This window comes from Janthinobacterium kumbetense, from assembly GCF_023703445.1.
GTDB classification, from domain to species: domain Bacteria; phylum Pseudomonadota; class Gammaproteobacteria; order Burkholderiales; family Burkholderiaceae_D; genus Janthinobacterium; species Janthinobacterium kumbetense.
In genome coordinates, this window is sequence record NZ_JAMQGR010000006.1 from 287,200 (window position 1) to 341,502 (window position 54,303).

A 54,303-nucleotide genomic window follows, 5' to 3' on the forward strand; every position below is an offset into this window, starting at 1 on the left:
GAAGCGCCGGCCCTGGCGCGCGCGCTGTACAAGCACACGGACATCGGCGACGAGATTCCCGAGGCGCTGTATGGCGCCGTGGCCGAAGTGCTGGCCTACGTGTTCCAGCTGCGCAGCTATGGCAAGGGCCAGGGCGAGCGTCCCGACAAGCCGAAGAAACTCGACGTGCCGCCCGAGCTCGACCCGCAGAATCCCGCCTCACAGACACCGCCCGCAGCCGGCGCAGAAGACAAGAATAAAGGAAGTACACCATGAACGGCCTGAGAATGCCAGCCTGGCTCAGCGGAATGGGTGGCAACGCCAGCAAGGGCATCGCCGCGCCTGTCATCATCATCATGCTGCTGGCGATGATGGTGCTGCCGCTGCCGGCCTTCATCCTCGACATCTTCTTCAGTTTTAATATCGCGCTGTCCATCATCGTGCTGCTGACGGCGCTGTACACGGTCAAGCCGCTCGACTTCATGGCGTTCCCGACCATCCTGCTCGTGTCGACCATGCTGCGCCTGTCGCTGAACGTGGCGTCCACGCGCGTGGTGCTGACGGAAGGCCATACGGGCGCCGACGCGGCCGGTAAAGTGATTGAGGCGTTCGGTCACTTCTTGATCGGCGGCAACTACACGGTCGGTATCGTCGTGTTTATCATTTTGACGATCATCAACTTTACCGTCGTGACCAAGGGTGCGGGCCGTATCGCCGAGGTGGGCGCCCGCTTTGCGCTGGACGCCATGCCTGGTAAACAGATGGCCATCGATGCCGACCTGAACGCGGGCCTGATCGGCGAAGACGAAGCGCGCCGCCGCCGCACGGAAGTGGCGCAGGAAGCGGAATTCTACGGCGCCATGGACGGCGCCAGCAAATACGTGCGCGGCGACGCCATCGCCGGCATCATGGTCACCGTCATCAATATCGTCGGCGGCTTGCTGGTGGGCCTGCTGCAGCACGACATGGGCTTTGCCGATGCGCTCAAGAACTACACCTTGCTGGCCATCGGTGACGGCCTGGTGGCGCAGATTCCTTCGCTGATCATTTCCACGGCGGCCGGTATCGTCGTCTCGCGCGTGGCCAGCGAACAGGACATCGGCACCCAACTGGTGGGGCAATTGTTTGCGAAACCGCAAGTGTTATATATCACCGCCGGCATCATCGGCGGCATGGGCTTGATTCCCGGCATGCCGAACATGGTCTTCATCCTGCTGGCCTCGTTGCTGGCCGGTTCCGCCTATCTGATCAGCAAGAAGCGCACGCAGGAAAAAGCGGCGGCCGAAAAGCCGGCCGAAGTGCCGCAAGCGACCGTGGCGCCCGAGCAGGAAGAAGCCAGCTGGCAAGACATCATGCCCGTCGATACCCTGGGCCTGGAAGTGGGCTACCGTTTGATTCCCCTGGTCGACAAGACGCAGGGCGGCGAATTGCTCAAACGCATCAAGGGCATCCGCAAGAAATTTGCCCAGGAAGTGGGTTTTCTGGCGCCGCCCGTGCATATCCGCGACAACCTGGAATTGAAGCCGTCCGCCTACCGCATCACCCTCAAGGGCGTGGAAGTGGGCGTGGGCGAAGCGTTCAACGGCCAGTTCCTGGCGATTAATCCCGGCATGGCCAGCGGCACCTTGCCCGGCCTGGCCACGAACGACCCCGCCTTCGGCTTGCCCGCCACCTGGATCGACGCCAGCCTGCGCGACCAGGCGCAATCGATGGGCTATACGGTGGTCGATGCGGGGACGGTGGTGGCCACGCACCTGAACCACCTGATCACCTCGCACGCTTCCGAGCTGCTGGGCCGCGCGGAAGTGCAATCGCTGCTCGACCACCTGGGCAAGGAGTCGCCGCGCCTGGTGGAAGACCTGGTGCCGAAGATGCTGTCGCTGTCGACCTTGCAAAAAGTGCTGCAGAACCTGCTGGCCGAGGGCGTGCACATCCGCGACATGCGCACCATCATCGAAACCCTGGCCGAGCATACGGTCAGCACGCAAGACCCGAACGACCTGACGGCGCTGGTGCGCGTGGCCCTGGGCCGCGCCATCGTGCAGCAACTGTTCCCCGGCTCGGCCGAACTGTCCGTGATGACCCTCGACAGCCGCCTGGAGCGGCTGCTGATGCAGGCGATGGGCAATGGCGGCGACGGCGCCGGCATCGAGCCGGGCCTGGCCGACACCATCGCGCACCAGGCGGGCCTGGCTGCCCAGCAACAGGAAGCGCTGGGCCTGACGCCCGTGCTGCTGGTGCCGGCGCCGCTGCGCGCCTTGTTGTCGCGCTTCCTGCGCCGCGCCTTGCCGCAGCTCAAAGTGCTGTCGCATGCGGAAGTGCCGGAAACCAAGACCATCCGCGTCACGGCGCTGGTGGGGGCACAATAGTTGGCAGCATTAGTACCGGGGTCAGACCCGCCGGGTCTGACCCCAGCCCTTGTCTTTGGTCAAATAAACATCAATTTCCTCTCGGCAAACTGAATAACGGGTACTTTCCCGTCCTGTTCCTTCGATCATTTCCTGTAAGCATCGCTAATAATGGAAACTGTCCGGGTGATCTGTGTCCATGTGGAAGACAGCACTCAAGCAACAGGAGTCGACGATGGTCACACAGTTCAGCCAATATTGCGCCACCCCCGCCCTGGGAGGCCGGTCATGAATGTGAAGAAATTTACGGGCGCCTCGTCGCGCGATGCGCTGCGCAAGGTGCGCGAAGCGCTGGGCCCCGATGCCGTGATCCTGTCGAACCGCCAGGCCGATGGCGTGGTGGAAATCCTCGCGCTGGCCAATGACGATGCCGCTTCGCTGGCCTCGCCGCCGGCCGCCTCCGAAATGGCCCAGCCCCGTCCCCAGTTGCAGACCCAGTTCGCCACGCCGCAGCGTCCGGCCGCCCCGGCCCAGCGCCCGGCCGCGCCACGTCCTGCCGCGCCGCGCCAGGCTGCCTCCGAGCCAGTGGACATGGCCCGCATGCAGCAGATGATGGCCAGCGCGCTGGCGCACGTCAAGGAAAACGCCGCCGCCGAGATGAGCGGCATGATGAATGAAATCCGCGCCATGCGCGGCATGATGGAAACCCAGCTGGCGGAAATCTCGTGGGGTTCGACGCAGCAGCGCGAGCCGCAAAAAGCCGTCGTGCTGCGCGAAATGCTGGCGGCCGGCTTCTCGGCCAGCCTGGCGCGCTACCTGATCGACAAGCTGCCGGCCGGCCTCGATGGCGCGCAAAGCATGCGCTGGATCAAGACGGTCCTCAGCCGTAACCTGAATACTGTGGCCAATGAAGACGCCATGCTGGAGCAGGGCGGCGTGTTTGCCCTGGTGGGCCCGACGGGCGTCGGCAAGACCACCAGCACGGCCAAGCTGGCGGCCCGCTGCGTGATGCGCCACGGCCCGGAAAAGCTGGCCCTGATCACCACGGATGCCTACCGTATCGGCGCGCATGAACAGTTGCGCATCTACGGCAAGATCCTCGGCGTGATGGTGCATTCGGTGAAGGACGAGGCGGACTTGCGCATCGCCCTGAAAGAATTGAAGAACAAGCACACGGTGCTGATCGATACGGTGGGCGTGAGTCAGCGCGACCAGATGGTGACGGAACAGGTGGCCATGCTGTCGGGCGCCGGCGCCGACGTGAAGCGCCTGCTGTGCCTGAACTCCACGGCCACGCAGGAAACGTTGAATGAAGTGGTGCGCGCGTATCAGGGCAGCGGCCTGGCCGGCTGCATCATGACCAAGCTCGATGAAGCGGCCTCGATCGGCAATGTGCTCGACGTGGTGATCCGCCAGAAGCTGAACCTGTTTTATGTGTCGAACGGCCAGCGCGTGCCGGAAGACCTGTACCTGGCCGACCGCGGCTACCTGATCGACCGTGCCTTCAAGCTCAAGCGCGATGCGGCGGCGACGCAGTTTTCCGACGCCGAACTGCCGCTGCTGATGGCGCAGGCGGCCGCCCGCAACAATGAAGCGCGCGGGGTGCACCTTGGCTAATTTCGATTTCGACCAGGCCGAAGGCTTGCGCCGCATGCTGGCCGGCCCGCAGCCGCGCGTCATGACGTTCCTCTCGGCCACGCCGCAGGACGACAAGGGCGCCATGCTGGTCAACCTGGGCGCGTCGCTCGTCTACGGCGGCAATGACGTGCTGCTGCTCGACGCCAGCGGCGGCAGCGATGGCGTGGCATCGCGTCTGGGACTGGCGCACGGCGCCAGCCTGCGCGACGTGGCGCGCCAGCAGTGCGGCTTGAACCAGGTCATCCACCAGGTGCCGCAAGGTTTCGGCGTGGCCAGCCTGGGCGCGCGCAACCATTTGATGGACAGCATGGATTATGCGGGCGAGGATGAACTGCGCCGCCTGGGCAAGACGTTCGACGTGCTGGCGCGCCAGAGCGGCATCGTGCTGGTTGACGGCGTCGTGGCGGACGAGGGCGCGTGCTTCCCCGTGCCGCTGATGGCATCGTCGGATATCGTCGTGCAAGTCTCGACCAGCGCCACCTCGATCAAGGCGGCGTACTGCCTGATCAAGCGCCTGAGCCAGGAACTGGGACGCCGTCCGTTCGGCATTCTCGTCACCGGCGCTTCCGAATCCGAAGCAAAAGTGGTATACGATAATATGGCGCAGGCGGCAAGCCGCTACCTGGCCGTGAAGCTCACTTCGATGGGTTCCGTGCCTGCCGACGAGTATCTGCACCGCGCGGCGCGGCTGGGCCGCAGCGTGGTCGACGCGTTTCCGCTGGCGGGAGCGTCGGTGGCGTTTCGCGGACTGGCCGAGCGGCTGGCCCGTTCGGCGGCGCCGGTGCTTGGCGGCACCTTGTACCAGACGGGGAGCCCGCACCAGTTCAGCGCCTGAATCGAACCGCAGCACCAGATAAGATGAGAAAACAATAAGCAGCCTATGTACACGGTCAAAGGGAAATCGAACAAGGACTATTTGCTGACGGAGCACATTCCGCTGGTGAAGCGTCTGGCGCACCATATGAAGGCGAAATTGCCGCCTTCGGTCGAGGTCGATGACCTGATCCAGGCCGGCATGATCGGCCTGCTCGATGCCATTACGCGCTATGAAGAGACGCATGGCGCGCAGTTCGAGACGTATGCCGTGCTGCGCATCCGCGGCGCCATGCTCGACGAATTGCGCACCAGCGACTGGCTGCCGCGCAGCATGCGCCAGAACATGCGCAAGATCGAAGAGGCGATGAGCACCCTGCAGCAGCGCCTCGGCCATCCGCCGACGGAGTCGGAAGTGGCGAAGCTGCTGAAAATGTCGCTGGCCGACTACCAGGAAATGCTGGGCGACGGCGGCGGCCACCAGCTCGTGTACTACGAAGACTTTCATGACCCGGACGGCAATGACAGCTTCCTCGACCGCCACTGCGTGGACGAGGACAGCGACCCCTTGCGTTCCCTGCTCGATACCGATTTCCGGCAATCCGTGATCGATGCCATCGACGCGCTGCCGCCACGCGAGAAAATACTCATGGGCCTGTATTACGAAGAAGAGCTGAACCTGAAGGAGATCGGCGCGGTGATGGGCGTATCCGAATCGCGCGTCTCGCAGCTGCATACCCAGGCCGTCGCGCGCCTGCGCGCAACCTTGAGGGAGCTGGCGTGGACTGGTCCAGCGTAATCGGGCTGGCGCTGGCGCTGGCCGGCCTGCTGGTCGGCCAGGCACTGGAAGGCGGCAAGATGGCCTCCCTGCTGCAGCCGGCCGCCTTTGCCATCGTCATCGTCGGCACCTTCGGCGCCGTGCTGCTGCAGACGCGGCTGCGCACTTTTGTCCGCGGCCTGGAAATGCTGCGCTGGGTCTTCCTGCCGCCATCCGATACGCGCGCCGCGCTGGCGCGCGACATCGGGCAATGGAGCCTGACGGCGCGCCGCGACGGCCCGCTGGCGCTCGAGCGCCTGATGGAAAACACGGCCGACCGCTTCAACGCCAAGGGTTTGCGCATGATCGTCGACGGCATCGCGCCCGACAAGCTGCGCCAGCTGCTCGACGTGGAAATCTCCGCCTATGAAATGGCCGAGCGCCAGGCCGTCAAGGTGTGGGAATCGGCGGCCGGCTATTCGCCTACAATCGGCATCCTGGGCGCCGTGCTGGGCCTGATCCACGTGATGGAAAACCTCACCGACCCCAGCAAGCTGGGCGGCGGCATCGCCGTGGCCTTCGTCTCCACCATCTACGGCGTGGGCCTGGCCAACCTGCTGTTCCTGCCGGTGGCCAATAAACTCAAGGCCATCGTTTCGCGCCGAGTGGTGCAATATGAAATCACGGCCGCCGTGCTGTACGACATCGCCACGGGCGACCACACGCGCATCATCGAAGAGCGCGTGTCCAGCCTCTTGCACGAGCATTGACCATGATGCGGCGCGCGCGCAGGAAGTATGACGAGGAACCGGACAACCAGGACCGCTGGCTGATCTCGTACGCCGACTTCATCACCCTGCTGTTCGCCTTCTTCGTCGTCATGTATGCGATTTCGCAAGTCAACGAAGGCAAATACCGCGTCTTCCAGAACGCCATCGGCCAGGCCTTCAGCCTGGAAAAGGGCGCGCCGCCCATCATCATGGAAGCGCCGCAGGCGATCCCGTTGCCGAACCCCGCCCTGAAACGCCGCACGGAAGCCATCCGCCGCGAGCGCGAACACATGACGCGCCTGGCGCAGGACCTGACGTCAACCCTGGCGCCGCTGGTCAAGGAAGGCAAGGTGCGGGTCACGCAGACGAGCCGCGGCGTGAGCGTGGAAATCAATGCCAGCGTGCTGTTCGACCCGGGCGCGGCGGGCTTGACGGCGGAATCGGACCAGGCCTTGCGCGCCGTGGCCGTGCTGCTCAAGGACGACACGCACGACGTGCAGGTGGAAGGGCATACGGATGTGCAGCCGATCAGCAATTCGACCTTTGCCTCGAACTGGGAGTTGTCGGCCGCGCGCGCCAGCGCCGTGGTGCGCCTGTTCATCGCCAGCGGCGTCAAGGCGTCGCGCCTGACGGCCGTGGGCCACGCCGACAATATCCCCGTGGCGCCGAACGCCACGCCGGAAGGGCGCGCGCGCAACCGCCGGGTCGCCGTGACGATTTTGTCGGGCATCCCCGAAACGGTGACGGAAGTGCCGACGGCGCCCGTGGCGCCTGCGCCGGCCAACTGACGCTCGTCAACTGCGGGCTGCCGCTTGGTACAATCGCGCTTTCTTCCTCTTTTATCGTTCCCTCATGAAAAGCAGCTCCCTGGGCGGTCTCGTCTATTCCACTGAAACGGGCCGCATGTGTCCCGCCTGCCGCCAGCCGCTGGCGCAGTGCGCGTGCAAGGCGCAAGCGAAGGCCGCGCCTGCGGGCGATGGCGTGGTGCGCGTCTCGCGCCAGACCAAGGGCCGTGGCGGCAAGAGCGTCACCGTGGTCAAGGGCTTGCCGCTGGACGCCGTCGCGCTGGCCCTGCTGGGCAAGCAGTTGCGCACGCAGTGCGGCTCGGGCGGCACCGTCAAGGATGGCGTGATCGAAGTGCAGGGCGACCATGTGGACGCCATCCTGGCCGCGCTGGTCAAGCTGGGCCACCAGCCGAAAAAGGCCGGCGGCTGAGCGTGCGGAGGCGTGCGGCCCGCCGCCGCGCGCCTGTGGTAACGTGCGTTTCCCATCCACGCGCTTCCTCACCATGAACGTCAAATTCACCGGCCTGGCCATCGCCGCCGCCATCGCGGCAGCGCTGGCGCTCGCGTACTGGCCCGCACCCGAGAGCGGCGCGCCGGACGCTGCCGCCGTCTCCGCCCCTGGCGCGCCGGCGGGACGCAGCCTGGAATCGTATCTGAATATCGATGCCAGCCCGGTCGCCGATGCCGCGCCGATGCCCGTCACCCTGGCGCAGCAGCTCGCGCGCCTGGCGGCCAGCGGCAAGCCGGAAGACGCGTATGCGGCCTACAATCTGCTCGACGACTGCATTTCATTTGAGAAAGAAAGGCGCTTGCCGGGGCTGGAATTCGAGCTGGGGCGCGAGATGACGGCGCAGGAAAAAGCCGCCCAGCAGCAGCTGTGCGCGGGCCTGACGCAGCGCCAGCGCGAGGAGCGCCTCGGCTACCTGGCGACTGCCGCCAGGGCGGGCGTGCCCGGCGCGGCGACTATCTTCCTGTCGGAAGGGCCGTTCGGCGACCGCAGCGCGCTGCGCAACCGTCCCGACGATCCGCTGGTGCAGGCGTGGAAGCGGCAAGCGATCGCCCAGCTGACGGCGCAGGCGGACGAGGCGGAGCTGACCAGCGTGGCTACCCTGATGATGGCGTATCTGCGCGATGGCGAGGTGGTGCAGAAAGATGCGCCGCAAGCATATGGCTACCTGCTGGCGCTGCGCCAGGTCTACGACGACATCCTCGCGCCCGGCGTCACCAATCCCTACCAGGATGAATACTGGCACTGGCTGCAGGCGGAACTGACGCCGGAGCAGCAGGCGGCCGCCAGCGCCAGGGCGCAAGCCATCGTGGCGAAATACCGCCAGCATGCGGGGCGTGCCGCGCACGGTTGAAGGGCAAGGCGGCTGCGCCTTGCCGGCGGATTGCTGTTAACTAGGGGAAATCAGCCGATGACGACGCGCCGGCTGGCCGTGTTCGTCGTCGGTTGGCCGCTGGGACCGTAGAAATTGCCGCTCTGGGCCGGGGGGCGCATGGCGTTCAGGGCGCCTTGCGTGTGCAGCATGTGCTTGTTGACGAGCAGGCTGTTCAGGCGGTTTTGTTCCTTGGCTTCGCGCGTCGTCTCGAGCAGGGCTTTCCACAGGGGCGCCGCGTCGGCTTCATTGGCGCCGACCAGCCAGTCTTCCATGCCCGCTTCGGCCGCCGTGAAACCGGCTGCCGCCAGCGCCTGGTGGCGTTGCGCCGCCAGCTGGCTCAATTGTCCTACCAGTGCCGTCTTGCGCGCCGTGAGCTCCGTGATTGCATCGATGTCAGCCGCAACCAGATGCCGCTGTTCTTCTTTCATCAATGCCAGCAATGTGGTCATGAGCTGTTGCTCGTCGCGCAGGCTGGAAAACGGAGTCACTGATTGCATGAGGGAACCTATCTATTTCGTGAGTGCAGCAAGTCCTTGACCGTGTCGAGGAGACCGTCCGCCACTTTTTCTGAGTTGACCTGGAACTGGCCGTCGGCGATCGCGAGCTTGATGCGTTCGACTTTTTTCGTGTCGAACACGGCGCCGCTGCCGGCAGTTGCACTGGCCGCTAATGCCTGTCCTTGCGGCGACAGGCGTACATTGTCCGACGTTGTCGGTGTTGCCTGGGCTTTCTCGGCATTCCGGGCGCCGGAGGTACTCGCGGGCGCCACCGGCAGGCCGGGATTGCTTTTAATGGTGTTATCGGTAATTTTCACAGCGTGATCCTCGTCTGGTCGAAGTCAAAAAACTCCGGGATATGTGTCATTATCGGCACCTTTTGCCGAAACTTTAGTGCGCCAGACCACAATATCGCTGTCCATCCGTGTTTAAAACGCCACCTCCACCAGGCCGCCAGCCCGCGCCACGCCGCTGATCTGCTGGCCGCTCTGCGTGCGTACCTGCACCGTCTGGCCATCGCCGGCGCTGCCGATGGCGCGTCCTTCTGATGCCACCTGGAAACCGTTGCCACTCGAAACGACGCGCACCAGCTGGCCTTGCATCACCACCGGTTTGCGGCGCAGGGTGTCGAGGCGCATCGGCGTGCCTGGCGGCAAGGAAATATTCGTGCTGGCGCCCACGACCTGGGCCATGTCGGTGGCGATGCCTGCCGGCAATGCGGCCAGGTCGCCCTGCATCGTCACCAGCTGGCTGGCGTCGATGGCTTGTCCTTGCGCCAGCGGCACAGCGCTGGCCACGTAGTCGCCGACGACGGCCACGTTCGCTTGCAAATAAATAGTCCAGCTGGAGGGCGCCGTGCAGCGCACGCCGACGGTGGTCTTGCCCCAGGCGCGCGCGCCCGGCGCCATGAACGCCTGCGGCGCGGGGCAGGCAGCCAGGTTCAGGCGCGGATCGACGGCGCCGACGGTGACAGTCACCTTGCCGGGCAAGCCGTTGCTTTGAACTTGCAGGAATTGTTCCACGCTGTTGCGCAGCGCTTCCGGCGTTTGCCGGCCGGCGTTTTGCGCCTGCGCCAGCAGTGGCAGGGCGGCAAAAGCAAAGAAGAAAGCGAGCGGTGTTTTCATGGTGATAGGCCTCTGGAATAGTGCCATGATAGTGCGTGCCGCCCCGTTCGAAGCGCCGATTAAGGGGTAAAAGTACGGTCTGATCCGGCGATGGTCTTGCTGGTGGGCACCTTACTATGTTTCCTGTCATCACTAATCCGCCATCCTTCCGCCATCTCGGGCGCCAGTGGCAGATCTTTCCGGAGCCTGACATGATAGGGAAACTCGACGATTACATGCGCTTCAACGAGACGGCGCTGAGCCTGCGCTCGACGCGCCAGGAATTGCTCGCCTCGAATATCGCCAATGCCGACACGCCCAACTACAAGGCGCGCGACGTCGATTTCGCCGCCGCCCTGAAGGGGGCGATGGCGCGCAAGGATGGCGTGCCGCCGGCCCTGAAGGGCACGGCACCGCAGCATATGCCGGGCAAGGGCGTGGCCGCAGCTGCGGGCGCAGCCGGCGGCGGCAAGGTCGAGACCCTGGCCGACGGCACGCCGCTGCTGTACCGCGCGCCGGCCCAGGGCGCCGTCGACGGCAATACGGTCGACATGGATCTCGAGCGCAACGCGTTTGCCGACAATGCCATCCGCTACGAGGCGGCCGTGACGTTCCTCAATTCGCAGATCAAGGGCATGCTGACGGCCATCCAGGGAGGACAATAATCATGTCGCTATTTAATATCTTCAATGTTTCCGGTTCGGCCATGAGCGCCCAGGCGCAGCGCCTGAACACGGTGGCCAGCAACCTGGCCAATGCCGACAGCGCCACCAGCGCCACGGGCGAAGCCTACCGCGCCAAGCAGGTGGTGTTCGAAGCCGTGCCCATGGCCAACGGCGCCACGGCCGTCAAGGTGCAGAAGGTGATCGAGGACCCGTCGCCGATGAAGCTGGTCTACGACCCGAAGAACCCGCTGGCCGACGAGAAGGGCTACGTCACCATGCCCAACGTGAATACGGTCGACGAAATGGTCAACATGCTGTCGGCCTCGCGCTCGTACCAGACCAACGTGGAAACCATGAACGCGGCCAAGTCGCTGCTCCTGAAAACCCTCACCCTCGGCCAGTAAGGCTGACTGATCATTATGGCAACCATCGACACGAACACTTCCGTCACCACCGACCTGATGGCGACGATGAATCCGAAGAAGACGACGGCCGCTGCCGGCAGCGTCGAAGCGGAAACGAACAAATTCCTCACCCTGCTGGTTACCCAGCTGAAAAACCAGGACCCGATGAATCCGCTGGACAATGCACAGCTGACCAGCCAGCTGGCCCAGCTGTCGACGGTGACGGGCGTCAACAAGCTCAATACCACCGTGGAAAGCTTGAAAGCCAGCTACCAGCAAGCCGAATCGATGCAGGCGGCCAACATCATCGGCCATGGCGTCTTGACGGCGGGCAAGGACATCAACCTGAGCAAGAGCGCCGCGCTGCTGGGCGTGGACCTGGCCACGGCCGCCGACAAGGTCAAGGTCGTCATCTACAAGGATGGCAAGGAAGTCCATTCCATCGACCTGGGCGCCCAGCCGGCGGGCACCTTGCCGCTGGGCTGGAACGGTTCCACCGCCGACCTCGACAAGGATGGCAAGCCGGTCGTGCTGGCCGACGGCGCCTACACCTTTGCCGTAGAAGCGACGCGCGGCGGCACCAAGCTCAAGGATGCGACGGCGCTGATGTTCGGTTCGGTCGCCAGCGTGTCGACGGGCGCCAATGGCGTGAAATTGAATGTGCCGGGCGTGGGCAGCATCACCATGGCCGACGTGAAACAGATTTTGTAAGCCGCTTCCCCTTAGCGTGACCCTCTACCCCTAATTTCTACCAGGAGAACACAATGTCTTTCCAACAAGGCCTGAGCGGCTTGAATGGCGCCGCCAAATCGCTGGACGTCATCGGCAACAACATCGCCAACTCGTCGACCGTGGGTTTCAAGCAGTCGCAGGCCCAGTTCGCCGACATTTATGCCAACTCGCTGTATGGCGTGGGCGGCAACCAGGCGGGGATCGGCGTGTCGGTCTCGCAAATCGCCCAGCAATTTAACCAGGGTAACCTGGAAACGTCGCAAAATCCCCTCGATATCGCCATCAATGGCGGCGGTTTCTTCCGTACCAGCGTCAACGGCGCCATCCAGTATTCGCGCAATGGCCAGTTCCAGGTCGACAAGAGCGGTTTCATCGTCAACGCCCAGCTGGCGCAGCTGACCGGCTATCCGGCCGACGTCAACGGCAAGATCGTCGCCGGCGCCGTCGTGCCCCTGCAGATCGACCAGTCGGACATGAAGCCCCAGGCAACGACCAAGGTCGATACGCAAGTCAACCTCAATTCGAACACGGCCATGCCGACCACGGTGCCGTTCAAGTCGACGGACGACACCTCCTACCACAAGCAGTTCCCCGTCGAAGTCTTCGATTCGCTGGGCAATTCCCACAACATGGCCAATTTCTATGTCAAGACGGGCACCAATACCTGGGATGTCTACTCGGCCATTGACGGCACGGAAGTGACCAGCATGAAGGCCGCCGCCGCCCTGCAGACGGACCCAGCCTCGCTGGCCGCGCGCGCCGCCTACCAGGCCGCCGCCACGGCCGTGCCGCTGGTGCCGGCCAATGTGACGACGGCCGCCGTCGCCTATGGCAATGCGGTCGGCGCCGCCGTCTCGGCCGCCGCCGCCGCCGCGGGCGCCACGCCGGCGCAACTGGCCGCCATCGCCGCCACCTACGGCAGCGCCGTGCCGAACGGCGTCAACTCGAGCCGCACGCCCGACCAGATCGACGCGGCCATCCGCGCCGTGACCGTGGTGCCGGCCGTCAAGACCGGTTCGCTGGTCTTCAACACGGTCGGCAGCCTGGACCGGGCCGCCATGCTGGCCCTGACGCCGCCGCAAACCTTGCCCGTCACCGTCAACCTGCCGATCTTCCCGGCCACGGGCGCGAATGCGACCCTGTCGGTCCAGGTCGACTTCACGAAGTCGACCCAGCTGGGCACCGCCACGGCGGAAAAGAAAACGGAAGCGGACGGCTACAAGGCGGGCCAGCTGAGCCAATTCATCGTCGGTGACGACGGCGTCATCCAGGGCCAGTACAACAATGGCAAGACGCGCGCCCTGGGCCAAGTGGTGTTGAGCAACTTTACCAACCCGAACGGCCTGGAGCCGCTGGGCAACAACGCCTGGGTGGAAAGCTCGGCCTCGGGCAAGCCCATCACGGGCGAGCCGAAGACTGGCACCCTGGGCAACTTGCGCGCCTCGGCCGTGGAAGTGTCGAACGTCGACCTGACGGCGGAGCTGGTCAACATGATCACGGCCCAGCGCGCCTACCAGGCGAATGCGCAGACCATCAAGACGCAGGATTCCGTCCTGCAAACCTTAGTCAACCTGCGTTAAGAGTAAGGGGAGCGGTTCTTTCGGACTGCTCCCGGCTTTCGTTTTGCACGGAGAAAACACATGGACCGTCTCATCTACACCGCCGGCTCGGGCGCCAAGCACATCCTCGACAAGCAGGCGACCACGGCGAACAACCTGGCGAACGCCACCAGCACGGGTTTCCGTGCCCAGCTCGACTCGTTCCGCGCCGTGCCCGTGGTGGCCGACGGCATGATGCCGACGCGCGCCTTCGTCGTCGATTCGACGGTCGGTTCCGATTTCACGCAAGGACCCATGCAGCACACGGGCCGCGCGCTCGACGTGGCCGTGGAAAACGGCGGCTGGATCGCGGTGCAGTCGGCCGACGGTTCCGAAGCCTACACGCGCAACGGCGCCTTGAAACTCAATGAAAACGGCATGCTGCAAACGCAGGGCGGGCTGATGGTGCAGGGCGATACGGGCCCCATGGCGATTCCGCCCGGCGTGACGGTGGCCATCGCCAGCGATGGCACGGTGGGCACGATTTCCACGGACGTGCCGCCCGGCCCCTCGACGGTGCTGGGGCGCATCAAGCTGGTCAACCCGCCCGAGCAGCAACTGGTGCGCGGCGACGACGGCCTGTTCCGCCTGAAGGATGGCACGGTGGCGCAGGCCGACCAGGCCGTCAAGCTGACCACCGGTGCTCTGGAAGGCAGCAATGTCAGTCCCGTCGACTCGATGGTCAGCATGATCGCCCTGGCGCGCCAGTTCGAAACGCAAATGAGCTTGTTGAAGAATGCCGAGAATAACGCGGCGAAAGCCACCCAGATCCTCGCTTTGAATTGATGGGGGCCACCGCATAATGGTCGCATAGAAATAGTCTACAGGGCTGGTTAGCGCTGTTATTGGAGAAATATCATGATTCGTTCCCTTTGGATTGCCAAGACCGGCCTGGAAGCGCAGCAAACGCAGATGGACGTGATCGCCAATAACCTGGCCAACGTCAGCACCACCGGCTTCAAGAAGTCGCGCGCCGTGTTCGAGGACTTGCTGTATCAAAATGTGCGCCAGCCGGGCGCGCAATCGTCGCAGCAGACCCAGCTGCCATCGGGTTTGCAGATCGGCACGGGCGTACGCACCGTGGCGACCGAACGCATTCATACGCAGGGCAATCCCCAGGCCTCGGGCAATTCGCGCGACGTGATGGTCAACGGCACCGGTTTCTTTCAGGTGCTGATGCCGGACGGCGCCACCGCCTACACGCGCGACGGCTCGTTCCAGACGGACGCCAACGGCCAGCTCGTCACCTCGGAAGGCTTCGTCATCCAGCCCGCCATCACCGTGCCGACCAATGCGCTGAGCCTGACCGTGGCGCGCGACGGCACCGTCTCCGTCACCTTGCCCGACACTGTTGCGCCATCGCAAATCGGCTCGTTGCAACTGACCACCTTCGTCAATCCCGCCGGCCTGGAATCGAAGGGCGAAAACCTGTACATGGAAACGGGCGCCTCCGGCGTGGCGCAAACCAACACCCCGGGCACGAACGGCGCCGGCGTGCTGATGCAGGGCTATATCGAGACGTCGAACGTCAACGTGGCAGAGGAAATGGTCAACATGATCCAGACGCAGCGCGCCTACGAGATCAACAGCAAGGCCATCACCACATCCGATCAAATGCTGCAGAAATTGTCGCAACTTTAATTTTCATAGTCGTCATGCCATCCGCCGCCGGATGGCAGCGGAGGTTCGCCATGCAATACCCCATCATCGCTTTGTTCTCTGCAGTCCTGCTGTCCGGCTGCGCCATCACGCCTACGTCCATCGTGCAATATCCCACCACCACGCGCGCGCCGATGCCGGAACCCGTGGTCGTCAACAACGGTTCCATCTACCAGCCGTCGACCTACCGTCCCGCCTTCGAAGACCGCCGCGCGCGCCACGTGGGCGACACCATGACGATCGCCATCACCGAGCGCACGAATGCCGTCAAGGCGGGTGCCAGTTCCGGCAACAAGTCCGGCAGCGTGGGCTTTTCCACGCCGGGCTTCGCCCAGGGCCGTTTCGGCGGCACCGTGGCGGCGAATGGCGCGACGAAATTTGCCGACGGCGACAACCAGTCCGCCAGCAACACGTTTTCCGGCACCATCGGCGTGACGGTGATCGAAGTATTGCCAAACGGAAACTTGATCGTCGCCGGCGAAAAACAGATCGCCATGAACAAGGGCACGGAATTCATCCGCTTCTCGGGCATGGTCAATCCGGACACCATCGGCACGGGCAATGTCGTGCCCTCGACCCAGGTGGCCGAAGCGCGCGTCGAATACCGCACCAACAGCCAGATCGACCGCGCCGAAATGGCCTCGATGGCGTCGCGCTTCTTCCTCAGCCTGTTGCCGTTCTGATCATGGCAACGTCGACCTTTCCCCGCTTTCTCGCCATTTTCGGCCTGGCCATTTCCCTGCTGGCGCCCGTGGCGCAAGCCGAACGCATCAAGGATCTGGCCAGCATTGCCGGCGTGCGCCAGAATCAGCTGATGGGCTATGGCCTCGTCGTCGGTCTCGACGGCAGCGGCGACCAGACCACGCAAACCCCGTTCACCATCCAGAGCGTGGCGGCGATGCTGCAGCAGCAGGGTATCAACTTGCCGCAAGGCACTAGTTTGCAGCTGAAAAACGTGGCCGCCGTGATGGTGACGACGGCCTTGCCCGCGTTTGCCCAGCCGGGCCAGTTGCTCGACGTGACGGTGTCGTCGATGGGCAATGCGAAAAGCTTGCGCGGCGGCACCTTGCTGATGACGCCATTGAAGGGCGCCGATGGCCAGGTGTACGGCATGGCGCAGGGCAACGTGCTGGTGGGCGGCGTGGGCGCGCAGGCGGCCGGCAGTTCAGTCGTCATCAATCACCTGAGCGTGGGCCGCATCTCGGGCGGCGCTACCGTCGAGCGCAGCGTGCCTTCGGCGCTGGGCGCCAACAACACCATCCGCCTGGAATTGAACGCCACCGATTTCGCCACCGCCAGCCGCGTGGTCGACGCCATCAACAGCCGCTACGGCGCCGGCACGGCCGCCGCGCTCGACGGCCGCGTGATCCAGGTGCAGTCGCCGAGCGGCAGCGACCAGCGCGTGTCCTTTTTGGGCCAGCTGGAAAGCATCGAAGTCAACCCGGCCCGCCTGGCGGCCAAGGTCATCATGAATGCGCGCACCGGTTCCGTCGTGATGAACCAGTCCGTGACCCTGGAAACGTGCGCCATTTCGCACGGCAACCTGTCCGTCACCATCAATGTCGAGCCGCAAGTGAGCCAGCCGGCCCCCTTGTCGGGCGGGCGCACGGTGGTCACGCAGACGGCGCAGATCGATATCAAGAAGGAACCGGGCAAGGTCATGCTGGTCAAGGGCGGCGCCTCGCTGTCCGACGTGGTCAAGGCCCTCAACGCCATCGGCGCTTCGCCGCAAGACTTGCTGGCCATCCTGCAGGCGATGAAGGCGGCCGGTTCGCTCCGCGCCGAACTTGAAATCATTTGATGGACACGCCATGATCAGTCAAACCGACCTCAGCAATACCGCCGCCTATGACGTGAAAGGCATGGATGGCTTGCGCCAGTCCGCCAAGGCGAAGGACCCCGCCGCCCTGAAAGAGGCGGCCACGCAATTCGAAGCCATGTTCATCAACATGATGATGAAAAGCATGCGCGAAGCCACGCCGCAGGACGGCATCATGGATAGCCAGCAAAGCAAGATGTACACCTCGATGCTGGACCAGCAGACGAGCCAGAACCTGGCCAAGCGGGGCACGGGCCTGGCGGACGTGCTGATCCGCCAATTGTCGTCGTCGAACCAGGCGCTGGCCGCCGATGGCGCCGAAGCGCCGTCGCCCCGTTCCTCGAGCATGGCGCAGGCGCTGGCCGCCTTCCGCCAGCAGCAGGGCGCCCTTGCCGAGGGGGCCGGCAGCGCCGCCGCCGGCAAGACCCTGAGCGACAAGGCCAACGCCACGCAGGCGCCGCACGTGCGCGCCTTCCAGGAAAAGCTGGGCGTGCATGCGGAAGAAGCCAGCCGCGCCACGGGCATCCCGGCCAAGTTCATGCTGGGCCAGGCGGCGCTGGAAACGGGCTGGGGCAAGCGCGAAATCATCAGCCGCGACGGCAGCAGCAGCCACAACCTGTTTGGCATCAAGGCTTCCAGCGACTGGAAGGGCAAGGTCACGGAAGCCGTCACCACGGAATACGTGAATGGCAAGGCGCAGCGCAAGGTGGAAAAATTCCGCGCCTATGACAGCTATGCGGACAGCTTCAAGGATTATGCGCAGTTGATTACCAACAACAAACGCTACGAAAAAGTCCTGGCGAGCGCGGGCGACGCCAGCACCTTCGCCCAGGGATTGCAGAAAGCCGGCTATGCGACGGACCCGAATTACGCTGCCAAATTGACAAAAATCATTAAAAATTCTCTGGTCGGCTGACGCCCCGCCTTGCCCCCCGTGCAAGCCGCGCGCTTCAAGTTTTCGCCGCGGCTGCCGTAAATACATTTGACGGTAACCAATAAGACACCATGACTTCGAATCTACTCAGCATCGGTAAGAGCGGTTTGCTTGCAGCGCAGGTGGGCCTGTCGACGACCGGGCATAACATCACCAATGCCAACGTGGACGGTTACAACCGCCAGGTGGTGCTGCAGCAGACGGCGCAGTTCAACAATGCCGGTTATGGCTTTGTTGGGAATGGTACCGAGGTATCGCAAGTCAAGCGCCAGTACGACGGTTTCATGGCGGCCCAGGTGAATGCCGCGCAGTCGGCCACCAGTTCGCTCGACGCGTATTACACGCAGATCACGCAGATCGACAATATGCTGGCGGACCCGACGGCCGGGCTGTCGCCGGCGATGGCCGATTTCTTCAAGGGCGTGCAGGATTTCAGCTCGAATCCCTCGTCCGTCTCGTCGCGCCAGGCATTATTGTCGAGCGCAAACTCGCTGACGGCCCGTTTCCAGGGCCTCAGCGCGCGCCTGACGGAGATTGGCGACGGCGTCAATTCGCAGATCACGTCGAACGTCAAGGTGATCAATTCCTACGCCAAGCAGATCGCGGAACTGAATACCTCGATTACCAACCTGACCGTGAATGAAAGCAATCAGCCCAACGACTTGCTGGACCAGCGCGACCAGTTGATCACGGAACTGAACAAATACGTCAAGGCAACGGTTCAGCCTGGCGCCGGCAATTCGATTACCGTTTCGATCGGCTCGGGCCAGCCGCTGGTGGTGGGCGACAAGAACTTTGAACTGGCCACCACGCCGTCGCCGACGGACCCGAACCGCCTGGACATCGGCTATGTGACGGGCTCGAGCGTCAGCAAACTGTCGGAAAGCTCCCTCAGCGGCGGCGCGCTGGGCGGCTTGCTGGAATTCCGCAGCGGCAGCCTGGACCGCATCCAGAATTCGCTGGGCAAGGTCGCCATCGCACTGGCTTCCACCTTCAATGAACAGCACAAGCTGGGCCAGGACTTGAATGGCGACATGGGGACCGACTTCTTCAAGTTACCCGATCCCGTCATCGGCGCCGACTACCGCAACAATGCGACCAGCACGACCGTTCTGTCGGCCAAGGTCAGCGATCCGACCAAGCTGACGGCCAGCGATTATGCCGTCAAGTATGACGGTTCCAATTATGTGGTGACGCGCCAGAGCGACGGCGCGAAAACGACCATCAACCCGTATCCGCAAACCGTGCCGCAAACCATCGACGGCGTGGATTTCTCGATCTCGGGCGCGGCCGCCGAAGGCGACAACTTCATGGTCAGGCCGACGGCGCACGGCGCTTCCGACCTGGCTGTGGCGATTACCGACCGCAACAAACTGGCCGCCGGCGCGCCGATCGTCACGGCTGCGCCCGTCAGCAACACGGGTAGCGGCAAGCTGGGCGCAGGTAGCGTGGACAAGGCGTATTTGACGCCAGGCAACGCCTTGACGGGCCCCGTCACCTTGACGTACGACAAGGCGACCACTTCGCTGTCGGGTTTCCCCGCGGGCCAGGCCGTGACCGTGAAAGGCTTGAACGGCGCCACCACCACGTATCCGGCTGGGACGGCGAACATCCCGTACACGGAAGGCGACAGCTTCAGCTTTGGCGGCATCAACGTCAACATGACGGGGGCGCCCGCGCAGGGCGATAAATTCACCATCGGGCCGAACTCGGGCGGCGTGGGCGACAACCGCAATGCCTCCCTGCTGGCGGGCTTGCAGACGAAAAACATTCTCGACGGCGGCAAGGCCACGTTCCAGGGTTCGTACGCGGAAACCGTCAGTTTTGTCGGCAACAAGACGCGCGAAGTACAGGTCAGCGGCCTGGCCAGTCTTGCGTTGTTGCAACAAACCAGCACGCAGCAGCAAGCCGTCTCCGGCGTCAACCTCGATGAAGAGGCGGCCAATCTGCTGCGCTACCAGCAAGCCTACCAGGCTTGCGGCAAGGTCATGCAGATCGCCAGCACCCTGTTCGACGTGGTCATCGGCCTCGGACGTTAATTATTCAAGCGGCGGCGCCTGGCGTCCGCCGCCATCAGGAAGGGCAGCATCATGCGCATCAGTACCAAAATGATCTATGACGCGGGCAGCACGCAGCTGAACAACCTGCAGGGCGCGTTGAACCGTAGCCAGATGCAGCTGTCGGCGAACCGCCGCAACCTGACGCCGGCCGACGACCCGATCGCCTCGGCGCGCGCGCTGGAAGTGACGCAGTCGCAAACGATCAACACGCAATTCGTGACGAACCGCTCGAACGCCAAGAATTTCCTCTCGCAGGAAGAGCTGGCCCTGGCCAGCACCACCTCGCTGCTCGCCGACGTGCAGGAACTGGTGCTCAAAGCCGGTAATCCGGCCTTGAAGGATGTCGACCGCCAGAGCCTGGCCACGGAACTGCAGGGGCGTTTGACGGACCTGCTGGGCATCGCCAACACGTCCGACAACGCGGGCGGCTACCTGTTCGGCGGCTACAAGTCGACGACGCAACCGTTCAGCCAGACGCCGGGCGGCGCCACCTACGCAGGTGACCAGGGCCAGCGCGAACTGCAAGTGGGCTCGGCCCGCTACCTGGCCACCAGCGATTCGGGCGCGGCCGTGTTCGAGAATAATTTGACGGGCAACGGCAAGTTCACCACGGCGGCCGATCCGGGCAACTTCACGCGCGGCGGCGCCGGCATCATTTCCGGCGGCACCGTCACCGATCCCACCAAGTTGACGGGGCACAAGTACTCGATCGATTTCCAGGTGACGGGCACGGGCACCGCCGCCGTCACGACCTATACCGTGACGGACGTGACCCTGGGCCAGACCATCCCGAATCCGGCCGTGCCGGTGGCCTACAAGTCGGGCGATGCCATCAACTTTGACGGCCAGCAAGTCAATGTCGCGGGCAAGCCGGCCGACCTGGACAAGTTCACCCTGGAGCCCAGCAGCAAGGAATCGATCTTTAGCACGATTACCAACCTGATCGGTGTGCTGGGCCAGCCGGCCTCCGGCGACGCGGGGCAGGCGCGCCTGACGGCCGGCCTGAACGCGGCACACGACATCCTCGATACGGCTTACGACAATGTGCTGTCGGTGCGCGCGGAAGTCGGTTCGCGGCTGAAGGAACTCGACACGCTCGACAGCGCCGGCGACGACCTCGACCTGCAGTATGCGAGCACCCTCTCGGGCTTGCAGGACCTGGACATGGTGAAGGCGATTTCCCTGTTCAGCCAGCAGCAGATCACCCTGCAGGCGGCGCAGAAGTCGTTTACCTCGATCTCGGGCCTGTCGCTGTTCAATTACATCAGCTAAGCGGACCGCATCGCAGGCTGGCCGGCAAGCCGGGGCAGGGAGGAGATCTCCCTGCCCCGGCTTTTTTGCGTCCGCAAGATGGCCTCCTTGATAAGATATGCAGGCAAACTGTGCAGTCTACCTGTCTATATGGTATAGTGGAGGCCGTTGATCCACTACATGACTGCCATGACCACCCCGCAAGAAGACCACGAACAAGTTCTGCAACTGGCCGGCGAATTGCGCATCCTGGTCGGCAAGCTGCGCCGCCGCCTGCGCGAAGAGGCGCACCTGGGCGATGTCAGCATGTCGCAGGCATCCGTGCTCAGCCGTCTTGAACGCGACGGCCCGGCCACGGCCAGCAGCCTGGCGCGCGCCGAAGGCATGCGGCCCCAGTCGATGGCCGCCACCGTGCTGGCGCTGACCGAGGCGCAGCTGGTGACGGGGTCGCCCGACCCCGCAGACGGACGCCAGACGATATTGACCCTGACGGACAGCTGCCGCGCCTGGATCGCGGCCAGCCGCGCCGCGCGCGAAGACTGGCTGGCGCGCACCATTGAAACCCGGCTCACGCCGGACGAAGTCACCGAATTGAACCACGCAGTGGCATTACTCAAACGCTTGGCGGAGTGATCCGCTGAATTTTCCACCACGACCCCGGCAAGGAGCCCGCACGCCCAGATGAACAACACATTCCGTTCGCTACGCATTCCCAATTACCGTATCTGGGCCGGCGGCGCCGTCGTGTCGAATATCGGCACCTGGATGCAGCGCACGGCGCAGGATTGGCTGGTGCTGAGCGAATTGACGCAGCACAATGCCAGCGCCGTCGGCATCGTCATGGCCTTGCAATTCGGCCCGCAACTGCTGTTGCTGCCCCTGACGGGCATGGCGGCCGACTTGCTCGACCGCAGGAAATTGCTGTTGTGTACGCAGGCGGCCATGGGTTTGCTGGCGCTGGGCCTGGGTTTGCTGTGCATCAGCGGCCTGGTGCAACTGTGGCACGTGTATGTGTTTGCTTTCCTGCTGGGCTGCGTGACGGCCTTCGATTCGCCCGTGCGCCAGACTTTTGTGGCCGAAATCGTCGGCGAGGAAGACTTGACCAATGCCGTGGCGCTCAATTCCACCTCGTTCAATGCGGCGCGCATGCTGGGCCCGGCCGTGGCCGGCTTGCTGATCAGCAGCGTCGGCAGCGGCTGGGTCTTCATCATCAACGCCGTCTCGTTTGCCGCCGTGATCGGTTCGCTGTTGCTGCTGCGCGTGGAATTGCTGCGCCGCGCGCCGCGCCTGAAGGCTACGCGGGCCAGCCTGGGCGACGGTTTCCGCTACGTGCGCCAGCGGCCCGACCTGATGGCCATTTTGCTGATGCTGTTCCTGATCGGCACCTTCGGCCTGAATTTCCCCATCTTCCTGTCGACCATGTCCGTGACGGCCTTCCATGCGGGCGCCGGCCAGTATGGCGTGCTCAGTTCCGTGATGGCTTGCGGCTCCGTGGCCGGCGCCCTGCTGGCGGCCGGGCGCGGCCAGCCTACGCTGGCCTTGCTGCTGGTCGCCGCAGCGCTGTTCGGCCTGGCTTGCGCGCTGGCCGCCGTGATGCCCAATTATTGGCTGTTCGGCATGATGCTGGTAGTCATCGGCATCGCCGCGCAAACCTTTACCACCAGCGTCAACAGCAGCGTGCAACTGTCGACGGCGCCCGCCATGCGGGGCCGGGTCATGGCCATCGTGCTGGCCATCTCGGCGGGCGGCACGCCGCTGGGCGCGCCCATCGTGGGCTGGGTGGCCGACACCTTCGGCCCGCGCTGGGCGCTGGGCATAGCCGCCTTGTCGGGCCTGGCGGCGGCGCTGGTCGGCGTGCGCTACCTGGTCAAGCATCACCAGCTGCGCCTGAACGTCGACATGCGGCGCTGGCGCGCGGCGCTGAGCAGTGACCCGCGGTGAGTCAGCGCGCCGGCGCGGCCGGCGCCGGAGGGCGCAAGGGATTCGGCGGCAGGGGTGGCGGCGGCCGGTCGCGCGTGGCAAAGCCGCGCGGCAGCAGACGCGCCGTTTCTATGCCGCGCAGGAACATGTTCTGGAAGGGCGTGGCCAGGTAGGGCAGGACCATACTGATCACCAGCAAGCCCACGCCCAGGGTGACGGGAAAACCGATACCGAAGATGTTCAGCTGCGGCGCGGCCCGCGTCAAGATGCCCAGCGCCACGTTGGTCAGCAGCAGGGCGGCGATGATGGGCAGCGAAATTTGCAGGCCGGAACGGAAAATTTCCCCACCCCACGCCGCCAATTGCTGGAAACCGCCGCCGCTGATGGGGCTCGATGAAATCGGCAGGCTGACGAAGCTTTCCGCCAGCGCCGCCAGCAAGACCAGGTGGCCGTTGACTGTCAAAAACATCAAGGTGGCCAGCATGACGAGGAACTGGCTGATGGCGGAAGACCTGCCCTTGGTTTGCGGATCGAAGAACGAGGCGAAGCCCAGGCCCATGGTGAGACTGCTGATTTCGCCGGCCATTTCGATGGCGGAAAACACGATGCGGATGGAAAAGCCCATGGCCAGGCCCACCAGCATCTCCTGCGTGAGGATCAGCAGGCCGGGCAAGGACATCGGGTTGACGGCAGGCAAGGCCGGCACGGTGGGGGCGATGATCATGGCCAGCAGGGCGCCCAGGCTTACCTTCACGGTGGCCGGCACGGCCGCGTTGCCGAACAGGGGGGCGGCCGCGATCAGGCCGAGGATGCGGCTAAGCGGCCACAGCAGTGCTGCGATCCAGGTATTGAGTTCGATGCTGGACAGGGTCAGCATGGCAACAAGCGCAGCACTAGCCCACCAGGTTCGGGATGCCCGTGAAGACCTGGCGCATGTAGTCGAGCATGACGGACAGCATCCAGGGGCCCGCCACGACGAGGGCGACGAAAATGCCGACCAGCTTGGGGATGAAGGACAGGGTCGCCTCGTTGATCTGCGTTGCCGCCTGGAAAATACTCACGATCAAGCCGATGATGAGGGCGACGAGCAGCATGGGCGCGGCCACCATGAGGGTGATTTCCATCGCATGGCGGCCCAGGGTCATGACGCTTTCGGGTGTCATCGTATTTCCCCTAGTAAAAACTCTGAGACAGCGAGCCCAGCAGTAACTGCCAGCCATCGACCAGCACGAACAGCATCAGCTTGAACGGCAGCGAGATCGTCGCCGGCGACATCATCATCATCCCCATCGACATCAGCACGCTGGCGACCACCATGTCGATGATCAGGAACGGGATGAAGATGGCAAAGCCGATCTGGAACGCCGTCTTCAGTTCGCTGGTGACGAAGGCGGGCACGAGGATGCGCAGCGGCACGTCTTCCGGACCTTGCAGGGCCGGCGAGCGCGACATCTTGGCAAACAGGGCCAGGTCGGCCTGGCGCGTCTGCTTGAGCATGAAGGTTTTCAGGGGATCGACGCCCTTGTCCATCGCCTGCTGCATGGTGATCTTGTTTTCCTGATAAGGAAGATACGCATCCGTATAAATCTTGTCGAACACGGGCCCCATGACGAACAGGGTCAGGAACAGGGCCAAGCCCACCAGCACCTGGTTCGGCGGCGCCGATTGCGTGCCGATGGCCTGGCGCAGCAGGGACAGCACGATGATGATGCGCGTAAAGCAGGTCATCATCAGGAGGGCCGCCGGCAGGAAGGTGAGCGACGTCATCAGGATGAGCGTCTGCACCGGCAACGAGTAATTCTGGCCTCCGCCTGGGGCCGGCGTGCTGTTGAAGGCCGGAATGCCCGGCTGGGCCATGGCCCACAGCGGCAAGGCCAGGGCGGCGGCCGCCAGCAGCCAGGTCAGGGGAGTCTTCAAGGTGGACCACGCCATCTGCTGCTTATTTCCCATTGCGTTTTTCGATGGTCTGTTTCAGCCACTCGGAAAAATTGGCGGCCGCGGGGCCGTTTTGCGCCGTGGCCAGTTGCGGCAAGTCGCCTTCCTGGCGCGGCATGGTGGCCAGCGCGTTGATCCTGCCGGGCGAGGCGCCGACGACGATCCACTGGTCGGCCACTTCGACGAGGACGATGCGTTCGCGTCCGCCCAGGTTGAGCGAGCTGACGACGCGCATCTTGCTGTTGCCGCCCATGACCTTGGGGCCATAGCGCTTCATGAACCAGGCCAGGCCGATCAGGAGGGCCAGCACGAACACGAGTGCGAAGATGGTTTGCAGCAAGCTGCCGGCCGAGCTGGTCGGCGCCATCGTCATCGGTGCGCCGGGCGGCATGGCGGGCAGGGCGGAGGCAGGCGCGGAGGCCGGCACCGCCGTTGCAGCTGAGGCGGCCGGCGCCGTGGCGGCTGGCGATGCCTCGCTTGCCGCCGCGACGGAAGCGCTGGCGGCGCTGGCCGCCGGCGCCGATGCCGGTTCGGCGTGCGCGATGCTGCATGCCGCCAGGAACGGCAGCACAGTGGAAATCAACAGGCCAGGCTTCATTTATTCAATTTTCGGATGCGTTCGGAAGGCGTGATGATGTCCGTCAGGCGGATGCCGAACTTGTCATTCACCACCACCACTTCGCCCTGGGCGATCAGGCAGCCGTTCACCAGCACGTCCATCGGTTCGCCGGCCAGGCCGTCGAGCTCGACCACGGAACCCTGCGCCAGTTGCAGCAGGTTCTTGATGGCGATCTTGGTGCGGCCCAGTTCGACCGTCAGCTGCACGGGGATATCGAGGATGAAATCGATATCGTTGTGCGTTTCCGACTTCGATGCCTGCTTGGAAAAGTCCTTGAACACGGCGGCGCTGGCCGCGCTGGCCGTATTGGCGGCCTGGTTTTGCAGCGCTTCGGCTTCCGCCTTGGCCTGCTCGGCAATGGCCGCGCCCCAATCGTCTTCCGCGCTTTGGTCGTCTTGGTTGTCAGACATGTGTTTCTCCTGTTGTACAGATGCGGGCCGCAGCGGCCCGGGTATTTTTTAATGATTGTTCATGTTATCGGCGTTAGCCAGCAACTTTTCAACCTTCAGCGCATATTGTCCGTTCAACACGCCGTACGTGCAATCCATCACGGGCACGCCGTCGACGGTGGCGGCGATCAGTTCGGGAATATTCAGCGGGATGATGTCGCCCACCTTCATGTTCAGGATTTCATCGAACGACACGCGCGCCGTGCCCAGCGAAGCCACCAGCTCGACTTCGGCGATCTGGATCTGCTGCGTCATCAGGCGGATCCAGCGCTTGTCCACTTCCAGCGCCTCGCCCTGCAGGCTGGAGGTCAGCGAATCGCGGATCGGCTCGATCATCGAATACGGCATGCAAAAGTGGATTTGTCCGGAAACGGAGCCCAATTCCACCGTAAACGTGGACGCCACCACCACCTCGTTCGGCGTGGCGATGTTGGCGAACTGCGTGTTCATTTCTGAACGGATATATTCGAACTCGACGGGGAAGACCGGCTCCCACGACTTGGTGTACGCTTCGAAGACGATGTCGAGGATGCGCAGGATGATGCGCTGCTCCGTCTGCGTAAAGTCGCGTCCTTCGACGCGCGTATGGAAGCGTCCGTCGCCGCCGAACAGGTTGTCGACCAGCAAGAACACGAGGCCCGGATCGAAGACCATCAAGGCCGTGCCGCGCAGCGGCTTCATGTGCACCAAATTCAGGTTGGTCGGCACCACCAGGTTACGGATGAACTCGCTGTATTTCGATACGCGCACGGAACCGACCGACACTTCGGCGCTGCGGCGCAGGAAGTTGAACAGGCCCACGCGCAGCAGCCGGGCGAAACGCTCGTTGATAATTTCCAACGTTGGCATCCGGCCGCGCACGATGCGCTCCTGGGTTGCCAGGTTGTAGGTACGAACTCCCGTGACATCTTCCGGCGCCTGCGCGTCGTCCTGGTCTCCGTTGACGCCCTTCAGAAGGGCATCGACTTCTTCCTGGGAGAGGAAATTATCGGCCATGGCTGCTTATTGAATGATGAATGCGGTAAATAATACGTCCGTCACGTCCTGCTCCGGCCCTTTGTCCTCGAACGGCTGGTTCACCTGATTGATGATTTCGGCCGCCAGTTGCTGCTTGCCTTCCACGGTATTGAGTTCGGACGCCTTCTTGCCGGACAGCAGCAGCAATAAACGGCTGCGCACTTTCGGCATGTTGACCTTGATCAAGTCCATTTCTTCCGGGCTGCTGGCCTGCAAGGTAAACGCGATTTGCAGGTATTGCTCGCCATTTTCCGGCTGCAAGTTGACGGTGAAGGCATCGATGGGCACGAAGACGGGCGGACCTGCCTTGGAAGCGGCATGTTTTTTCTTGCTGGGCGCCGATTCTTCTTTATCGGCCTTGCCATGCAGGAAATACCAGGCGGCACCGCCACCGATACTGCCAGCCACCAGCACCGAGGCCAGCACGATGATCAGAAGCTTCTTTTTCGAGGCGCCGGCGGGAGCCAGGCCTGCATCTGCTTTCGGATCTGCTTTCATTTTTGGATTTGCTTTCAATGGTACTCGAGTGCATGGAAGTGGATCACGACGCCATTATGTCATTATCGGCAAATTCTGCGCAGAAGGATGCAGTGAAAAGAGGGCGGAAGCGCCCTCAACTCGCTGTTTTTAGACGAAAAGTTACGTCAGGGGGCGCGCCAGCGGCTGGTGGACGACGAATTGTCCTCAGGCAAAGGTATCCACGGCACTCAGGCTGGGCCGGCTGCGCCCGCCTGCCGCCGGCGCGATGGCGATCTCGCCACCCGTTACGCCGCCGCCCTGGCCATTGCCACGGCGTCCGCCGGATGCTTCCCGGTTACCCTGGCCCTGCTGTTCCGGCGTGCCGGCCGAGACGGTGGCGCTGCCAAAGGCAATGCCCGCTTCGCTCATCATCTCGCGCAGGCGCGGCATGGCCGCTTCCAGCGCCTGGCGTACTTCCGGCTGGGCCGACATGAAGGCGGCATCGGCCTGGTCATTGGTGACTGTCAGTACCACTTGCACAGGTCCCAGGTCGGGCGGATTCAAGGTCAGGGTAGCGCTCTGGTCGCCGCCGGCCGCCATCCACACGACTTTCTGTCCCAGTTGCTGGTCCCAGGCCGGCGTGCCGACCCGGCCCGTCAGCTTGTCGGCCGGCACCGCCACGGCGGCTGCCGCCTGCTGCAGCGCGCCCGGCTGCAATTGGGCCGCCAGGCGGCTCAGGTCGGCAGGTGTTTCCTTGAGAATCGGTTCGGCCACGGCGGCGCCCGCCTTGGCGGTGGCAGCCAGCTGGGCGTCGATGGCCAGCTTGCCAGGTTCGGCCTTGCCGGTTGGCACGCTGGCGCCCGGTGTGGCGACCGTCCTCCCCTGGGCCTGGCCCAGGCTGTCGGCAAAGTCGCCGCCGTCGGCTTGCGCGATGACGGTGGCGGCAGCCTTGCCGCTGCCCTGGCCCGCTGCCAGCAAGGGGCCTGTGGCCGGGTTCTTGCCGTCGGCCTTGATGCTGGCGCGCGCGGGCAGTTCCGGCACGGCCTTGGCGGCTGCGGCCGGCGGCTGGATGGCCAGCTGGATGCTGCCCACCAGGGCCAGCATCTCGGCGGCCGGATCGGCTGGCGGCGCGACTGTCGCGGTAACGGGGGCGGCGGGTACGCTGGCCTCGGCCGGGGCGCTGGTGTTGTCGGCGGTGGTGGGCGCAGCCGCCTCGCTGGATTGCGCTGGCGGCTGTTCGCTGCTGGCCGCCTGTTCGGTACCCGTTGGCGCCGGTTTCGCTTCGCTCGCTGGCGCCTGGGCCGGTGTGGCCGCGGGGCTGGCAGGACGTGCCGCCGGCGCAGGCGCTTGTACTTGCGCCTGCGCCATATTGCGGCTGGCCTGGCGCTGCTCGATCTGGCGGTTCAGGGTGCGCTGGAAGTCGCCCGCCGTGCCGCTGGTGGTCGGCTGGCTGCGGTTGGCGGCGCCCGGCGTGGCGTTCGGCGAGATAATCTGGGAAATCGGTGTTGGCTGGGTTTGCATGATGCTGCCTCAGTGTTGCTTAGCGTTTGTAATAGGCTTGTCGCGCCGCGTGCTCATCCATTGCTTTCTGGTCGCGTTTGTTTTCCAGCTTCAGCGCCTGTTCCTGCGCCCGGTTGTTCAGGGTGGTGTACGACATGCGCTTGCGTTCGGCCAGCTGCCAGCGCATCTTTTCATTGTCGCTGCGCGCCTGCGCATGCTCGACTACCTGCTGCTGGCCCAGGATGGCGCTGTCAAGCTTGACCATGAAGGCCTGGAAGTTGCGGTAAGCCATGGGCGTAATGCCGCTGCTCATGCTTGTCTCGAAGCGCTTGGCGTAGTCGTCGCGGTAGCCGGACAGCATGTCGAGCTTCTGGCGGCAATCGTCGAGCGCTTTCAGGGCCGCGCCCAGGCGCTTGGCGCAGTCATCCGTTTCGCGCTGGGCAAGGTCGATCAGGGTTGCAAGTTGGGAAGGAGAAGCCATGGCTGATTATATTCCCGCTATGCAAGCCCTAATCAGTCGAATAGAGCGGTAAGTTGCCCCAAGCTCTCGTCCATGCTGACCCGCTCCGTGATTTGCTGTTGCAAAAACGCCTCGATCTTTTCATGCAGGGCGATGGCCTGGTCCAGTACGGGGTCGGTGCCGGCACTGTAGGCGCCCACGCTGATCAGGTCGCGGCTGCGTTCATAGCGCGAATACAGCTGTTTCAGCTTGCGCGCCTGCTGCTGGTGTTCATGCGTGGTAATCGAGTGGGCGGCGCGCGAAATCGATTGCTCGATGTCGATGGCGGGATAATGGCCCGCTTCGGCCAGGCGGCGGTTCAGCACGATATGGCCGTCGAGAATCGCGCGCGCCGAGTCGGCGATCGGGTCTTGCTGGTCGTCGCCCTCGGTCAGCACGGTGTAGAAGGCCGTGATCGAGCCGCCGCCTTCCTCGCCATTGCCGGCCCGCTCCACCAGCACGGGCAGCTTGGCGAAGACGGACGGCGGATAGCCCTTGGTGGCGGGCGGTTCGCCGATGGCCAGGGCGATTTCGCGCTGCGCCATGGCGTAGCGGGTCAGCGAATCCATGATCAGCAGCACGTTTTGCCCCTGGTCGCGGAAGTGTTCGGCAATCGCCGTCGCATACGCGGCCCCTTGCAGGCGCATCAGCGGCGGCGTGTCGGCCGGTGCGGCCACGACGACGGAGCGGGCCAGGCCTTCGGGTCCGAGGATCTGTTCGATGAATTCTTTTACTTCGCGTCCCCGTTCGCCGATCAGGCCGACGACGATCACATCCGCCTCCGTGTAGCGGGCCATCATGCCCAGCAGCACGCTCTTGCCCACGCCGGAACCGGCGAACAGGCCCATGCGCTGGCCGCGCCCCACGGTCAGCATGGCGTTGATCGAGCGCACGCCCACGTCGAGGGTATCGACGATGGGGGCGCGGCCCAGGGGATTGGCGGGGCGTACATTGATGGGGGCGCTGTCCGTCGTGTGCAGCGGGCCCAGCTGGTCGAGCGGGCGGCCCGCGCCGTCGAGCACGCGGCCCAGCAGTTGCGGACCCACGGGCAGGTGGCGCGCGCGGTCGCTGGGGCGGCGGCGCGGGTGCGCCACGCTGCCGGGACGGGGAATGGCCGGTTCGACGGAAAACACGCGCGTGCCGGGCACGATGCCCTCGACGTCGCTTTGCGGCATCAAAAACAGGCGTTCGCCTTCAAAACCGACCACTTCTGCCTCGACCCGGCCGCCATTCGGCAGCGGCACGGTGCAGGCGGCGCCGACGGCCAGGCGCAGGCCCACGGCTTCCATCACCAGGCCGGCCACGCGCGTGACGCGGCCTGAAATCTGCATCGGTTCGACAAAGCCGACCACGGCCGTACAGTCGCTCAGGTAGGCGCGCCAGCGCGCCGCATGGGCAGCAGGGCCTTTGACGGGCTCGCTCACGGCGCCAGCCAGTCCAGGTCTTTGCCCAGCGCATGCGTCAGGCGGTGCCAGCGGGTGGACGTCTGCGCATCGATCTGGTTGCTGGCTGTGTCGATCTTGCAACCGCCACGTTCCACGGACGGGTCTTCGATGACGCGCCAGCCGCCCTTGTCGAGCTCATCGCCGATGCCGTCGCGCACCACTTGCGCATCGTCCGGGTTGAGCATCAGCAAGGCTGGTTGTTGCAGTACAGGCAAGTATTCGATGGCTTCGCGCACCATCGGCAGCATCAGCTCGGGGCGCACGGGCAGGGCCGTCTTCAGCATGCCCTTGGCCAGCTGCAAGGCCAGTTCCATCACGTCATTGGCGATCAGCTCGTCGGCCTGGTGCACGGCCGTGCCGAAGTCGACGGCGATGGTTTGCAAATGCGCCAGTTCCACGGCGGACGCCGCCTTGCCTTCCGCATACGATTGCGCATGGCCATCGGCATGCCCGGCCGCATGGCCTTCCGCATAGCCGGCCGCGCGGCCTTCGTCGAAGGCCGTGGCGCGCGCTTCCTCGCGGATGGCGTCGAGTTCTTCCTGCGTCGGGTATTCCAGCGGCGGGGCCAGTTCTTCCTGGTGCAGCTCGCCGTAGGGATCGGCTTCCGGATCGATTTCGGGCTCGGGATCCGGTTCCAGCAGCTTGCGCGCCGCCACCACGCTGGGACGCTCGTCGCCAAACGAGGTCATTTCCCAGCGCTGGTAGGCGGTTTGTTGCTCTTTGGGAATTAAACTAGACAAACGAATCCTCGCCTTTTCCGCCTAAGACAATCTGCCCCTCGTCCGCCAGGCGGCGCACGATCTGCAGGATCTGTTTCTGCTGCGATTCCACTTCCGACAGGCGCACGGGGCCTTTCGATTCCAGGTCTTCGCGCATCATCTCGCCGGCGCGCTGCGACATGTTCTTGAAGATCTTGTCGCGCAGCTCTTGCGAGGCGCCTTTCAGGGCGATGATCAGCATTTCCGACTGCACTTCGCGCAGCAGCAGCTGGATGCCGCGGTCGTCGATATCGATCACGTTGTCGAACACGAACATTTCGTCCATGATCTTTTGCGCCATGTCATTGTCGTAATTCTTGATATTGTCCATGACGGAGCCTTCTTGCTCGCCGCTCATGAAGTTCAGGATCTCGGCCGCCGCGCGCACGCCGCCCAGCGACGATTTCTTGATGTTTTCGTTACCGGACAGCAGTTTCGTCAGCACGTCGTTGAGCTCGCGCAAGGCGGCCGGCTGCACGCCGTCCAGGGTGGCGATGCGCAAGACCACGTCGTTGCGCAGGCGGTCCGTGAAATGGCCGAGGATTTCGCAGGCCTGGTCGCGTTCCAGGTGGACGAGGATGGTGGCGATGATCTGCGGGTGCTCGTTGCGGATCAGCTCGGACACGGATTGCGAATCCATCCACTTCAGCGATTCGATGCCGGACGCGTCCTTGCCGCCCAGGATGCGCGACAGCAGCACGGATGCCTTGTCGTCGCCCAGCGCCTTGGTCAGCACCTGGCGGATGTATTCGTCCGAATCGAGGCCGACGGTGGAATTGAGTTCCGTCTGCGCGCGGAAGTCGTCGAGCACCTCGACCACCTGGTCGTGCGCGATGCCCTTCATGGTGGCCATGGCGGCGCCCAGTTTCAGCACTTCGCGCGGCCCGAGGAATTTCATGACCTCGGCCGCTTCGCTCTCGCCCAGTGCCAGCATCAGGATCGATGCTTTTTGCAGTCCCGTTGTCTCAGTCATTATTGCCTATCCATGCTTTGATTACGTTGGCCACGACGCGCGGGTCTTCCTGCGCCAGTTTCCGGGCCATCGCCAGGTTTTCGCGATAACCGCGGGCCGTATCTTCTTCCAGTTCCTCCAGCTCCGCTTCGCTGAGCAGGACTTCGTTTTCTTCGCCGTCCTTGCTCAGTTCCGGCTCGATGACGGGCGGCGGGGCGCCGAAATCGTCGATCTTGCGCATGACCGGGCGCAGCATCGGGCGTACGATCTTGATGAATATATACAGCAGGATCAGGGCCGTGATGAGGAATTTCGCCAGTTCCTTGGCCAGCGGCAAGTTGGCCGGGTCGCGCCACCACTCCAGCTTGCCTTCCGGCGCGCGGTCGATGCCGTCGAAGGGCGAGTTGGCCACGCTGAAGCTGTCGCCGCGCTCCTTGTTGTAGCCCATCGCTTCCTTGACCAGGTTATTGATCTGGATCATTTCTGCTGGGGAAATCGGCTTGACCGTGACCTTGCCATCCTTGTCGAAGCTGCGGCGGTAGTTGACGACGACGGCCACCGACAGGCGGCGCAGGCCGCCCATGGATTTCTGTTCGTAGCGCACGGTCTTGTCGACTTCATAATTCGTCGTCGATTCCTTCTGTGTCGGCGCCGTCGGCGCGCCGCCCGGGGCGCCCGGCGCCTCGGCCGTCAATGGCGCCGTGGCCACGCCTGGCGGCTGGTTCGACAGCGCGCCCGGCACGCCGGACGGGTTGGCATTGCCGGCGCCCGTCGATTCGCTCGTCTGCTGGCTGCGGATGGTGGACGCTTCCGGCGGGGAATTCGGCTTGTAGGTTTCGGCTGCCTGCTCGCTTTGCGAAAAATCAACATCGGCCGTCGCTTCGGCGCGCACATTGCCTTCGCCGACGATGGGCAGCAGGATCGACTCGACCTGCTTGATCACGCTTTGCTGCAATTGCTGCACGTACTTCAGCTGGTTCGGGTCCAGGCTCTTGATGCCGTTGGCACGGTCCTTGTCCTTTTCCTGGTTCGACAGCAGGGTGCCGGCCTGGTCCACCACGGTGACATTGATTGGCAGCAATTCCGGTACGCTGGACGCCACCAGGTGCACGATGGCGCTCACCTGCAGCTGGTCCAGGCCGCGGCCCGGGTGCAGGTTCAGCAGCACGGAAGCCGTCGGTTTTTGCTGTTCGCGCACGAAGACGGATGGTTTGGGCAGGGCCAGGTGGACGCGCGCCGTGTCGACGGCGGACACCGATTCGATCGATTTCGCCAGTTCGCCTTCCAGTGCGCGCTGGAAATTGACCTGTTCCAGGAATTGCGAGACGCCCAGCTTCTGGTTTTCCATCAGCTCGAAACCCACGTTGCCGCCCTTCGGCAAGCCTTGCGCGGCCAGTTTCAGGCGCGCGTCGTGGACTTGCTCGGATGGCACGAGAATGGCGCCGCCGCCTTCGGAAAACTTGTGCTTGATGCCCAGCTGGTCCAGCGATGCGGTGATGGCGCCGCCGTCGCGGTCCGTGTAGTTGGAAAACAGGACCTTGTATTCGGGCGGCTGGTTCCACATGTACAGGGCCACGCCGATGGCGACCAGTGCCGCCACGCCCAGGCCGCGCAGGAAATTCTTGCCCATCGGCGTCTTGGCGAACGCTTGTACGGACTCCACGGGCGAGCGGGCAGGCGCCGGTTCCGGCGGTATGCGGTTCACATCGATTTCTTCGGCTACAGCCATGATTGCCTTCCAGGGCGGTGTATTTACGTGTATTGGGTGGTGCGTGGGGGCCGCTTCCTCGGGAGGATTGGGCGATATGCAGAATTATCCGCCACTGTCACGTGCTTCAATCGTCCAAATAGAAGGCGCTTTTGCCGCCTGCTCGGCCGAGCGGCTGGCGTTGGCGCTGGTATTGTGGAACCCTGGCAACATGTGACGGAAGTTATTGTACCCGTCGTTGCCTTGCAAGCCAGGGTTTTGTTCTCTGGGTGCAACAGGCATGGAACAGTTACGAAGCACACCAGAATCGGGAGGCAAAGTGAAAACAGGCGGTATCGATAGCAGCAGGATCGAGGCGATGATCGCGCAACTGAAGTCGGCGGCCACGCGGCCGGAGGCGAAAATACCGGCGATCCAGACCGAGATGCCGGCGGCGAAGGTGAATTTCGCCGATGCCTTCAAGAGCGCGCTCGACTCCGTGAGCGGCGCGCAAAAAGCCTCGTCCGCGCTGGGCCAGCGCTTTACCATGGGCGATGAAAAGGTCAGCCTGTCGGACGTGATGGTGTCGATGCAAAAGTCGAGCATCGAATTCCAGGCGACGGTGCAGGTGCGCAATAAGTTAGTCTCGGCATATCATGAGATCATGAATATGCAGGTTTGATACAGGCAAGTGTATTGGTTCGTCACGAACGCCTTACAAACCGTAGCGAGCGGAAGCCAGTTGTGGCCGAGAAGCGGAACTGTACTCTAGTACAGTGAGCATCGCAGGCCGCAAATGGCGACGCGCAGTAGGTTTGTAAGGTGTTAACCTAACCCAGCCATGCGGGCGTTGCGCTCGCGTTCCAGGCGCGTGATATAGCGCTGCACATGCGCCAGCATGCTGCGCGGCAGGTCGACGAACTGGCAGCCGAGTCGGCGGTTCAGTTTATTATTCAGCAAGGTCATGTCCAGCGAGTTGCGAATTTGCAAAGTCGCCGTGACGATGCCGACGTCGGGCAAGTCGATGCGGCAGCCGGGATAATTCCGGCCGATGGTCTCGCCCAGCATCAGTTTATTGTCGAGGATGGCGATGCCGCCGCAGCTGATGTCGGCCAGCGGGAACAGGGTGTCGGCGCCGCCCAGCGAGGGCGGCAGGGGAATCGCTACGCGCACGGGATTGCTCACGGGCGTAGTCATGCGGTAATACTCGCGCCGCTGCAAGCGGATCAGTGTTTCTGGAATGGCAATTTTCAAGGCGGGCGTGCCGCCGTAATTGCACTCTTCCACCAGGGCGCTGGCAAACAGGATGCGGATCTTGTCGAGCGAGGTTTCAAACGAAATGCCCTTGGCGGCCACCATGCGCCGGTTCTGGTCGGCATTCACGGAACGGTCGAGGATGACGCTATCGTGGTCGGCATCGACTTCCAGGATGGACGTGACGCACACATCGGATTCACCGTGGATCAGCATGCGGATCAGCTGGTTCTTTTCGCCTATGCTGCGCAGCAAGGCGATGATTTCCCGCCGCGATTCCACTTCAAAATCATGCCAGTTTTCGAGGCCGGAATCCATAATATGTGCTTGCATTGATGCCTGTCTATGTATCGGTGAGGTTGATGCTGGTGTCGGGCGGCGGCGGGATGGGCCCGCCATTCGCAGATTCAATATGATATAACCAGGCCAGCAGTTCCGCAATCGCCCGATACAGGCCGGGCGGAATCTGGCGGTCCAGGTCGACATCCATCAGCAACGCCACCAATTCCTTCGATTCATGCACGAAGACGCCGTGTTCGCGCGCCGTGCTGATGATCTGGTCCGCGATCAGGCCGCTGCCCTTGGCCACCACCTTGGGGGCGGGCGCGCCGCTCTGGTAGGCCAGCGCGACGGCCGTCTGCGGCACCTTGCGCTTGGTGTCGTCAAGCATCGTCCGCTTCCGCTGGCCCGGCGGCGTCCGGCTTGCCGGCGATCGTCAGCGACGTCAATGGCCATCCGGCCGCATCGAGCGACGCTTCCAGCGCCGCCGCATGCTGGCGCAAGGTGTCGGCGCTGCCTTCGCTGCCCGCTTGCAGCTGGATGGCCACGCGGCCGCCCTGCAAGACCACGTGCGCGGCCAAGTCGCCCAGCAGGGGAAACTGGAAGCGCACGTTGCTGCGCCAGGCCGTCGCTTCCCCGTCGCCGTCGCGCCCATCGTGCTGCTGTCCTTCCGGCGCATCCTTGCTGATATCCCACTGCATCTTCTGGCCGGGCCACGCTTCGCCCTGCCACTGTACGCGCGCCTGTTCGTGCGTATGCAGCTGCAAATTGATCAGTTGCGCCGAGGCTAGGTCGGTCCCCGTCCTGGCCGCGTCGCCCTGTGCCGCCTTCTGCATCTGCGGCTCCAGCAGCAGCGACGCCAGCGGCCGCTTGCCTTCGGCCCATTCGGCCACATGCGATTCATAGAACAGACCGCTGCTGCCGACGGCGTCGTGCAGCTTCTGGGCCACCTGGGCCGGGGCGGCGCCCGGCGTGGCCATCAGCGGCGTCTTGCCGACCAGGGACAGGGGCGCGCCGGGCACGCTTTCCGCCTGGCTGAGCACGGTGCTGATGGCGCGCGCGGTGGTGCTCAGCTCGGGCGCGGGCGTGTCGCCAGCCAGGGCGGGCAGCAGATTGGCCGGCGTCAGGGGCGCGCGGCTGAGCAGGGTGGCGGCCGTGCTGCTGGCGCGCGTGCCCGCCTGGGCGGCGCCGGGCTGGGGACCGCGCGTTTCAGCGGCGTCCGGTTCGGCTTCCGCATCCGCATACGTCAGCAGGGCGCTGGCGGGCTGGTCGCGGTTATTGCCGATTTGAAAAGAGGGGCGGGGATTGATGCCGATCAAGGTCAGCGGGATTTCCGTGCCGGGCTGGGCGCCGGCAGGCAGCTGCATGCGGGCCGGCGTACCGGCCACGCGCACGAGAAAGCTGCCGTCGCCCATGCGGGCCAGCACCTGTCCCTGCATGGATTTGCCGATGAGCCCCTGCAGCGAGCGCTGGAACTCGGCCTGGCGCGGGTCGGCGACGGTGTCGGCCGGGCGAGTGCCCTTGATCGGGGTCAAGGGCGTCATGCCGATTGCATCCATCTTCGGCAACATGATAGCGGACCTTGCCCCGTGGGCGCTTACGCGCCGTAGGCGTTTGCCAGGCGCCGCTCGGTGCCGGTGCTGCTGATCAGCTTGGACAATTGCGCCATCCACGGCATGGTGAGGTCGCGGATCTTGCGGTCGTCTTCCAGGATCTGCTTGATCAGGGCGACCTTGCGCTGGCGGCCAGCGCTTTCCAGCACGACTTTTTCTTCATTCGCCTTCAGCGCGGCCACATGTGCGCTGATGCGCTGTTCCAGCGCTTCGAGCGCATCCCAGTCGGCGTTGGTGGCGGCGGTGACCATCTGGCCCGTCAGGGTCTGCATGGCTTCGTAGGTGGTCAGGACTTCTTGATTCGTCATCATGGGTCAGGCGCTCGCAAGGCTGGGCATACGTTTCAAATCGGCGCCAGGCATGGCGGCGGGGGTGGCGCCGATGGCGTTCCAGGTTTCGCGCAGGTCGGTCAGCAGGCGCTGCACTTCTTCCAGCATGGCCAAATCGTTGCGGATATTGGCTGCCAGCAAGCGCGCGCTCATGTATTCATACAGGGCGTCGAGGCCTTCGGCGATCTGGCCGCCCGCTTCCTTGTCCAGGCTGGCGCGCAAGCCATTGTCGATGATCTGGATGGCTTTCGAGATGGACTTGCCTTTCTCGGGAATATTGCCTGAATTCATGTGCATCTGCGCGCTGAGCACGGCCACCAGGGCGCCGTCGTACAGCATGACGATCAGCTTGTGCGGCGAGGCTGAGACGATGCCTGTTTCCAGGCCGACCTTGGCATAGGCATTGACGCCGCGTTGTTGAGTTCCGAACATATGTTTCTCCTGATGATGGCGCTTAGCGGTTGGCGGCGATGGATGCCAGCTGCTGGGTCAAATAAGTTTGCGTGGACTGCAATTTGCTTAGCGTTACGTCGAGGCGCGTGTATTGGGCGCGGTAGCGCGCTTCGATGTCGGTCAGCTTCGCGCTGAACTTGTCGCGCTGCGCCGCCACCGATTTCAGGGTTTCATTGATGCCGTTCGTGCGTCCGGTGATCATGCCGTCCGTGCCCAGGAAGGACGTGGCCAGGTTATTCAACTGGTAGGCATAGCCCTGCGAGAAGCTGACCGTGCCGCGCGCGCCGGTAGTGCCGCCGGTCACTTCGATCTTTAAGCCTTCGGCCGGCGAACCGGGGGCGCCCGTCAGGGTCTGGCCCGAGCCGACAACGGGTTGCCCGCCTAGCGTGCCGGCCACGTCGGTGCCCTTGACGGGCTTGGCCGTGCCAAACAGGGTATCGATGCCGGTCCCCGTGCCGCTGCTCACGGCAAGGTTGGAGACGGAACCGTAGCGGCTCGAAGAGAGGACCAGTTTGCCGGTGCCATCGATGGCGGCGGAAACCGTCGAGCCATTGTCCGAGAAGGCCTTCACGCCGTTGATCGAGGATTGCACCAGCGACGCCAGCTGTGTCGGGGTATAGGTGCCGGCCGGTATCGTCACCTTGGCTGTGTTCTTCGCGGCGGACGGTTCCGTGTCGTTCAGCGTGACGTTCCAGGTGGTGTCGCTGGCAATCGTGGTGCTGGCGGGCAAGGCGGCATCCGAGGTGAGCGAGCCCTGGCTGGCCATCGTGGTAATGCTCAGGTCATAGGTGCCGGGCTTGGTGGCGGCGGTCGAGCTGGTAAACGCGACATTGCTGTCGCTGGCCTTGCCGATGGCCGAGAACAGGCCGGCGATGTCGCTGAAGTTCGTGCTGATTGCCTTGTCGAGCTTACTTGTATCCAGGGTCAGGCTGCCATCTTTCTGGAAGGAAATGCCCACCTGGCTCAAGGTATTCATGCCGCTGCTCAAGCCGGTAATCGGTGCGCCCAGCTGCCGGCGCAACTGGCTTTGTATCGATTGAACGGTCGAATCTCCCAGCAAGATGCCTCCCGTCTTGGTTTCGGGATTGTAGGCTGTCATCTTGCCGATCGAAGTGTTCAGCTCGTTGTAGGCCTTGACGAAGGCGGTGATGCTGGTCTTGACCGTCGTTGTATCCTTGGCCACCGACAGGCTGGACGTGCCTATCTTGGTAATGCCCAAGGTGACGCCTTCGATGGCCGTATCGACGTTGTTCGAACTGCTGGTGATGGCGATGCCGTTGACGCTGAACATGGTGTTTTGCGCCGCGCTGTTCTGCTTGAGGTTTTGCGTGCCGCCCGCATCGTACGACAGCAAGTCGTTCAGGGCGCTGTCGGCGGGCTGGCCATCGCTGCCGCTGAGCGAAATCTTCATGGCCGAATTGGCGCCTGTCTTGGTCGAACTGAGCACCAGGTGATACGGTTTGTCCGTGCCATCGGAAACGATGCTGGCGGTGACGCCCAGGCCGGCGTTATTGATGGCGTCGCGTATGCCTTGCAAGCTGTTGTTGGTGGAATCGATCACCACCGAACCCGTCGCCTGCGTGCCATCCTGGGTAAAGTTCGTGTTCATGTAGCTGCCGCCCGTGCCCGCGGTCAGCCCTGCTGCGGCAGGATTGCTCCCCCCGACGACGATGGGACTGGCGTTGCCCGAGGCCAGGGTAATCGAACTGGCAATCGTTACGTTCGAGCCGTCATTGACCGAGTTCGATGCATGGCCGATGCCGCCCTTGACCGAACCCGTCACCACTTCCTCGATGTTGAGGTTGGAGCCGTCGGCGCGCGTAAATTTCAGGGTGCCGTCGGCGGCCTTGCCGGTGACGGTGATGTTGGCCGCGGCCAGTGCATTCGAGACGGCATTCGGGCCTTCGAGCGTCGTGTCGAGCGACGCGGCCGTAATGCCGGCGCCTGCGCCGACGCCGTTACCCTGGGTCACGATCTCGATGCCGCCTATCGACAGCGAGTAGGTGCCGTCCGCGCCCGTTTCGATATTGCCGAAACCGTTGAACATGGTGGCGTTGCTGGCCGTCGGCTGGGCCGTGGCTGTCACACCCGTGGTGCTGCTCTTGGCGTTGATGGCGTCCGCCAGCGCGCGTGCGCTCTTGGTGCTGGCGTCCGTCGGAATAGCCGTGCCATTGATGATCAGCGAGCCGTTGCTTACGCCCGTGAGCAGGGTGCTGCCGCTCAGTGTCGTGCCCGTTACGCCAAAGGTGCCGCCGGCGAGTGAGCCCAGCTGGAAGGAAATCGTGGTCTTGGCGCCGCTGCCGATGGTCGACAGTTTGCTGGCCATGCCGCCCGACGTCAGCGTCTGCGCCTGGGCCAGCTGGGAAACATTGATGTTATAGCTGCCGGCGACGGCCTTGGCGCCGGCACTGGCCGATAGCACCAGCGGATCGGACGGCGTGGCGCTGACGGCGCGGAAGTTGCTTGAGTTGGTGAGCGCTGATAACGAGCCCTGGAAAGTGCTGACGGCGCCGCTCAGCGTGCCCAGCGCGCTGAGCTTGGCCTGGTACGAGGCCGTTTTCTTGTCAAAGGTACCCAGCGGCGCGGCTTCGGCCGTCATCAGCTTGTCGATGATGGCATTCACATCCAGGCCGCTGGCGCCGGCGCCGATGCCTATGGATGAAAGGGTAGGTGTGATGGCCACTGAATACTCCTAGGAAAACACTAATATAAGCTGTTATCGGCAGAATCAATCAGGACTTGAGAGGGGGATTTACCGCGCTGTTTTCAGCGGGAGCAAAAAAGCGGGGAAGAGATGGGGAAATATTGTGCGAGTTGCAATAAAAAACGGGGCCGGATAGCCAGGCTACCGAACCCCGTGGTCATGCTGATGCCTGCTGCCGCGATGTCGCATGTCCGTGAGCCATGCCATCATCAGGCGCTTTGGCGGATCAGCGAACCCTTGGCCGAGTCAAAGGTCTTGGCCAATTCCAGCGCTTCCCGGGTGGGAATCTGGCGCAGTACTTCCTTGGTTTCCTGGTCGATGACCTTGACGACCGTGCGCTGGCTGTCTTCATCGACGGAAAATTCCAGGCCTTGCGTCTTCATCTGCGACGACTGGTTCAGCTCCGATACCGCCTTGTCGAGCTGCTCGCGGCTGGGTTCCTTGCTGGCTTGCTGTGGTGCAACCTTGTCGGTTTCCGTGGCGGCGCGTGGCGCTGCCGGGCGCGCCGGTGACGTGTCCGCAGACACATAACTCTTGTCTATCCTGGCCGCGGAGGCGGCCGCTATCGTGTCGATAGTCATGGTGCTCTCCTAGTGAAAATTCCCCTGCCGAAAAAATCCGGCAGGGGAATCAGGGTCCTACGCTGTTGCCTGACTAATCGGAGATTAGCCGCGCAGCAAGCTCAGGACGCCGTTCGGCAGCGAGTTCGCTTGCGCCAGCATGGCCGTACCAGCTTGTTGCAGGATCTGGCCGCGGGTCATGTTGGCCGTTTCCGACGCGAAGTCCGTATCGACGATGCGGCTGCGCGATGCCGACAGATTTTCCGTCGTCGATTGCAGGTTCGAGATCGCCGAGGCGAAGCGCGATTGCAATGCACCGTACTGAGCGCGTTGGCCGTTGACCGTCGACAAGGCTGCATCGGCGATTTTCAAGGCCAGCTGGGCGCCGTCGAAAGTCGTGATGTCGATCGAGGCGACGGACTTCAGTTGCGAACCCTGGTTGGTGGCTGCTGCTGCTGCCGCACCCAGGCCCAGGCCGGAACCGGCATCGGTGACGGAGAAGCTGCTGTCCGAGTCGAATGTAACGGTGCCGTTGGCAACAGCAACACCTGCAGCGCCCTTGTTGTCGACCGCGGTGGTCTTGGTGCCATCGAGCTTGTAGCTTGCGACATCGAACTTGGTGTTCGCAGTAGCGCCGTTGGTGAGCTTGATGTCAGCGCCGTTGGCATTGCTCAGCTTGATACCGCCGTTTTTCGTGTCGTACTGAGCCGTCACGCCGGTTTTTGCCGATTGGGCATTGATGGCGTTGATGCCTGCTGCGAAGTCGGTGGCGCTGCTTGCGCTGCCGCCCACTGCGAAGGACACGGTGACAGGAGTCTGGGCTGGATCGTTGTCCGATGCGATCTGGAACGAATACGATTCGGCGGCCAGGGCCAGGTTGGTTTCCGTTTTTGCCGTAGCGGTGACACCGGTAGCGCTGGTTTTCTGGTTGATGCCAGCAGCGATCGATTTAGCCGTGTCCGACAGGACAGCTGGAGGACCTACGGCAGCGGTAGCCGTAGTGTAGGTGGCAGAACCGAGCTTGCCGTTGATGGTGATGGCTTTTGCATCGGCAACGTTGGTTGACGTTGCTTTGACTGCAACAGCATCATTCTCAATGCGGTTGTTGCCATAGGTATTGGTCAGGAAGTTTGCACCGCTGGCCGAAATCAGCTGATTCGCGTCCGCGCCGACCTGGAAGTTGGCCGTGCCCATGGTGCCGTCCAGCAGCGCCTGGCCGTTGAACGAAGTGGTTTGGGCGATGCGGTTCAGTTCCGAACCCAACTGGCCTACCTCGGTTTGCAGAGCCTGACGGTCGCTCGACGAGTTGGTGGCGTTCGACGATTGAACGGCCAGTTCGCGGATACGTTGCAGGATGTCGCCCGAGCTCGAGAGTGCACCCTCGGCCGTTTGAGCCAGCGAGACGCCGTCGTTTGCATTGCGGGTGGCTTGCGTCATGCCGCGGATTTGCGACGTCATACGGTCGGAAATCGCCAGGCCTGCGGCGTCGTCCTTGGCGCTGTTGATGCGCATGCCGGAAGACAGACGTTGCAGCGAGGTGGTCAGGGCCGATTGCGACGTCGACAGATTGCGCTGTGAGTTCAGGGAGGCAATGTTGGTATTAATTACTGCAGCCATGTTAATTCTCCAAACAGGTACTACATTGTGCTATGTGCCATTCACTTTGGCCTGCCCCGCTGTTCCGGGACAATCAAGCCGCTGTTGTTTAGGGTAACGGTTGCTGTGCGGGAAAATTTATGGCGAAAAGTGCTTTAAATTTTAATTTTTAGCCCTTCAGTTTGCCGCCGGCCGCGCGCTAGACGACATGATTTAAAGAAACTTGAGGGTAAAAATAGTTTTATTTTCATATCGCGCGGACGCCGGCGGAAGGCGGGAAGGCGATGAATGTTATTGTTCTTGCCATGAAAAATGCCGTCCGGCCGGGTGGCGGGACGGCATGGCGTGAAGCGGACCGGGCTTAGTCGGCCACCACCACGCGGTTCTTGCCCGTCTGCTTGGCCTGGTACATGGCGCGGTCGGCGCGCTTGACCAGCTCGGCCTGGTCTTCGTTGGGCAGGCGCAGGGCCACGCCGGCGGAAAAGGTGATCAAGACTTTTTCGTTGTCGTGCAGGAAGAAATGCCGGGTCAGCTCGCGCTGCAAGCGCGTCATCGTCGACGAGGCCGCCTCGACCGTGGTTTCCGGCAGCAGGATGAGGAATTCCTCGCCGCCGAAGCGGGCGATGACGTCCATCGAGCGCAGGGTTTCCTTGACGATCTTCACCAGGTGTTTCAAGGCGGCATCGCCGGCCAGGTGGCCGTAGGTGTCGTTCAGGCGCTTGAAATCGTCCAGGTCCAGCATGGCGATGCACAGCGGGGTGCCGCGGCGGTCGGAGCGGGCCGTCTCGCGTTCGAACACGTCGTCCAGGCCACGGCGGTTCAGGCTGCCCGTCAGCTGGTCTTCCCGCACCAGTTCGCTCATATGCTGGAGCTTGGCTTCCAGGGTGTGGATGCGCTGTTCCGCATCCTGCACTTCCTGGCGCGCCAGCACCATCTTGTCGCGTGCGCGCAAGGCTTCGTTCTGCACCATGCGCGTTTCGCGCAAGACTTCGTCGAGAACGCTGTTCAGTTCGCTGATATTTTCTGCCTGGCTGATCTTTTCCGAATAGCCGCCGATCTTTTCATGGAAGTCGCCCGTGCTGGCCGCCACTTGCCCCAGGCGGTCGATGAAGGTCATCATCATGTTCTTGACCGTCAGCTTGACGTCGGACAGGCTGTGCTTGAGCTGGCCTTGCTTGTAGATGACTTCCTTCAGGCTGCGCGTGGCGTCTTCCAGCGCGCGCTGGTCGAGCGGGCCGGCGATCAGGTTTTGCACGGCATCGACCTGGCCGCGCAGCCAGCTGTCGTCGTCGAGCAACTGGCTGACGTTGTCCAGCAGCAACTTGAACAGGCGCAGCAGCAATTCCTGCTGCTCGGCCGTATCGCCGCTCTTCAGCTCGATCTGGTAGCACAGCTGTTTCAGGCGCAGCGCCGCTTCGTTCAGCGCTTCTTCCGTGTGGGCCAGCTTGATGGCCGCGCCCAGCGATTCGGCCTCTTCCACCAGCGCGGGCGTGCCCGTCAGCAAGGTGGCGACGGCAAAGCCCAGGGTGCGGCTGAGCAACTCGCGCAGGGTGCGCGTCTGTTCGCCGTCCGGCAGGGGCGGCAATTCGATGCCGCCGCCTTTCTTCACCTGTTTTTCCGCCAGTTGCGCCAGGGTACGCGCATAGCTGTCCCAGTCGCGCGCTTTCAGGGCGCGCTGGAAGCGCCGGCCAAAGTCGCCCAGTTCGCCCGCCGATTCGCTCATCTTGGCGGCAAACTGCGTCAGGACGTTTTCCGCGCCACTCTCCGTGGGTGCGCTGGCGGCCAGCACGGCGGCAGGCGCGCCGGGCGTCTCTGCCGGTTCGCTGATGCCGGCGATTTCATTGTAGATATGGCGGTAGGCGCTCGGCGTGGGGGCGATGCGGCGCGTGGCCAGGCGGCGAAACGCTTCGCGGGCGATATCGGCAGGGTTCATCGCTGCAGCGGCGGCGGTATTCGTGGCGCCGGCGGGAGCGCTTGCTGGTGAAGTTGGCAATTTACTGGACATGTAGGCACAGCCTTTTTAGATATTTCTAATTATCCTCATGATATGCGAGTTGGCAAAGAACTTATTGTGCGAGAAGCAAGGAGAAGTCCTGTCAATTCGCCCGATGCCAGCGGGCATGCCGCTTTGCCGTCAATCCACCAGTTGGTTGCGGATGGCGTAATGCGTCAGTTCGGCGCTGTTCTTGAGTTTCATCTTGACGAGCAGGCGGGCGCGGTATTCGCTGACGGTTTTCACGGACAATTTCAGCTCTTCGGCAATGGCGCCCACGGCCTTGCCCGAGGCGATCATGACCAGGGTCTGGTATTCGCGGTCCGACAAGGTGTCGTGCAAGGCCGTTTCGTGGTCGTCGCCCACCGTGTTGGCCAATTCCTGCGCCAGCGAGGCGCTGATGTATTTCAAGCCTTGCGCCACCTGGCGGATGGCCGTGACCAGTTCGCGCGGCGCGCTCTGTTTCGTCAGGTAGCCGGCCGCGCCCGCCTTGAGCGAACGGATGGCGTACTGGTCCTCGCGGTGCATGGAGAGCATCAGCACAGCCAGTTCCGGCTTTTCCTTCTTGATCTGCTTGAGCACCTCGATGCCGCTGCGGTCGGGCAGGGAGATGTCGAGCAGCAACACCTGGCATTTCGAGCCGCGGAACAGCTTGATGGCGTCGTGGCCATTTTCGGCCTCGCCGGCCACGATGATGTCCTTCGTATCGGCGAGGATTTGCTTCAAGCCCTCGCGCACGATCGCGTGATCGTCGGCGATGAATACCCGGATGGTGGCTTTTTCTTTCATGACTGCGTTGTTTCCTATCTAATTCACCCACTGGCCGCTTCTGGTGGCGGCCCGCTGTGCGCGGGCGCACTGGCTGCAGCCGCTATTATCGCCTCTCGCGGCGTGGTCAGCCGGATTTTTATGCTCAGGATGGTGCCGCCGTCCGGCCCGTCCATCAGGCTCAGGGTGCCGCCCAGCGCGCTGGCCCGCTCGGCCATGCCGCGGATGCCGAACGATTGCGGCTTGGCGCGGTCGGACAGGCGCATGCCGACGCCATTGTCGGCGATCGACAGGCTGATATGCTGGCGCTGCCGGGCCAGGCGCACGCTGACCTTGCTCGCCTGCGCATGCTTGGCGATATTCGTCAGCGCCTCCTGGGCGATGCGGAACAGGCTAGTCGCCTGGTCCAGCTCCAGTTCGATGTGCTGGCGGTTCGAAATGAACTGGCATTCGATGCCAGCCTGGCGCGCGAATTCCTTCACTTGCCAGTCCAGCGCGGCGACCAGGCCCAGGTCCAGCATGGAGGGGCGCAAGTCGAGCGAAATGCGGTGCACGGCGTCGATGCTGCGGTCGACCAGGGCATCGACATAGTCGGCCTTTTCCTGCAGTTGCTGGTCGTCCGGCGGCAGGCGGCGCGCCAGCATGGCCAGCGCCATCTTGATCGCCGTCAAATTGCCGCCCAGGTCATCGTGCAATTCGCGCGCCAGGCGCGTGCGTTCGTGTTCCTTGACCTTGTCGATATGCGCCGTCAGCTCGGCCAGGCGGGCGCGCGACTGGCGCACTTCGCTCTGTTCCAGCCGGCTTTCCGTGATATTCGTCATGATGCCTTCCCACTGCACCGTGCCATCGGCCAGCGCGCGCGGCGTGGAGCGCAGGTTGATCCATTTCACATCCTTCCAGGCGTCGATCCAGATGCGGCCTTCCCAGTTCCAGCTCCACAAGGCGTTTTTTGACGCTTGCATCGATTCCAGATACGAGGCGCGGTCGTCGGCGAGGATCAACTGGTAAAACAGTTCCGGGCGCGCGTGCAGCTGTGCCGGCCCCAGGCCCAGCAGGGCCTGGCAGCCATCGCTCAGGTAGGGGAAGGCGGCGCGCCCATCCGCATGCAGGCAGAACTGGTACACGAGACCCGGCGTATTCGAGACGATGGCGTTGAAGCGCGACTGCACCTGCGCCAGGGCGGCGGCTGTCGCCTGGGGCGTGCGCAAGTCTTCGCCCTCGGCCAGCAGCAGGGCGCGTCCATGGCGGCTGGCGCGCGACAGGTGCAGGCTGAGCGAATACAGGCTGCCGTCGCGGCGGCGCTGCTGCACGTGCAGCAGGGCTTGTGCACCGATGCTGTCGTCCAGGGTCGCCAGCACGGCGGCAAGTTGCTGCGCGTCGAGCTGCGGCGCCAGGGTGAAGGGTGTCATCGCCAGCAATTGCTTGCGCGCATACTGCAAGTTGTCGCAGGCAGCATCGTTGGCGTCCAGCAATTGCAAGCTGGCCGCGTCGTACAGGTAGATTTCCGGCGCCGCCGCGCGCATGGCGGGGGCCAGGCGGGGAGTGTCGTGCATGGATTGGCCTTTCTTCATCAGCGGCGGGCGCGCCAGAAGGCGACGAAGCGGCGCAGCACTCTGGCCGGGCGCGAATTATGGCGCCCTTGCGTGCCCTTGCGCAAGCGTTGCCACCAGGCACGGCGGGCGCGGCCCAGCGCGGCCGACAGGCGGCTGACACGGCGCCAGGGGCGCGTGGCGCGCAGGCGGGCGATCCAGCGGTCCTTGGTTTCCATGAACAGACCATGCCAGCGGGCAAACCATGGCAAACTGAGCAGGGTAGGGCGCGTCAGGCTGTACAGGCGCGCCACGGCGGCCGCACCGCCCAGCTTGGCGATGACGATCACGCCGATGCCGGAAAAGGCATGGCCGCGCGCGATGGCCAGCAGGGCCAGCAGCTTGACGGGGAACAGCAGCACGGCCGGCAGCACGAAGATGGCCAGCGCCCAGTACGGCGGCAGGCGCTTGATCCACGCTTCCAGCGCATGCAGGGGCGGAAATTGCGCCACCACCTGCATGATGCGCGCGCCCGTCGCCCACAGCCATTCCTCGATCAGCAGGAAGATGGCAGCCAGGTAGACCAGCGGCGCGAACAGCCAGCGCCTGACTCTGTAGAATTTTTTCATCCGTCTCCGTGTGCGGCGCAGGTTTGCCGCGATTGCCACGATGATACGTCAAAAAAGCCCGTTTGCCCCCGCATCCCGTGTGCCCGTGGCTCCCTGGCGGGGCTACAATAGACAGATGAATAAAGCCTTTGTAAAAGAATCCGACAACGACGACGATGAAGAAGCGGCCGCGCTGGCGCTGGCCATTCCCGCCGGCGCCAAGAACTACATCACGCCGGCCGGTTACCAGCGCATCAAGGATGAGCTGCTGCAGCTGATCGACGTCGACCGTCCTGAAGTGGTGCGCATCGTCCATTGGGCGGCGTCGAATGGCGACCGTTCGGAAAATGGCGACTATATCTACGGCAAGCGGCGCCTGCGCGAAATCGACCGCCGCATTCGCTTCCTGACGAAACGCATGGACCTAGCCGCCATCGTCGACCCCAGCGTGCACCATGGCAACGACCAGGTGTTTTTCGGCGCCACGGTCACCTACCGCACGAGCGACGGCGAAACGCACACCATCACCATCGTCGGCATCGATGAATTCGACCCCCTGAACGGCAAGATCAGCTGGGTCTCGCCCATGGCCCGCACCATCACCAAGGCGCGCGAAGGCGACGTGATCACCCTCAACACGCCGCTGGGCGAGCAGGAACTGGAATTGCTGGAAGTGACGTATCCGGCGCCGGGGGAGGGGTAGTTTGCGTTGACGCAGGGCGGATGAGGCGCGCGCAGGCACAATGGATATCTAGCTGGTATCAGGAGTTGCCATGTCCCGCCGCCTTCGGCTCGTCTTGCCCGGTGTTCCGCTGCATGTGGTGCAGCGTGGAGTGAATCGCCAGGCATGCTTTCTTGATGGGCAGGATAAGCAGCGTTATCTTGAGTATCTGCGCAGTTGTTTGGCCCTTGCGCCATGTCAGCTGCATGCTTATGTGATCATGAGTAATCATGAGTAATCATGTGCATCTCTTGCTTTCCACGCAAAGCACAGCCTCCCTGTCGTTGCTGATGAAAATGCTGAATCAGCGTTATGGGCAGTATTTCAACTGGCGTCATGGTCGCACTGGCAGCTTGTGGGAAGGTCGCTACAAATCTTGCCTGGTGCAGGGTGAGCGTTATTTATTGATTTGCCAGCGTTATATCGAGCTCAATCCCGTCAGGGCCGGTATCGTGGCATTGCCTGGGCAATATTGCTGGTCCAGCTATCGGAGTAATGCGCAGGGCATGCATGATGATCTGCTGTCCCCGCATTCCTTGTATTTGATGCTTGGAAGTGATGCATTTGAGCGGCAGAAAACATACCAATCGTTATTTCAGGATGAGTTAGGCGAGCGTTGCATCGGACAATTGCGAGAAGCAGTCAATGCTGAATTTGCGGTAGGGGATCAGGTATTTTTACGGCGAGTTGCGGAAATGAGTCGGCAGCCCGCAGCGGAGACCCGGGGTCAGACCCGGCGGGTCTGACCCCAGCTTTTTGCTGCGAGAATCAGTTGCGCTCGCGCAATATCCTATTGACCCCGGCGACCCGGCGCACATTGCGCAGCAGGGCGGCCAGGTGGACGCGGTCCTTGACTTGCACGGTGAAGCGCAGCTGGTCGAGGACGTTGTCCTTGTCTTCGTCCATGCCCACGTAGATGATGTTGGCGTCGGACTCGCCGATTTCGGCGGCGACTCGCGCCAAAATGCCCCGTTCGCTGTTGATCAGCACCTTGATGCGGCAGTCGAAGCGGCGGTTCAGTTCCGTTCCCCAGCGCACGGCGATCCAGCGATCCGGTTCCTTGGCGCGCTGGCGCTTCGCTTGCGAGCAGTCGCTCGTGTGCACGAGCAAGCCCTGGTCGCGGCGTAGCTGGCCGATGATCTGGTCGCCGGGAATCGGCAGGCAGCACGGCGCCAGTTGCACGGAGACGCCTTCGCTGCCGCAGATGGTGACGGGGTCGAGTTCGCTGCCGCTATTGTGTTCCACGGGCATGCTGGCCGCTTCTCCGCCGATCAGGCCAAAAATGTGGCGCGCCACCAGGGTGGCCATGCGCTTGCCGATGCCGATGTCCGCGTACAGCTCGTCCATGGAATTGGCGCTCGATTCGTTGAGCAGGCGTTCGACCAGCGGCGCCTGCAGGTCGGCGTCGATGTTCAGGGCGTGCAGCGCCTGCGACAGCAGTTGCTGGCCCAGGGCGATCGACTCGGGCAGGTTGATCGTGCGCAAATGGTGGCGGATGGCCGAACGGGCCTTGCCGGTGCGCACGAACGACAGCCAGGTCGGGCTGGGGCGCGACGAGGAATCGGTGATGATTTCCACGATGTCGCCGTTGTGCAGCTCGGTGCGCAGGGGCGAGGTTTCGTTGTTGATCTTGACGGCCACGGTCTGGTCGCCGATGCCCGTATGGATCGAGTAGGCGAAGTCGATGGCCGTGGCGCCGCGCGGCAGGGCGATGATCTTCGACTTCGGCGTAAACACGTAGACAGAGTCGGGGAACAGGTCGACCTTGACGTGTTCGAGGAATTCGGCCGAGTCGCCCGTCTGCTGCTGGATGTCGAGCAAGGATTGCAGCCAGGCATGCGTGCGCTGCTGCAGGTCGGACGGGTTCGATTCACCGCTCTTGTACAGCCAGTGCGCCGCCACGCCCGATTCGGCCGTGCGGTGCATTTCCTGCGTGCGGATCTGGAATTCGACGGGCGTGCCGTAGGGGCCGATGACGGTCGTGTGCAGCGACTGGTAGCCGTTCAGCTTGCGGATCGCGATGTAATCCTTGAACTTGCCCGGCATGGGCTTGTACAGGCTGTGCAGGGTGCCCAGGGTCACGTAGCAGTCGGCAAAACTGCCCACCACCACGCGGAAGCCGTACACGTCCAGCACTTGCGAGAACGACAAGTGCTTGCTGCGCATCTTTTTATAGATGTCGTACAAGGTCTTTTCGCGGCCCGTGACGTCCGCATCGAGCTCGGCCATGGACAAGGTGCTTTTTACGGCTTCCATGATCTTGTTGACCACTTCGCGCCGGTTGCCGCGCGCCGCCTTGACGGCTTTCGCCAGGGTGCGGTAGCGCATCGGATACAGGTGCGAGAACGACAGGTCCTGCAGCTCGTGGTAGATGTTGTTCAGGCCGAGGCGGTGCGCGATCGGCACGTACACTTCCATGGTCTCGCTGGCGATGCGGCGCTTTTTTGCCGCCGTCATGAAGTCCAGGGTGCGCATATTGTGCAGGCGGTCGGCCAGCTTGATCAGGATCACGCGCACGTCGGACGCCATGGCCAGCAGCATCTTGCGGAAGTTTTCCGCCTGCGCTTCGATCTGGCTCTGGAATTCGATCTTTTCCAGCTTCGACAGGCCGTCAACCAGGTGCGCCACGGGCGCGCCGAAGCGCTCGATCAATTCTTCCTTCTTGACGTCCTGGTCTTCCATGACGTCGTGCAGCAGGGCGGCCATGATGGCTTGCGCGTCGAGCTTCCAGTCGGCGCAGATTTCCGCGACGGCGATCGGATGCGAGATATACGGCTCGCCCGAGCGGCGCATCTGGCCCAGGTGCATTTCGTCGGAGAAGCGGTAGGCTTCCTTGACTTTCTTCAGGTCGGCGGGAGACAGGTATTCGGCCAGCTTGTCGGCCAGGTGGCTGACGGAGGCCACGCCCAGGGCGGGCGCTGGCGGTACTGCGGGGATGTTGCTGCCGGACATGCCGACGCCGGGCGTGGTTGCGCCCTGCGATTTTGCCGCCTGGCGCGAGGCCAGGGGCGGCAATGCTGCGGAAGTCGTGTCGGCTGGGGTCAGACTCATAAAACGTCGCGTTGCTTCACAGTGTGAATAAAGGATACGGTAGAACCAGGGGTCAGCACTGTTCCGGCACGCGGGTTCCCACTTACATCGGGACCTTTTTCAGCATTTCGATGCCGACTTTACCGGCAGCGATTTCACGCAGTGCAACAACGGTAGGCTTGTCCTTGGCTTCCACCTTAGGGGTGTGGCCTTGCAGCAACTGACGTGCGCGATAAGTCGCAGCCAGGGTCAGCTGGAAACGGTTAGGGATCTGCTTCAGGCAATCTTCGATTGTGATACGGGCCATAGTAACTCCTAAAATTTTTGCGTGGTGCTGTGTGAACTGGCGTGCAGGCGAATTACTCTGCGTGCAGGCCCAGCTGGGCGAATAGCGATGCGTTGCGGGCCGCTTGTTGCGCAAACCGGCAACGGGCCGCTCTCACGATCGCGCTCAGTTCGGACAAAGCGACCGTAAACTCTTCATTGATAATAACATACTCGAACTCGGGAGCGTGTGCGATTTCGCCGCCGGCCGCCAGCAGGCGGCGCGTGATCACGTGCGGCTCGTCCTGGCCGCGCTTGTTCAAGCGTTCTTCCAGCGCATCGATCGATGGCGGCAGGATGAAAATGCCGGCCGCGCGGGGGAATTGCTTGCGTACCTGGCGCGCGCCCTGCCAGTCGATTTCCAGCAGGATATCGGTGCCGGCCAGCATTTGCTGTTCCACCATGATGCGCGACGTGCCGTAGTAATTGCCATGCACTTCCGCCCATTCCAGGAATTCGCCCTGTTCGGCGCGCGCGACGAAGTCTTCCGCCGTCGTGAAATAGTACTCGCGGCCATGCTGCTCGCCCGGACGGGGGGCGCGCGTGGTGGTCGAGATCGACAATTTGATGCCGGGCTCTTGCGCCAGCAATGCATTGACCAGTGTCGATTTGCCGGCGCCCGAGGGCGCGGCGACCACGAACAGGCTGCCGGAGAAGGCGGTAGGGTGGCTCATGCGGATCTTTCCATTTGCGTGTGATGGCGGCGTTTGCGCTTGCGTGGGTGCCGCCCAATTCGGTATTTTACCAAGAGGCAAGGCGGCGAGCCAGCCCCGCGATGCGCCTCGCCGCCCCGCTTGTGCATATTTTGCTTGTTATCCTGAGGAAATAGTTATCTAATTTGGATGGTTTTTTCTCAATAACTATTCTACTGACAGGATGCGCGCATGAAGAATTTCCCGTTTCTCAGTTCCGCCCAGGCCATGTTGTTGTTGCGCGTGGCCATCGCCGTGATGTTCATGGCGCACGCCATCACGCGCATCGCCAATGGCACCATTCCCCGCTTTGCCGGTTTCCTGGAAGACAAGGGATTTATTTACGGCCTGGCCGTGGTGTGGGCGATTACCGTCGTCGAGATCGTTTGCGGCAGTTTACTCATCGTCGGCAAATACACGCGCTGGGCGGCGGCCGGGCTGATGGTGATCTGCATCGGCGGCATCGCCATCGTGCATGCGGCCAAGGGCTGGTTCGTTGGCGAGCATGGCGCCGGCGGCGTGGAATACAGCATCGTGCTGTTTGTCGCCTGCGTCGTCATCGCCGCCAGCGACCAGGGGCGCGCCGGAGCGCGCCTGGCCTGACGGGGTTTATTCCAGGTTCTGCACCTGTTCGCGCATCTGCTCGATCAGCAGCTTCAAGTCCATCGAGGCGTCGGCCAGCTCCTTGACGGACGCCTTGGCGCCCAGCGTGTTGGCTTCGCGGTTCAGTTCCTGCATCATGAAGTCGAGGCGCTTGCCCACTTGCCCGCCCTTGGTGAGGATGTGGCGCGTTTCGCCCAGGTGGGCCGACAGGCGCGCCAGTTCTTCCGACACATCGATGCGGATGCCGTACAGGATGACTTCCTGGCGGATGCGTTCCATGGCGTCCTGGCGCGACAGGGCCGAATTCGAGCCCTGGCTGGCCAGGCCCAGCGCGTCCTGCATGCGCTCGATGGCTTTTTGCTGGAAGGCCGCCACCACTTGCGGAATCAGGGGCGTGATGCGTTTGACGATGGCTTCCATCGCTTCGATGCGCGACACCAGCACCGCTTCGAGCGCGGCGCCTTCGCGCTTGCGGCTGTCGACGAAGGCGGCCACGGTGCGTTTGGTCAGCGCGCCCACATCCGCCTGCAGGGATTCCTGTCCCACTTGCGCTTCTTCGATGACGCCAGGCCAGCGCAGCAGTTCGGCCACCGTCATGACGGGGGCGGAGACAAAATGCTGGCCCACTTCGTTTTGCAGGCGCGCCAGTTCTGCCAGCAGGGGCAGGTTCAGCGCCTGCGTGCCGTTTGTGGCGGCCTTGCGGCCAAAGCTCAGGCGTACCTCGACTTTGCCGCGCGTGATGGCGGACATGACGGCGGCGCGCAAGTCAGGCTCCAGGGCCCGCAGATCGTCGTTGATCCGGAATTGCAGGTC

The 54,303-nt window shown here is 63.4% G+C and carries 59 protein-coding genes (2 of these 59 cut by a window edge); 27 read left to right on the forward strand and 32 right to left on the reverse strand.

What is annotated here, in order from left to right; genetic code table 11:
• The 9 genes from flhB to NCG91_RS18390 all read left to right on the forward strand — a co-directional run.
• Window positions 1-255, forward strand: partial view of a flagellar biosynthesis protein FlhB gene (flhB, locus tag NCG91_RS18350; RefSeq protein WP_092608479.1) — the 3' portion only. 939 nt of this gene lie to the left of the window's left edge; only the last 255 of its 1,194 coding nucleotides appear in the window; its start codon lies beyond the left edge, outside the window; its stop codon occupies window positions 253-255.
• On the forward strand, window positions 252-2,348 hold the full coding sequence (flhA, locus tag NCG91_RS18355; protein ID WP_077407865.1) for a flagellar biosynthesis protein FlhA: 2,097 nt from the start codon (window positions 252-254) through the stop codon (window positions 2,346-2,348). Before flhB ends, flhA begins: the two co-directional genes overlap by 4 nt.
• A 267-nt stretch (window positions 2,349-2,615) precedes the next feature.
• Window positions 2,616-3,944, forward strand: coding sequence for a flagellar biosynthesis GTPase FlhF (gene flhF / locus NCG91_RS18360; RefSeq protein ID WP_034785293.1), 1,329 nt, complete (start codon window positions 2,616-2,618; stop codon window positions 3,942-3,944).
• Complete coding sequence (locus NCG91_RS18365) at window positions 3,937-4,800, forward strand: MinD/ParA family ATP-binding protein (RefSeq protein WP_251350710.1); 864 nt, start codon at window positions 3,937-3,939, stop codon at window positions 4,798-4,800. Before flhF ends, NCG91_RS18365 begins: the two co-directional genes overlap by 8 nt.
• A 45-nt stretch (window positions 4,801-4,845) precedes the next feature.
• Window positions 4,846-5,577 (forward strand): RNA polymerase sigma factor FliA, encoded by a 732-nt coding sequence (locus tag NCG91_RS18370; protein ID WP_077407859.1) that lies wholly within the window; start codon window positions 4,846-4,848, stop codon window positions 5,575-5,577.
• Window positions 5,559-6,305 carry a flagellar motor protein gene (locus NCG91_RS18375; protein WP_099666849.1) on the forward strand — a complete coding sequence of 249 codons (747 nt, stop codon included), beginning with the start codon at window positions 5,559-5,561 and terminating at the stop codon, window positions 6,303-6,305. The genes NCG91_RS18370 and NCG91_RS18375 overlap by 19 nt, the downstream gene beginning before the upstream one ends.
• A gap of 5 nt (window positions 6,306-6,310) precedes the next feature.
• The gene (gene motD, locus NCG91_RS18380) at window positions 6,311-7,093 is read left to right on the forward strand and encodes a flagellar motor protein MotD (RefSeq protein ID WP_077409251.1); all 783 of its coding nucleotides are present in this window, start codon (window positions 6,311-6,313) and stop codon (window positions 7,091-7,093) included.
• A gap of 64 nt (window positions 7,094-7,157) precedes the next feature.
• Window positions 7,158-7,520, forward strand: a complete 363-nt coding sequence (locus tag NCG91_RS18385) for a translation initiation factor Sui1 (protein ID WP_251350711.1) — start codon at window positions 7,158-7,160, stop codon at window positions 7,518-7,520.
• A gap of 43 nt (window positions 7,521-7,563) precedes the next feature.
• Entirely contained in the window at window positions 7,564-8,451 is an 888-nt protein-coding gene (locus tag NCG91_RS18390; protein ID WP_251350712.1) for a hypothetical protein, read from the forward strand.
• Between the two features lie 50 nt (window positions 8,452-8,501).
• Here the strand turns inward: NCG91_RS18390 and NCG91_RS18395 are convergent, their stop codons facing one another.
• The 3 genes from NCG91_RS18395 to flgA all read right to left on the reverse strand — a co-directional run bounded on the left by NCG91_RS18395 (window position 8,502) and on the right by flgA (window position 10,093).
• Entirely contained in the window at window positions 8,502-8,969 is a 468-nt protein-coding gene (locus tag NCG91_RS18395; RefSeq protein ID WP_099666853.1) for a flagella synthesis protein FlgN, read from the reverse strand.
• An 8-nt stretch (window positions 8,970-8,977) separates the two neighbouring features.
• Window positions 8,978-9,286, reverse strand: coding sequence for a flagellar biosynthesis anti-sigma factor FlgM (flgM, locus tag NCG91_RS18400; protein WP_034787161.1), 309 nt, complete (start codon window positions 9,284-9,286; stop codon window positions 8,978-8,980).
• A 111-nt stretch (window positions 9,287-9,397) separates the two neighbouring features.
• On the reverse strand, window positions 9,398-10,093 hold the full coding sequence (flgA, locus tag NCG91_RS18405) for a flagellar basal body P-ring formation chaperone FlgA (RefSeq protein ID WP_099666854.1): 696 nt from the start codon (window positions 10,091-10,093) through the stop codon (window positions 9,398-9,400).
• 191 nt (window positions 10,094-10,284) lie between these two features.
• Here flgA and flgB point away from each other — a divergent pair, with 191 nt between their 5' ends.
• The 13 genes from flgB (at window position 10,285) to NCG91_RS18470 (ending at window position 23,135) form a co-directional block, all read left to right on the forward strand.
• The gene (gene flgB, locus NCG91_RS18410; protein ID WP_034754084.1) at window positions 10,285-10,737 is read left to right on the forward strand and encodes a flagellar basal body rod protein FlgB; all 453 of its coding nucleotides are present in this window, start codon (window positions 10,285-10,287) and stop codon (window positions 10,735-10,737) included.
• A 2-nt stretch (window positions 10,738-10,739) separates the two neighbouring features.
• Window positions 10,740-11,141 (forward strand): flagellar basal body rod protein FlgC, encoded by a 402-nt coding sequence (gene flgC / locus NCG91_RS18415; RefSeq protein ID WP_071075845.1) that lies wholly within the window; start codon window positions 10,740-10,742, stop codon window positions 11,139-11,141.
• 15 nt (window positions 11,142-11,156) lie between these two features.
• The gene (locus NCG91_RS18420) at window positions 11,157-11,852 is read left to right on the forward strand and encodes a flagellar hook assembly protein FlgD (RefSeq protein WP_251350713.1); all 696 of its coding nucleotides are present in this window, start codon (window positions 11,157-11,159) and stop codon (window positions 11,850-11,852) included.
• Between the two features lie 53 nt (window positions 11,853-11,905).
• Window positions 11,906-13,453: a flagellar hook protein FlgE gene (locus tag NCG91_RS18425; protein WP_251350714.1), complete on the forward strand. Its 1,548-nt coding sequence runs from the start codon at window positions 11,906-11,908 to the stop codon at window positions 13,451-13,453.
• Window positions 13,454-13,513: 60 nt separating this feature from the next.
• Window positions 13,514-14,257: a flagellar basal body rod protein FlgF gene (locus tag NCG91_RS18430; protein ID WP_070253727.1), complete on the forward strand. Its 744-nt coding sequence runs from the start codon at window positions 13,514-13,516 to the stop codon at window positions 14,255-14,257.
• Between the two features lie 72 nt (window positions 14,258-14,329).
• On the forward strand, window positions 14,330-15,112 hold the full coding sequence (flgG, locus tag NCG91_RS18435) for a flagellar basal-body rod protein FlgG (protein WP_034754070.1): 783 nt from the start codon (window positions 14,330-14,332) through the stop codon (window positions 15,110-15,112).
• Between the two features lie 50 nt (window positions 15,113-15,162).
• On the forward strand, window positions 15,163-15,813 hold the full coding sequence (locus NCG91_RS18440) for a flagellar basal body L-ring protein FlgH (RefSeq protein ID WP_099377950.1): 651 nt from the start codon (window positions 15,163-15,165) through the stop codon (window positions 15,811-15,813).
• A 2-nt stretch (window positions 15,814-15,815) separates the two neighbouring features.
• The gene (locus NCG91_RS18445) at window positions 15,816-16,931 is read left to right on the forward strand and encodes a flagellar basal body P-ring protein FlgI (RefSeq protein WP_251350715.1); all 1,116 of its coding nucleotides are present in this window, start codon (window positions 15,816-15,818) and stop codon (window positions 16,929-16,931) included.
• 10 nt (window positions 16,932-16,941) lie between these two features.
• Window positions 16,942-17,865 carry a flagellar assembly peptidoglycan hydrolase FlgJ gene (flgJ, locus tag NCG91_RS18450; protein WP_099666859.1) on the forward strand — a complete coding sequence of 308 codons (924 nt, stop codon included), beginning with the start codon at window positions 16,942-16,944 and terminating at the stop codon, window positions 17,863-17,865.
• A gap of 89 nt (window positions 17,866-17,954) precedes the next feature.
• Window positions 17,955-19,922 (forward strand): flagellar hook-associated protein FlgK, encoded by a 1,968-nt coding sequence (gene flgK, locus NCG91_RS18455; protein WP_099666860.1) that lies wholly within the window; start codon window positions 17,955-17,957, stop codon window positions 19,920-19,922.
• A gap of 51 nt (window positions 19,923-19,973) precedes the next feature.
• Window positions 19,974-21,215: a flagellar hook-associated protein FlgL gene (flgL, locus tag NCG91_RS18460; RefSeq protein ID WP_180278709.1), complete on the forward strand. Its 1,242-nt coding sequence runs from the start codon at window positions 19,974-19,976 to the stop codon at window positions 21,213-21,215.
• Between the two features lie 159 nt (window positions 21,216-21,374).
• Window positions 21,375-21,827: a MarR family winged helix-turn-helix transcriptional regulator gene (locus tag NCG91_RS18465; RefSeq protein ID WP_435526498.1), complete on the forward strand. Its 453-nt coding sequence runs from the start codon at window positions 21,375-21,377 to the stop codon at window positions 21,825-21,827.
• Between the two features lie 48 nt (window positions 21,828-21,875).
• Window positions 21,876-23,135, forward strand: a complete 1,260-nt coding sequence (locus NCG91_RS18470) for an MFS transporter (RefSeq protein ID WP_251350717.1) — start codon at window positions 21,876-21,878, stop codon at window positions 23,133-23,135.
• A gap of 1 nt (window position 23,136) precedes the next feature.
• Here the strand turns inward: NCG91_RS18470 and fliR are convergent, their stop codons facing one another.
• The 13 genes from fliR to fliF all read right to left on the reverse strand — a co-directional run bounded on the left by fliR (window position 23,137) and on the right by fliF (window position 34,476).
• The gene (fliR, locus tag NCG91_RS18475) at window positions 23,137-23,991 is read right to left on the reverse strand and encodes a flagellar biosynthetic protein FliR (protein ID WP_251350718.1); all 855 of its coding nucleotides are present in this window, start codon (window positions 23,989-23,991) and stop codon (window positions 23,137-23,139) included.
• A gap of 16 nt (window positions 23,992-24,007) precedes the next feature.
• Window positions 24,008-24,277 (reverse strand): flagellar biosynthesis protein FliQ, encoded by a 270-nt coding sequence (fliQ, locus tag NCG91_RS18480; protein ID WP_035821365.1) that lies wholly within the window; start codon window positions 24,275-24,277, stop codon window positions 24,008-24,010.
• A 10-nt stretch (window positions 24,278-24,287) separates the two neighbouring features.
• On the reverse strand, window positions 24,288-25,064 hold the full coding sequence (gene fliP / locus NCG91_RS18485) for a flagellar type III secretion system pore protein FliP (RefSeq protein ID WP_099377941.1): 777 nt from the start codon (window positions 25,062-25,064) through the stop codon (window positions 24,288-24,290).
• Window positions 25,054-25,647, reverse strand: a complete 594-nt coding sequence (gene fliO / locus NCG91_RS18490; protein WP_251350719.1) for a flagellar biosynthetic protein FliO — start codon at window positions 25,645-25,647, stop codon at window positions 25,054-25,056. Before fliO ends, fliP begins: the two co-directional genes overlap by 11 nt.
• Window positions 25,644-26,078: a flagellar motor switch protein FliN gene (fliN, locus tag NCG91_RS18495; RefSeq protein WP_034754038.1), complete on the reverse strand. Its 435-nt coding sequence runs from the start codon at window positions 26,076-26,078 to the stop codon at window positions 25,644-25,646. Before fliN ends, fliO begins: the two co-directional genes overlap by 4 nt.
• Before the next feature lie 48 nt (window positions 26,079-26,126).
• Window positions 26,127-27,113 (reverse strand): flagellar motor switch protein FliM, encoded by a 987-nt coding sequence (gene fliM, locus NCG91_RS18500; RefSeq protein ID WP_034754035.1) that lies wholly within the window; start codon window positions 27,111-27,113, stop codon window positions 26,127-26,129.
• Between the two features lie 6 nt (window positions 27,114-27,119).
• A complete protein-coding gene (fliL, locus tag NCG91_RS18505; protein WP_099666868.1) occupies window positions 27,120-27,632 on the reverse strand; it encodes a flagellar basal body-associated protein FliL in 513 nt (170 codons plus the stop codon).
• A gap of 186 nt (window positions 27,633-27,818) precedes the next feature.
• Complete coding sequence (locus NCG91_RS18510; protein ID WP_251350720.1) at window positions 27,819-29,114, reverse strand: flagellar hook-length control protein FliK; 1,296 nt, start codon at window positions 29,112-29,114, stop codon at window positions 27,819-27,821.
• 19 nt (window positions 29,115-29,133) lie between these two features.
• Window positions 29,134-29,574: a flagellar export protein FliJ gene (gene fliJ, locus NCG91_RS18515; protein WP_077407817.1), complete on the reverse strand. Its 441-nt coding sequence runs from the start codon at window positions 29,572-29,574 to the stop codon at window positions 29,134-29,136.
• Between the two features lie 32 nt (window positions 29,575-29,606).
• Window positions 29,607-30,923 (reverse strand): flagellar protein export ATPase FliI, encoded by a 1,317-nt coding sequence (fliI, locus tag NCG91_RS18520; protein WP_233516143.1) that lies wholly within the window; start codon window positions 30,921-30,923, stop codon window positions 29,607-29,609.
• 89 nt (window positions 30,924-31,012) lie between these two features.
• Window positions 31,013-31,726, reverse strand: a complete 714-nt coding sequence (locus NCG91_RS18525) for a flagellar assembly protein FliH (protein ID WP_099666869.1) — start codon at window positions 31,724-31,726, stop codon at window positions 31,013-31,015.
• A 43-nt stretch (window positions 31,727-31,769) separates the two neighbouring features.
• Window positions 31,770-32,768 carry a flagellar motor switch protein FliG gene (gene fliG / locus NCG91_RS18530; protein WP_077407811.1) on the reverse strand — a complete coding sequence of 333 codons (999 nt, stop codon included), beginning with the start codon at window positions 32,766-32,768 and terminating at the stop codon, window positions 31,770-31,772.
• Window positions 32,761-34,476, reverse strand: coding sequence for a flagellar basal-body MS-ring/collar protein FliF (gene fliF, locus NCG91_RS18535; protein ID WP_251350721.1), 1,716 nt, complete (start codon window positions 34,474-34,476; stop codon window positions 32,761-32,763). Before fliF ends, fliG begins: the two co-directional genes overlap by 8 nt.
• A gap of 259 nt (window positions 34,477-34,735) precedes the next feature.
• On the opposite strand from fliF, the gene fliE reads away from it, so the two are divergent.
• Window positions 34,736-35,116, forward strand: coding sequence for a flagellar hook-basal body complex protein FliE (fliE, locus tag NCG91_RS18540; RefSeq protein ID WP_494337257.1), 381 nt, complete (start codon window positions 34,736-34,738; stop codon window positions 35,114-35,116).
• A gap of 143 nt (window positions 35,117-35,259) precedes the next feature.
• Here fliE and NCG91_RS18545 read toward each other — a convergent pair whose 3' ends face one another.
• From NCG91_RS18545 to NCG91_RS18600, 12 genes are all read right to left on the reverse strand, one after another.
• Window positions 35,260-36,006, reverse strand: coding sequence for a flagellar brake protein (locus NCG91_RS18545; RefSeq protein WP_251350722.1), 747 nt, complete (start codon window positions 36,004-36,006; stop codon window positions 35,260-35,262).
• 25 nt (window positions 36,007-36,031) lie between these two features.
• On the reverse strand, window positions 36,032-36,358 hold the full coding sequence (locus NCG91_RS18550; protein WP_099666872.1) for an EscU/YscU/HrcU family type III secretion system export apparatus switch protein: 327 nt from the start codon (window positions 36,356-36,358) through the stop codon (window positions 36,032-36,034).
• Window positions 36,351-37,511, reverse strand: a complete 1,161-nt coding sequence (gene fliK / locus NCG91_RS18555; RefSeq protein ID WP_251350723.1) for a flagellar hook-length control protein FliK — start codon at window positions 37,509-37,511, stop codon at window positions 36,351-36,353. The genes NCG91_RS18550 and fliK overlap by 8 nt, the downstream gene beginning before the upstream one ends.
• 53 nt (window positions 37,512-37,564) lie before the next feature.
• Window positions 37,565-37,891, reverse strand: a complete 327-nt coding sequence (locus tag NCG91_RS18560) for a flagellar protein FliT (RefSeq protein ID WP_035821340.1) — start codon at window positions 37,889-37,891, stop codon at window positions 37,565-37,567.
• Window positions 37,892-37,894: 3 nt separating this feature from the next.
• On the reverse strand, window positions 37,895-38,341 hold the full coding sequence (gene fliS, locus NCG91_RS18565) for a flagellar export chaperone FliS (RefSeq protein ID WP_251350724.1): 447 nt from the start codon (window positions 38,339-38,341) through the stop codon (window positions 37,895-37,897).
• A 22-nt stretch (window positions 38,342-38,363) separates the two neighbouring features.
• Window positions 38,364-41,045, reverse strand: a complete 2,682-nt coding sequence (fliD, locus tag NCG91_RS18570; RefSeq protein ID WP_354004626.1) for a flagellar filament capping protein FliD — start codon at window positions 41,043-41,045, stop codon at window positions 38,364-38,366.
• A gap of 230 nt (window positions 41,046-41,275) precedes the next feature.
• Entirely contained in the window at window positions 41,276-41,647 is a 372-nt protein-coding gene (locus tag NCG91_RS18575) for a flagellar protein FlaG (RefSeq protein WP_251350725.1), read from the reverse strand.
• Window positions 41,648-41,731: 84 nt separating this feature from the next.
• The gene (locus NCG91_RS18580) at window positions 41,732-43,243 is read right to left on the reverse strand and encodes a flagellin N-terminal helical domain-containing protein (RefSeq protein WP_251350726.1); all 1,512 of its coding nucleotides are present in this window, start codon (window positions 43,241-43,243) and stop codon (window positions 41,732-41,734) included.
• A gap of 340 nt (window positions 43,244-43,583) precedes the next feature.
• The gene (locus NCG91_RS18585; protein ID WP_251350749.1) at window positions 43,584-45,155 is read right to left on the reverse strand and encodes a GGDEF domain-containing protein; all 1,572 of its coding nucleotides are present in this window, start codon (window positions 45,153-45,155) and stop codon (window positions 43,584-43,586) included.
• 201 nt (window positions 45,156-45,356) lie between these two features.
• On the reverse strand, window positions 45,357-46,004 hold the full coding sequence (locus NCG91_RS18590; RefSeq protein ID WP_077407788.1) for a response regulator: 648 nt from the start codon (window positions 46,002-46,004) through the stop codon (window positions 45,357-45,359).
• A gap of 23 nt (window positions 46,005-46,027) precedes the next feature.
• A complete protein-coding gene (locus NCG91_RS18595) occupies window positions 46,028-47,536 on the reverse strand; it encodes a sensor histidine kinase (RefSeq protein ID WP_251350727.1) in 1,509 nt (502 codons plus the stop codon).
• 17 nt (window positions 47,537-47,553) lie between these two features.
• A complete protein-coding gene (locus NCG91_RS18600) occupies window positions 47,554-48,141 on the reverse strand; it encodes a hypothetical protein (RefSeq protein WP_251350728.1) in 588 nt (195 codons plus the stop codon).
• A gap of 115 nt (window positions 48,142-48,256) precedes the next feature.
• On the opposite strand from NCG91_RS18600, the gene greB reads away from it, so the two are divergent.
• The 3 genes from greB (at window position 48,257) to NCG91_RS18615 (ending at window position 49,587) form a co-directional block, all read left to right on the forward strand.
• Window positions 48,257-48,823 (forward strand): transcription elongation factor GreB, encoded by a 567-nt coding sequence (greB, locus tag NCG91_RS18605; RefSeq protein WP_092710976.1) that lies wholly within the window; start codon window positions 48,257-48,259, stop codon window positions 48,821-48,823.
• Window positions 48,824-48,893: 70 nt separating this feature from the next.
• Window positions 48,894-49,079: a hypothetical protein gene (locus NCG91_RS18610; protein ID WP_251350729.1), complete on the forward strand. Its 186-nt coding sequence runs from the start codon at window positions 48,894-48,896 to the stop codon at window positions 49,077-49,079.
• Complete coding sequence (locus NCG91_RS18615; protein ID WP_251350730.1) at window positions 49,072-49,587, forward strand: transposase; 516 nt, start codon at window positions 49,072-49,074, stop codon at window positions 49,585-49,587. Before NCG91_RS18610 ends, NCG91_RS18615 begins: the two co-directional genes overlap by 8 nt.
• A gap of 22 nt (window positions 49,588-49,609) precedes the next feature.
• Here NCG91_RS18615 and NCG91_RS18620 read toward each other — a convergent pair whose 3' ends face one another.
• The 3 genes from NCG91_RS18620 to gmk all read right to left on the reverse strand — a co-directional run bounded on the left by NCG91_RS18620 (window position 49,610) and on the right by gmk (window position 52,869).
• Window positions 49,610-51,892 (reverse strand): RelA/SpoT family protein, encoded by a 2,283-nt coding sequence (locus tag NCG91_RS18620; RefSeq protein WP_251350731.1) that lies wholly within the window; start codon window positions 51,890-51,892, stop codon window positions 49,610-49,612.
• Between the two features lie 82 nt (window positions 51,893-51,974).
• Window positions 51,975-52,178: a DNA-directed RNA polymerase subunit omega gene (rpoZ, locus tag NCG91_RS18625; protein WP_010400723.1), complete on the reverse strand. Its 204-nt coding sequence runs from the start codon at window positions 52,176-52,178 to the stop codon at window positions 51,975-51,977.
• Between the two features lie 52 nt (window positions 52,179-52,230).
• On the reverse strand, window positions 52,231-52,869 hold the full coding sequence (gene gmk, locus NCG91_RS18630; protein ID WP_099666877.1) for a guanylate kinase: 639 nt from the start codon (window positions 52,867-52,869) through the stop codon (window positions 52,231-52,233).
• A gap of 210 nt (window positions 52,870-53,079) precedes the next feature.
• Here gmk and NCG91_RS18635 point away from each other — a divergent pair, with 210 nt between their 5' ends.
• Window positions 53,080-53,490: a DoxX family protein gene (locus NCG91_RS18635; protein ID WP_251350732.1), complete on the forward strand. Its 411-nt coding sequence runs from the start codon at window positions 53,080-53,082 to the stop codon at window positions 53,488-53,490.
• Between the two features lie 6 nt (window positions 53,491-53,496).
• On the opposite strand, the gene NCG91_RS18640 is transcribed toward NCG91_RS18635, so the two are convergent.
• On the reverse strand, window positions 53,497-54,303 hold the 3' portion of the coding sequence (locus NCG91_RS18640; protein ID WP_099666879.1) for a YicC/YloC family endoribonuclease. The gene runs 84 nt beyond the window's last position; 807 of the gene's 891 nt are visible here — the last part of the coding sequence; its start codon lies beyond the right edge, outside the window — the gene reads right to left on this strand; it ends in the stop codon at window positions 53,497-53,499.

What these genes read in the sequence shown, in the direction of transcription:
- greB (WP_092710976.1), top strand. Translation starts at nt 48,257, where the DNA reads ATGAATAAAGCCTTTGTAAAAGAATCCGACAACGACGACGATGAAGAA.
- gmk (WP_099666877.1), bottom strand. Translation starts at nt 52,869, where the DNA reads ATGAGCCACCCTACCGCCTTCTCCGGCAGCCTGTTCGTGGTCGCCGCG.
- motD (WP_077409251.1), top strand. Translation starts at nt 6,311, where the DNA reads ATGCGGCGCGCGCGCAGGAAGTATGACGAGGAACCGGACAACCAGGAC.
- NCG91_RS18635 (WP_251350732.1), top strand. Translation starts at nt 53,080, where the DNA reads ATGAAGAATTTCCCGTTTCTCAGTTCCGCCCAGGCCATGTTGTTGTTG.
- NCG91_RS18585 (WP_251350749.1), bottom strand. Translation starts at nt 45,155, where the DNA reads ATGAACCCTGCCGATATCGCCCGCGAAGCGTTTCGCCGCCTGGCCACG.
- NCG91_RS18575 (WP_251350725.1), bottom strand. Translation starts at nt 41,647, where the DNA reads ATGACTATCGACACGATAGCGGCCGCCTCCGCGGCCAGGATAGACAAG.
- fliF (WP_251350721.1), bottom strand. Translation starts at nt 34,476, where the DNA reads ATGGCTGTAGCCGAAGAAATCGATGTGAACCGCATACCGCCGGAACCG.
- NCG91_RS18465 (WP_435526498.1), top strand. Translation starts at nt 21,375, where the DNA reads ATGACTGCCATGACCACCCCGCAAGAAGACCACGAACAAGTTCTGCAA.
- rpoZ (WP_010400723.1), bottom strand. Translation starts at nt 52,178, where the DNA reads ATGGCCCGTATCACAATCGAAGATTGCCTGAAGCAGATCCCTAACCGT.
- flgC (WP_071075845.1), top strand. Translation starts at nt 10,740, where the DNA reads ATGTCGCTATTTAATATCTTCAATGTTTCCGGTTCGGCCATGAGCGCC.
- fliE (WP_494337257.1), top strand. Translation starts at nt 34,736, where the DNA reads ATGGAACAGTTACGAAGCACACCAGAATCGGGAGGCAAAGTGAAAACA.
- fliG (WP_077407811.1), bottom strand. Translation starts at nt 32,768, where the DNA reads ATGACTGAGACAACGGGACTGCAAAAAGCATCGATCCTGATGCTGGCA.
- fliS (WP_251350724.1), bottom strand. Translation starts at nt 38,341, where the DNA reads ATGTTCGGAACTCAACAACGCGGCGTCAATGCCTATGCCAAGGTCGGC.
- NCG91_RS18385 (WP_251350711.1), top strand. Translation starts at nt 7,158, where the DNA reads ATGAAAAGCAGCTCCCTGGGCGGTCTCGTCTATTCCACTGAAACGGGC.
- flgJ (WP_099666859.1), top strand. Translation starts at nt 16,942, where the DNA reads ATGATCAGTCAAACCGACCTCAGCAATACCGCCGCCTATGACGTGAAA.
- NCG91_RS18425 (WP_251350714.1), top strand. Translation starts at nt 11,906, where the DNA reads ATGTCTTTCCAACAAGGCCTGAGCGGCTTGAATGGCGCCGCCAAATCG.
- flhA (WP_077407865.1), top strand. Translation starts at nt 252, where the DNA reads ATGAACGGCCTGAGAATGCCAGCCTGGCTCAGCGGAATGGGTGGCAAC.
- fliP (WP_099377941.1), bottom strand. Translation starts at nt 25,064, where the DNA reads ATGGGAAATAAGCAGCAGATGGCGTGGTCCACCTTGAAGACTCCCCTG.
- NCG91_RS18440 (WP_099377950.1), top strand. Translation starts at nt 15,163, where the DNA reads ATGCAATACCCCATCATCGCTTTGTTCTCTGCAGTCCTGCTGTCCGGC.
- flhF (WP_034785293.1), top strand. Translation starts at nt 2,616, where the DNA reads ATGAATGTGAAGAAATTTACGGGCGCCTCGTCGCGCGATGCGCTGCGC.
- NCG91_RS18445 (WP_251350715.1), top strand. Translation starts at nt 15,816, where the DNA reads ATGGCAACGTCGACCTTTCCCCGCTTTCTCGCCATTTTCGGCCTGGCC.
- NCG91_RS18510 (WP_251350720.1), bottom strand. Translation starts at nt 29,114, where the DNA reads ATGCAAACCCAGCCAACACCGATTTCCCAGATTATCTCGCCGAACGCC.
- fliM (WP_034754035.1), bottom strand. Translation starts at nt 27,113, where the DNA reads ATGGCCGATAATTTCCTCTCCCAGGAAGAAGTCGATGCCCTTCTGAAG.
- NCG91_RS18550 (WP_099666872.1), bottom strand. Translation starts at nt 36,358, where the DNA reads ATGCTTGACGACACCAAGCGCAAGGTGCCGCAGACGGCCGTCGCGCTG.
- NCG91_RS18420 (WP_251350713.1), top strand. Translation starts at nt 11,157, where the DNA reads ATGGCAACCATCGACACGAACACTTCCGTCACCACCGACCTGATGGCG.
- fliQ (WP_035821365.1), bottom strand. Translation starts at nt 24,277, where the DNA reads ATGACACCCGAAAGCGTCATGACCCTGGGCCGCCATGCGATGGAAATC.
- fliK (WP_251350723.1), bottom strand. Translation starts at nt 37,511, where the DNA reads ATGACGCCCTTGACCCCGATCAAGGGCACTCGCCCGGCCGACACCGTC.
- NCG91_RS18620 (WP_251350731.1), bottom strand. Translation starts at nt 51,892, where the DNA reads ATGAGTCTGACCCCAGCCGACACGACTTCCGCAGCATTGCCGCCCCTG.
- fliO (WP_251350719.1), bottom strand. Translation starts at nt 25,647, where the DNA reads ATGAAGCCTGGCCTGTTGATTTCCACTGTGCTGCCGTTCCTGGCGGCA.
- NCG91_RS18545 (WP_251350722.1), bottom strand. Translation starts at nt 36,006, where the DNA reads ATGGATTCCGGCCTCGAAAACTGGCATGATTTTGAAGTGGAATCGCGG.
- NCG91_RS18430 (WP_070253727.1), top strand. Translation starts at nt 13,514, where the DNA reads ATGGACCGTCTCATCTACACCGCCGGCTCGGGCGCCAAGCACATCCTC.
- NCG91_RS18525 (WP_099666869.1), bottom strand. Translation starts at nt 31,726, where the DNA reads ATGACCTCGTTTGGCGACGAGCGTCCCAGCGTGGTGGCGGCGCGCAAG.
- flgB (WP_034754084.1), top strand. Translation starts at nt 10,285, where the DNA reads ATGATAGGGAAACTCGACGATTACATGCGCTTCAACGAGACGGCGCTG.
- NCG91_RS18610 (WP_251350729.1), top strand. Translation starts at nt 48,894, where the DNA reads ATGTCCCGCCGCCTTCGGCTCGTCTTGCCCGGTGTTCCGCTGCATGTG.
- NCG91_RS18470 (WP_251350717.1), top strand. Translation starts at nt 21,876, where the DNA reads ATGAACAACACATTCCGTTCGCTACGCATTCCCAATTACCGTATCTGG.
- fliR (WP_251350718.1), bottom strand. Translation starts at nt 23,991, where the DNA reads ATGCTGACCCTGTCCAGCATCGAACTCAATACCTGGATCGCAGCACTG.
- fliI (WP_233516143.1), bottom strand. Translation starts at nt 30,923, where the DNA reads ATGCAGATTTCAGGCCGCGTCACGCGCGTGGCCGGCCTGGTGATGGAA.
- NCG91_RS18580 (WP_251350726.1), bottom strand. Translation starts at nt 43,243, where the DNA reads ATGGCTGCAGTAATTAATACCAACATTGCCTCCCTGAACTCACAGCGC.
- NCG91_RS18595 (WP_251350727.1), bottom strand. Translation starts at nt 47,536, where the DNA reads ATGCACGACACTCCCCGCCTGGCCCCCGCCATGCGCGCGGCGGCGCCG.
- NCG91_RS18370 (WP_077407859.1), top strand. Translation starts at nt 4,846, where the DNA reads ATGTACACGGTCAAAGGGAAATCGAACAAGGACTATTTGCTGACGGAG.
- NCG91_RS18395 (WP_099666853.1), bottom strand. Translation starts at nt 8,969, where the DNA reads ATGCAATCAGTGACTCCGTTTTCCAGCCTGCGCGACGAGCAACAGCTC.
- NCG91_RS18590 (WP_077407788.1), bottom strand. Translation starts at nt 46,004, where the DNA reads ATGAAAGAAAAAGCCACCATCCGGGTATTCATCGCCGACGATCACGCG.
- flgG (WP_034754070.1), top strand. Translation starts at nt 14,330, where the DNA reads ATGATTCGTTCCCTTTGGATTGCCAAGACCGGCCTGGAAGCGCAGCAA.
- flgL (WP_180278709.1), top strand. Translation starts at nt 19,974, where the DNA reads ATGCGCATCAGTACCAAAATGATCTATGACGCGGGCAGCACGCAGCTG.
- fliN (WP_034754038.1), bottom strand. Translation starts at nt 26,078, where the DNA reads ATGTCTGACAACCAAGACGACCAAAGCGCGGAAGACGATTGGGGCGCG.
- NCG91_RS18615 (WP_251350730.1), top strand. Translation starts at nt 49,072, where the DNA reads ATGAGTAATCATGTGCATCTCTTGCTTTCCACGCAAAGCACAGCCTCC.
- NCG91_RS18600 (WP_251350728.1), bottom strand. Translation starts at nt 48,141, where the DNA reads ATGAAAAAATTCTACAGAGTCAGGCGCTGGCTGTTCGCGCCGCTGGTC.
- fliJ (WP_077407817.1), bottom strand. Translation starts at nt 29,574, where the DNA reads ATGGCTTCTCCTTCCCAACTTGCAACCCTGATCGACCTTGCCCAGCGC.
- NCG91_RS18560 (WP_035821340.1), bottom strand. Translation starts at nt 37,891, where the DNA reads ATGATGACGAATCAAGAAGTCCTGACCACCTACGAAGCCATGCAGACC.
- flgK (WP_099666860.1), top strand. Translation starts at nt 17,955, where the DNA reads ATGACTTCGAATCTACTCAGCATCGGTAAGAGCGGTTTGCTTGCAGCG.
- flgA (WP_099666854.1), bottom strand. Translation starts at nt 10,093, where the DNA reads ATGAAAACACCGCTCGCTTTCTTCTTTGCTTTTGCCGCCCTGCCACTG.
- fliL (WP_099666868.1), bottom strand. Translation starts at nt 27,632, where the DNA reads ATGAAAGCAGATCCGAAAGCAGATGCAGGCCTGGCTCCCGCCGGCGCC.